This window comes from Chroococcidiopsis sp. [FACHB-1243], assembly GCF_014696895.1.
Classification (GTDB): domain Bacteria; phylum Cyanobacteriota; class Cyanobacteriia; order Cyanobacteriales; family Chroococcidiopsidaceae; genus Chroococcidiopsis.
The window spans coordinates 1-46,005 of record NZ_JACJQX010000046.1 but is presented as its reverse complement, the minus strand read 5'-3'; the positions used below and the strand labels follow the sequence as shown (position 1 = coordinate 46,005).

22 protein-coding genes and 1 pseudogene are annotated in these 46,005 nt (G+C 41.5%); 21 read left to right on the top strand and 2 right to left on the bottom strand.

Annotated elements, in window-relative coordinates; genetic code table 11:
• Positions 1-456: 456 nt before the first annotated feature.
• Positions 457-1,728 (bottom strand): MFS transporter, encoded by a 1,272-nt coding sequence (locus tag H6G17_RS34290; RefSeq protein WP_199317018.1) that lies wholly within the window; start codon positions 1,726-1,728, stop codon positions 457-459.
• A gap of 49 nt (positions 1,729-1,777) precedes the next feature.
• Positions 1,778-4,480, bottom strand: coding sequence for a TonB-dependent receptor (locus H6G17_RS26565; RefSeq protein ID WP_192161576.1), 2,703 nt, complete (start codon positions 4,478-4,480; stop codon positions 1,778-1,780).
• 845 nt (positions 4,481-5,325) lie between these two features.
• On the opposite strand from H6G17_RS26565, the gene H6G17_RS26560 reads away from it, so the two are divergent.
• From H6G17_RS26560 to H6G17_RS26465, 21 genes and pseudogenes are all read left to right on the top strand, one after another.
• On the top strand, positions 5,326-5,553 hold the full coding sequence (locus tag H6G17_RS26560) for an acyl carrier protein (protein WP_192161575.1): 228 nt from the start codon (positions 5,326-5,328) through the stop codon (positions 5,551-5,553).
• A gap of 12 nt (positions 5,554-5,565) precedes the next feature.
• Positions 5,566-5,961 carry a 4'-phosphopantetheinyl transferase superfamily protein gene (locus H6G17_RS26555; RefSeq protein ID WP_192161574.1) on the top strand — a complete coding sequence of 132 codons (396 nt, stop codon included), beginning with the start codon at positions 5,566-5,568 and terminating at the stop codon, positions 5,959-5,961.
• 38 nt (positions 5,962-5,999) lie between these two features.
• On the top strand, positions 6,000-7,553 hold the full coding sequence (locus tag H6G17_RS26550) for a benzoate-CoA ligase family protein (RefSeq protein WP_192161573.1): 1,554 nt from the start codon (positions 6,000-6,002) through the stop codon (positions 7,551-7,553).
• 27 nt (positions 7,554-7,580) lie between these two features.
• Positions 7,581-8,909 (top strand): chorismate-binding protein, encoded by a 1,329-nt coding sequence (locus tag H6G17_RS26545; RefSeq protein ID WP_192161578.1) that lies wholly within the window; start codon positions 7,581-7,583, stop codon positions 8,907-8,909.
• Between the two features lie 37 nt (positions 8,910-8,946).
• Complete coding sequence (locus H6G17_RS26540) at positions 8,947-9,396, top strand: 4'-phosphopantetheinyl transferase superfamily protein (protein WP_192161572.1); 450 nt, start codon at positions 8,947-8,949, stop codon at positions 9,394-9,396.
• Positions 9,393-10,901, top strand: a complete 1,509-nt coding sequence (locus tag H6G17_RS26535) for a 3-oxoacyl-[acyl-carrier-protein] synthase III C-terminal domain-containing protein (RefSeq protein ID WP_192161571.1) — start codon at positions 9,393-9,395, stop codon at positions 10,899-10,901. The genes H6G17_RS26540 and H6G17_RS26535 overlap by 4 nt, the downstream gene beginning before the upstream one ends.
• Before the next feature lie 118 nt (positions 10,902-11,019).
• Positions 11,020-13,953, top strand: a pseudogene (locus H6G17_RS34855) (amino acid adenylation domain-containing protein); the annotation flags it as partial.
• Between the two features lie 252 nt (positions 13,954-14,205).
• Positions 14,206-15,630, top strand: coding sequence for a methyltransferase (locus H6G17_RS34850; protein ID WP_347276474.1), 1,425 nt, complete (start codon positions 14,206-14,208; stop codon positions 15,628-15,630).
• Positions 15,627-20,459 (top strand): non-ribosomal peptide synthetase, encoded by a 4,833-nt coding sequence (locus tag H6G17_RS26525; protein ID WP_192161569.1) that lies wholly within the window; start codon positions 15,627-15,629, stop codon positions 20,457-20,459. The genes H6G17_RS34850 and H6G17_RS26525 overlap by 4 nt, the downstream gene beginning before the upstream one ends.
• 8 nt (positions 20,460-20,467) lie before the next feature.
• The gene (locus tag H6G17_RS26520; protein WP_192161568.1) at positions 20,468-21,874 is read left to right on the top strand and encodes a condensation domain-containing protein; all 1,407 of its coding nucleotides are present in this window, start codon (positions 20,468-20,470) and stop codon (positions 21,872-21,874) included.
• 169 nt (positions 21,875-22,043) lie between these two features.
• Entirely contained in the window at positions 22,044-22,937 is an 894-nt protein-coding gene (locus tag H6G17_RS26515) for a cupin-like domain-containing protein (protein WP_192161567.1), read from the top strand.
• 64 nt (positions 22,938-23,001) lie between these two features.
• Positions 23,002-24,258: a diaminobutyrate--2-oxoglutarate transaminase gene (ectB, locus tag H6G17_RS26510; protein ID WP_192161566.1), complete on the top strand. Its 1,257-nt coding sequence runs from the start codon at positions 23,002-23,004 to the stop codon at positions 24,256-24,258.
• A gap of 56 nt (positions 24,259-24,314) precedes the next feature.
• Positions 24,315-30,332 carry a non-ribosomal peptide synthetase gene (locus H6G17_RS26505; RefSeq protein WP_192161565.1) on the top strand — a complete coding sequence of 2,006 codons (6,018 nt, stop codon included), beginning with the start codon at positions 24,315-24,317 and terminating at the stop codon, positions 30,330-30,332.
• A 49-nt stretch (positions 30,333-30,381) separates the two neighbouring features.
• Positions 30,382-32,046 carry a pyridoxal-dependent aspartate 1-decarboxylase PanP gene (gene panP / locus H6G17_RS26500; RefSeq protein WP_192161564.1) on the top strand — a complete coding sequence of 555 codons (1,665 nt, stop codon included), beginning with the start codon at positions 30,382-30,384 and terminating at the stop codon, positions 32,044-32,046.
• Between the two features lie 57 nt (positions 32,047-32,103).
• On the top strand, positions 32,104-35,211 hold the full coding sequence (locus tag H6G17_RS26495; protein WP_192161563.1) for a type I polyketide synthase: 3,108 nt from the start codon (positions 32,104-32,106) through the stop codon (positions 35,209-35,211).
• A gap of 20 nt (positions 35,212-35,231) precedes the next feature.
• Positions 35,232-39,344, top strand: a complete 4,113-nt coding sequence (locus tag H6G17_RS26490) for a non-ribosomal peptide synthetase (protein ID WP_192161562.1) — start codon at positions 35,232-35,234, stop codon at positions 39,342-39,344.
• Positions 39,345-39,486: 142 nt separating this feature from the next.
• Positions 39,487-40,866 (top strand): cytochrome P450, encoded by a 1,380-nt coding sequence (locus H6G17_RS26485; protein WP_192161561.1) that lies wholly within the window; start codon positions 39,487-39,489, stop codon positions 40,864-40,866.
• Between the two features lie 26 nt (positions 40,867-40,892).
• A complete protein-coding gene (locus tag H6G17_RS26480) occupies positions 40,893-42,251 on the top strand; it encodes a cytochrome P450 (protein WP_192161577.1) in 1,359 nt (452 codons plus the stop codon).
• 46 nt (positions 42,252-42,297) lie between these two features.
• Positions 42,298-43,665: an MATE family efflux transporter gene (locus H6G17_RS26475; protein ID WP_192161560.1), complete on the top strand. Its 1,368-nt coding sequence runs from the start codon at positions 42,298-42,300 to the stop codon at positions 43,663-43,665.
• Positions 43,666-43,699: 34 nt separating this feature from the next.
• Positions 43,700-44,572 (top strand): SDR family oxidoreductase, encoded by an 873-nt coding sequence (locus H6G17_RS26470; RefSeq protein ID WP_192161559.1) that lies wholly within the window; start codon positions 43,700-43,702, stop codon positions 44,570-44,572.
• A gap of 14 nt (positions 44,573-44,586) precedes the next feature.
• Positions 44,587-45,615, top strand: a complete 1,029-nt coding sequence (locus H6G17_RS26465; RefSeq protein ID WP_192161558.1) for a methyltransferase — start codon at positions 44,587-44,589, stop codon at positions 45,613-45,615.
• The last annotated feature ends 390 nt before the right edge of the window (positions 45,616-46,005 follow it).

Here is a 46,005-nt window from a genome sequence, read left to right as displayed (position 1 = left end):
CACTGGTCTTATTGGCGACGCGCCCCAGAACGCGACTGCACGTTACTGGCATTTTCAAAAACGAGCAAGTCTTTCTTCTGCTTAAATACAACTGTAATACGAAATTTCTAGGAGCAGCGGAGTCGATCTATCAACATTCTCAACCCAAAAGACATCTGTTACCTAGTTGTGTAACTAGGGAGAGCATCAAGTATAAAATAAATGAATGGAAGAGAATTACTAGGGCTAGTGTCTCTGAATAAGGAAATAACTCAGTATTAAACCAAAAATACTATCTTTTAACTTTTGAATGAAATTAAGTTGACAATACCGTCAAAACAGCCAAAAAAGGGTTGACAAATTTGACATCTTGCTGGATTGCATCTGATTTCACGAACCCTATATTTTCGCTGACTCAATTGGGCAGGAGGAGTTTTTCGGTCAAGTATACGTTGCATTGGGCGTAGAAACACCCTGCTAGTGACGATGCTCCTCCAGGCAGTCAGGAATTAAAGACTTTGAAATTGCTAAAAAGGCGATAATCGCGATCGCTACACTAACTATAAAAATTCCACGATAGCCAATTGCTGTAGCAATAACACCACTGATAGAAGCAGCACCGAGACTACCCAGAATACCGATTGAACTTTGAATGGTATAATCTGTGCCAGGTGTTTCTAATCTGCTTTTGTCCATCATAATCGTGAAGGTAGCAGTATTCATAATGCCAATAGTAAAAAATGTACTGATATTAACCAAATAAAGAATAGGCAGATCGACGATCCCGAATGCAGGAAGTAGGTAGGTTAGCATGGATATCGCCCATAGTAAACTAAATACAAACAGCGATCGCTTTCGTCCTAAAGGAGCAATCAGCAAACCTGCGGCAATTCCACCAAATGCGGAAGCACCAGCACCTACAACTCCTGTCAACCAGCCAATATCTGATAAAGATAGCCCTACATCTACTAGTAGGGGACGAAACATAGTAGCAGCCATATGACTGCTTGATGAATACAGTAGTAAGACTAGTAACCAGTTCAGCACACCTGGATTACTGCAAAAGTTGATGAATATTTTGAAGTAGGAAGGAAATTGAAAGCAGGTAGCAAACCTGGAAGTGGAATTTGTTTTAGATGCAGATGCAGCAGAGAGTTTATTCCTCTTCGGTATTTTCTCCCGATGCAAAAATACTGGAAGTAGTGCCAGTACCATAATCAGCGCCAAAGTTTGTAAACTGGCAGTCCACCCCCAGCGATCGAACAACATCAGCATTCCGCCGCCGCCGATAACTGCACCCAAAGAACCGCCTACACTTTGCACTGCATTTCCCAATCCTCGCTCATTTGGCTTCAGTAATCCGATGGCAAGAGCATCGGTAGCAATATCCAAACTGGCACAAAAGAAACTGATTAAAGCGATACAAACGAGCAAGGCAGTTAAGTTGCGATCGACATTCAGCCAAGCACAAATAGCTGTCACGCCAGCAATCAGAAGTTGAAAACAGATAATCCAGAATCTATAATGACCCCAACGAGTGAAACCATAACGGTCGATTAAGGGAGACCAAAGAAAGTTGAGTGCTATAGGCAGAGCAAGCAATTGAAGTAAGCCAATTGCTTCTAAAGACACTCCCTTTTGGCGCATGAATATAGGTAGAGCTTGGGAAAGAAACCAAAATGGTATTAGCTGTGACACGTATAAGCTGCCGAGTAACCCAAGTTTCTGAAAGCTTTTGATGTTAATCACAACAGAGATCCTTCCTGTAATACTGAGTGCGATCGCGCTGAGGTTGAAATCAAAACTCCAGTGAGATTGAGCCGACTACTGTAAAAGGTTCGCCAGGTGCAATTCTGGCAACTCTGCTAGAGGGTGCGCTAACAATATAGTCAGTATCAAACAGATTTTTAAAATTGAGAGCGAAGCGCCAGTTCTCTCGACGGTAAAAAATGGCAGCATTGGTGAGAAAGTAGCTGTCTAATTCAAAACTGTTATCTAAGTCTCCTTCACGTTCCCCGACGTAGTTAAATCCAATCCCAAAGCCTAAACCCTGCAAACTACCACTCTGAATTTCATAAGTCGTCCACAAACTGGCACTATTTTTAGGAACGCCGACCAGGCGGTTGCCAATTTCAAATACGTTGTCCTCAGTAATCTCGGCATCCGTGTGGGCATAGCTAGCAATAATATTCCACCCAGGCAGAATTCGCCCAGTGACATCGAGTTCTACTCCTCGGCTGCGTTGTTCGCCTGTTGCCACAAAAACACCTCCAAGATCGATAAAGTTAGGATCTGTTGAGGCAACATTCTGTTTGGTAATGTCAAAATATGCCAAAGTAGCAAATAGTCCACCCTCTAGCAATTCAGCTTTGATCCCAACTTCATATCCCTCACCTTTTTCGGGTTCGAGAAGTTCGCCACTGGCTGTCAATCCAGTACTAGTATTAGGAGTAAACGATTGTGAATAACTGGCGTAAAGGGAAATTTCTGGAATTGGCTGGTAAACAATCCCGACGCGAGGACTCCAAGCATCACTGTTTTGAGTCGGATCGGCACCAGTAGGAGTAAAGAAAGCTTCTGCGTTAGTTGCTTCTTGATTTACACTATCAAAGCGCAAGCCTGCCAGTAACTTCAAATTGTCGAACAAGGCAATTTGGTCTTGTAAATAAATCCCTACTCTGTCCGTTTCAGTTTCAGTATCCTGCGCTAGAGGTAGATCTTCTGAAGCAGGTCTAGGCACTGTGCCGTAAACTGGATTGAAAATATCAATTGGTGTAGGGTTGAAGAAATCTACCCTAACAAAATTACTTGAGTTGCTGCGATTGAGATCGACACCAAATAAGAGGGTATGCTCTACTGTACCTGTATTAAATTTCCCAACTACATTTGTTTGTAACGAGTAATCTTCAGAATCAAAATCATCATAGGCGTAAACGCGATTCAAGATCCCCGTTGCTTCATCAAAATCGCTAGCAATGGTTAGTTTATCGGAAAAGACACTACTATTTAAATAACGAAACGCATTGCGTAGCGTCCAGTTATCGTTAAAACGATGCTCTAAGTTATAGCCAACCTTGAAGAAGTCACGTTCGATATAGTCGTCTGGTTCGTTCAAAATGCGATCGCGAGGAATATCGGCAATTCCTTCCCCTACGGCAACAGTGCCATCAGTATCAAACGGTCGCTCGCTATCTGCATATTCTAATTCAAATGTGATGTCGGTGCGATCGCCAATTTTCCAGGTTAATGCTGGCGCGATGAAAAAGCGCTCGATATTTCGGTCGTAGTTCCGAAAACTCTCGCTGTCTAAATAGAGTGCATTCAGACGATAGAGTAGGTTGCCGTCTGTAGTTAGGGGACCTGAAATATCAATTCGAGGTCGAACGAGATCGTAGCTTCCAGCCTGAAATTCAGCTTCGTAAAAAGGTTCTGACAACGGCTTTTTGGTGACTGTATTAATGACACCACCTGGTTGAATCTCGCCGAAGAGAATTGAAGCTGGACCTTTGAGGATCTCAATTCGTTCTAGGTTTGCCGCTTCTGGAACTTCTGGGAGATTATATTGCCTGAAACCGTCTTGCAAGACAGGGGTTCTCTCAAAACCGCGAATAATGTAGTTGGCTTCGGTAGTAGTATCAGTCCCACCGTAGATAAAACTGCTGGCGTTACGTAGTGCCTCCTCTAGCCGAATGACTTGTTGATCTTCAATCACCTCTTGGGGAATGACTTGAACTGACTGGGGTATGTCGCGTAGAGGCGTATCGGTTCTTGTGCCAGCAGTTGCATTTGGTACTAAATACTCATCTTGTTCGCCTGTCACCACTATTTCTTCCTCATCAGTCTCAACCGATGGTTTTTCTGCTGGAGTTTCACTCTCCAGCTTTTGGGCGGGTGTTTGTTCAGTTTCCAGCTGCTGTGTAGAAGATACAGCTGTCGCCAAACCAAAAATTAACCCCTCAGCACTGGTAAACGATTCAACTTGTGGTAAGCTTGCCTCACCCTTCACTGTCATCCGAATCGTATTAGCATCTTGGTTAGTAACCGCGATCTCAGCAATTCCTGCAACTGGTTGTTCCTGGCGAAAGGCATCGCTATTAGGCAAGCGCAGTTGTGCGTTAGGAATATCAGCAGTATAGGTATTACCATCACTTCTTGCCGACACTTGTAACCGCTTGCCTAAAGGAGTTTCTAAAATTATCTCTACCCCTTTATCAGTAGGATTAACCCGCACTCCAGTTACTTGTACAACTTGCACCCCAGCTTGGCTGAGCCTAGAATGCTGTAATAACGTTTGAGCATTTGTGCTTGGCTCTCTTATTTTCCGCAGTTGCTGCACCCTACTAGGTTCAACTAACTGTGTTTTTGAGAGTAGAGGTAATCCTTGCCTTGAATCCCCCGTCTGGGTAGGTGAAAAAATATTTTCTCCTCGAACAGGAATTGCGATCGACACAACAATTGAGCCTGTGAAGAACAGGCTTTGAACTAACCGCTCTGGTCTCATTATTCTCCTCAAACTCTATCGCGTCACTCTATTTGTGGTTAATGACACAACAGTACTCAAATTATTGAAAGTTATTTGCGGTCATTTTGCAAGTTATTTTTGCAACACGATCTATTCATTGAGAAATATTACTGAAAAAAGACAGGAGGCAGGAGACGGAATGTCTTGTTTTCTCCTTCTTCCTTTATAGGTTGCAAGGCACCATTATTTATGGAGAAAAGCTTTGCTGCACGCGCGTCTTGATTAAAAAGAATGCGCTGCGACTTAATTACGCTAGGCGATCGCGCCACCGCCCGCTATGGGTTATGACTTTCACCACTCCTGTCCCTCATTGAAGAGAAACAATAGTCATTCACCTAAGCAGAAGGCAGAAGGAAAAGCTTTTCTAGTAAAAGATTACAGATAGCTGTGATGTCCTAGCCTTTTGGTATTTTGTGATAGCACACATTTAATATGTCTGCCAAACTCTTGGTAAAAGCTTAACAATCTTTTTTCATAGCCTCAAATAATACTACTGAAAATAATCATAAGCATATTTTATCAAAAACCTCTTGCTAAATGCTACAAATTCCTATTAAAGTAAATTCGAGCTAGTTGAAAATTACTTGCAATACAGCTCGATTAATTTATTTGTATTTCCTACAAGCTGACAATAAGGCTTTTTCTCTTCCAACTGAATCAGCACTTTGACCGATCGGGGGTCAAATGCGCCAATTGCGATCGCCATCAAAAGTTTACAGAGTGCATCTCAAAGTCTGAAGGATAGTATGTGTCAAAAGATAGACGACCGAAAAGAAATTTTCCGTGATTCCCTAGCTAAGACTTGCAAGGACACTTGCAATGTCATGAATACTCTTAGATCGATACTGATTGACTTAGGTATTCCAGAAGAGACGCTGAGTGAAGATACTTTACTAAATCAGGATTTGCAGCTTGATTCTGTTGAGACAGTAGAAATTGCTTTGGGATTGAAGCGTAAACTGGGAGTCAACGTGAAGCTAGAAACTCGGCAAGATATGACTCTAGCCCAGGTCTGCAATACAGTTAAGGCTGCGATCGCGACCCAAAAATAGTAAAGTGCAGCCATGCTACAGGAATGTACAACTGCGATTGGGGGGTTAGGTTTAGACATTGTACCGATCGCCAGAATTGCTAGACTCGTTGACCGATGCGATCGCGAAACCCTCAGTTTATTGTTCGCTTCTAGCGAGATTGAACTCTGCCAATCGGCTAGCGATCGCCTGGAGTGTTACGCAGTGTGCTTTGCCACCAAGGAAGCCGTAGGCAAAGCCCTAGGTACTGGATTATTAGGCATTGACTGGAATGAAATTGAAACCAACATCATAGATGACAGGATAACTGTTCATCTCTATGGAAAAGCAAGCGATCGGGCGAAAAGACGTGGTGTACGAGAATGGCTGGCTAGTTGGTGTTGTTGGGATGGACACGTATTCGTTCATGTTTTCGCCCTATCCCGATAAATTATCGAGCTATTACTCAACCAATAAGGACAAGTCGCATGGAAAATATTTCTGAATTACCCAGTGTCCTTAACGTTGCAGCTTACTTTATAGAAAGCAATTTAGCACAAGGACGTAGTGAAAAAACAGCTTTTTATTATCGAGATGAAGCGTACACTTATGCTCAAGTCAGCAGCTTTGTCCGACGCAGTGCTAGGTTACTTGCCAACCTCGGTTTAGAACGAGAAAACCGGATAGCAATTCTGTTGCCAGATTCGCCAGAGTTTATATTTGCCTTTTGGGGGGCAATCTGGTTAGGAGCCGTACCAGTCCCGATTAATACAACTTGTAACATCGACGATATTCAGTACATTCTGCAAGATTCACGCGCTAAGGTCTTATTAACAACTCAAGCATGGCAAGAGAAACTAGCTCCTATTCATTCACAGTTCTTGCGTTGCATTCTGCTAGCAGATGGAGAAAACCCTTTTGTTTCCCTACTTGCCCAACAAGATGAACTGTTAGCTTATACAGATGCGACCGACGAAGCAGCTTTCTGGCTTTACACCTCTGGTAGTACAGGTCGTCCCAAAGGCGCGATCCACCTGCATCAAAGCATGGTAGTTTGTGCAGAAAGTTACGCTAAAGCAACGCTGGGCTTGCACGAAAATGACATCACCTACTCAGTTGCCAAGATGCCCTTTGCCTATGGATTGGGAAATACCTTGTATATGCCAATGGCAGTTGGAGCTACCAGCGTGCTGTCTGATGCCAACAATGCTTTTGACATCATCGCAGACATTCAGCGTTATCGACCGACTATTTTGTTTGGGATACCTAGCGTTTACGCCAGTATTCTTGCTCTGGCTGACATCTCTCCTCTAGATGTTTCCTCCTTGCGCTTATGCGTGTCTGCAGCTGAACAATTGCCCAAGATTATTTGGTACAAGTGGCTTCAGACATACAACCATGAAATTTGTGAAGGAATTGGCACTACTGAGTTTTTGCATATCTTTCTGTCCAACCGTGTAGGAGAGTGCAAACCAGGAAGTTCTGGTCGCCCCGTTTCTGGTTACGATGTTCAAATTATTGATGACAATGGTTTTTCTTGTTCTCCTGGCGAAATTGGTAATTTACAAGTAGCTGGGGAAAGCTTGATGTTGGGATATTGGCGGCGAGTACAACAAACCCGAAAAGCGATTTATGGAAACACCATGCGAACTGGAGATAAGTATCTGCGCGATGCTGACGGGTATTTCTGGTTTATGGGACGAACTGATGACCTTTTTAAAGTGAACGGTCAGTGGATATCTCCTCTAGAAATTGAGGATATATTACATCAGCATCCACAAATTTTTGAGGTGGCTGTTGTACCCGATGGTAATGAAGAACAATTAACTCAGATTGTTGCTTATATTAGCCTCAAGCAAGGACAGGAATCTTCACCTGAATTAGAAATGAGAATTCGTCAGTTTGCCAGACAACGGTTGCCTCATTTCAAAGTGCCTAATAAAGTTTGCTTTATCGAGAAATTACCGCGTACCTCGACCGGAAAAATTCATCGCCAGTTATTAAGCAAAAAATTAAGTTTACTTACACATTCAAGTTTGTAAAAGATTCTCAAAAAAAGAGGTAGGATGATGGTGATAGAGCTTCAGAAAACCATAAAATATAAGCGTAGATTTGTTCCAGATCGCAGAGATCATATTGTTGCCTTGAAAAACCTTGTGCAAGCTGGCATTTTTACTAATTATGTTCTCTATGAAGGTAAGAATGAAGTTCGTATTGCTGGTAATGAACTAGCTAAAATATCAGTTAGTAAAGAGTTGGTTTCTTTTAAAGGGATAAGCAAGTCCTACTCTGAGCCAGCTAGCGAACCTTTTAAACAAGTAGAAAAAATGTTAGCTTCTTTGCCTATTGAAAATTGGACGGCTTATGGCTATGTTGCTTTTGATATGGCTCGTTTCTATTCTTCATATTCCAAATCAATTCAGCAAGATAGTTTATATTTTTTAATTCCAGAGATTGAGCTAATATTTACAAATGAAGGAGTTTGTATTAGAAGCACTAAGTCTATAGAGCAAATTCAAGATATCCTCCTTTTGGACGAGCAACTACCAAATTATTTACCGGATAATTTGATAATAGACTTTAGCGGTCGCGAAAATTATCAACAGCAAATTGTAACTTTAATCGAAGCAATTCAAAAAACTGAGTTACAGAAGGCTATTATTTCTCGTTCTCAGGCGATCGCGGGTGATTTAGATGTGTTGGGAACTTACGTAGTAGGAGCTAGAGCTAATAATTCAGCACGTTCCTATTGTCTAAATATAGGAGATGTCCGTGCAGTTGGTTTTAGTCCTGAAACTTTATTGGAAGTCTATGAAGATGGTTTTATCGTGACAAATCCACTAGCGGGAACTCGACCTAGAAGCCAAAGCTTAGAAGAAGATAACCGCCTGAGTCACGAACTCTTTACTGATGCAAAAGAAGTGAAAGAACACGCGCTCTCTATTTGGCTAGCGCAAAGCGAAATTGCTTCTTTTTGTCTGCCAGGAACGATTCAAGTTTTCAACTTTATGGAGGTGAAAAAATATCGTTGCGTACAGCATTTATCATCTAGAGTAGGCGGACAACTACAACCAGGAAAAACTTTGTGGGATGCTTTAAAAGTTTTGTTTCCAGGGATTACTGTTTCTGGAATTGATAAACAACAAGCTCTAAAATGGATTGACCGCTTGGAAGACGAACCGAGAGGAATTTATGCTGGCGGTATTGGTTGGGTAGATAGTAGTGGTACAGGAGATTTAGCGATCGCTATTCGTTCTGTCTATCAGTACGGCGATCGAATTTACTTAAACGCTGGTGCTGGAATCGTTGCTGAATCAATACCAGAAAAAGAATATATCGAGTCGGTTAACAAAATGAACACTATGCTAACGAATTTAGTTTTGAAATCTCGATTTTAAAAAGTATTTTATTGTGCTTGGAAGGACATAAATTATAATGGCATTGCCCTGCGTGAAGATACTGGCTTCTTCTATACCCGATTCCTTAAATATTCTTGGTCGTGGGATTGAAATTATGCCTATGAATGCGATCGCAGCAATTGTAGATCCAGCCAAAGAGCATTTTGAAACGCAATACTTTACGGCAAGCGAGCGTAGTGCTGCTGAGATTGCGAGCGATCGCATTCACTATTTTGCAGGTCGTATATGTGCTAAAAAAGCAGTTATGAAAGCCCTAGGAATGGAACTACAAGAGGCTTTCTGGCTCGATATTGAAGTGCAACGCCTGCCAACAGGTGAACCATTAGTAGTTCTACACGGTAGATGTCGAGAAATTACATCTGGAATTGGTTTGACAAATTTGCTGCTGAGTATTAGTCATGAAACTGCTTACGCCGCAGCAAGTGTAATTGCTTTGGGAAGAGCGCGAGTAAAAGGGTTGTCATGATGCATTCAAATTATTCCACAAATTATTCAATCGGTATTCGCTCGCTTGCACTTAGCTTTGGCAGCATCATTCGCACAAACGAGTATTGGTTAAATAAGTTTCCCGAATTAGTGCAGCAAGAAAAGCCAAGGAAGCCAAGGCTGCCTAAGCCTAGTAATACCTCCAATCGAAATGTATTTGATATCTGGTCGCAAGCGGTAGCACCGTATTTGTCAGACCCCTTTCGCGGTACTGTAGAGCGACGGGTGGTTGATGCTAATGAATCTTCTCTAACACTGGAATATCGCGCCGCCAAAGATGCTCTTGCTGCTGCACAAGTGTCTCCCCAGGAAATCGAGTTGGCGATCGTGGCTTCCCTGTTTCCCGAACAAGTCGGACATGGTAATGCCTGTCACCTTGCTCATCAACTAGAATTGCGCTGTCCGGCATGGAATTTAGAATCAACCTGCTCTAGTGCCTTGGTAGCACTGCAAAACGCTCAAGCACTCATACAAACGGGAGCATACCGCAACGCACTAGTCGTTGTATCTCACATTGGGTCTAAAACAGTAGACGAAGAAGATACCCTGTCATGGTCAATGGGTGACGCTGCTGGAGCCTTTGTAGTCGATCGCCTCAAACCAAACCAAGGTATCTTGGGTGCTAAAATCGTCAACACAGCTGCAACCTGTGGGGCTTATTTACATGAACTCGTAACAGATGCCCAAGGTAAGCCTCGGATACGCACTCGCACGGGTGACAACGCGATCGCACTTGCCGAAACATCTGTAGATTTCGTCCGTAACTGCTGCGAAAACGCTGCTGCTGCTGCTGGCGTAACTCTTGCCCAAATCGATTTTTTTGCTTTCAATACTCCTACTGCTTGGTACACCGATGTCTGTACGCGAGCATTAGGTATCAGTGCAGAGCGAACAATAAATCTTTACCCCCAATATGCAAACATTGGTCCCGTCCTTCCCATCGCCAATTTGTATCACGCTGCCCATGCAAGTAAAATTTGCGAAAACGATTTAGTGCTAGTTTATACTAAGGGTGCGGCGGCTACTGCTGCGGCAGTTGTGATGCGCTGGGGTGATGTGGCACTTGGATCGGTTCCTGTCTCGCCTGGAAGTGTCACTCAACAAAAAATTCATTTAACAGCAAATAGCCTACCAAGAGAAAAAAGCAGCATAACAAGAAAGAAGCTCTTAACTGTTTGTCGGGAGAAACAACGGCAAATGCTGGAAATGTATCTGATCGAATGGCTAAGATCGCTACAACTTCCCTTGTCACAGAGCGATCGAGAGCAGCCTTTCGCGTCATTGCTTGACTCTCTCACAACTTTCTTGCTCAAAACTCAGATTGAAAATGATTTGGGTGTACGAGTGCCGATAGAGCAATTTTTTGGCGATCGTAATATCGCTCAATTAGTTGAAGTATTAGGCGATCGCTTAGCCTTAGTTAATCTCACCGCAGACTCAATTAGCGTCGCTGACGTTGAAGAAAGAGAGAAATTGAGTTTGTGAAAAAGAATAGGGAACGGGAAACAGACAGCAGGGAGACAAGGGAGCTGACAATTACCCATTACCAACAATAAATGACCAATGACCAATGACAACCTCAAATAGAAGTGCTATATAAATTATGAATTTACATTCACTTTTAACCAATCTTTCCGAGCGAGGCGTAAAACTATCTGCTAATGGAGATTTACTAGATATTGATGCGCCGAAGGGAGCAGTCACCCCAGAACTGCGTAACTCTCTGACCGAACATAAAGCAGAACTACTGACGCTGCTACGCCAGAATAACACAAAGGCAAATATACCAACAATTGTTCCAGCACCAGAGGCGCGCTACCAGCCTTTCCCCCTCACCGATATGCAGTATGCGTTTTGGGTAGGTCGTAGTGGAGTACTTGAGCTGGGAAATGTCGCCAATCATGGATATTACGAAATTGAATGTAAATATTTAAACGTCAAAAAATTGAACTGGGCGCTGCAAAAATTAATCGAGCGTCACGATATGCTTAGAGCTATTGTTTTACCAAACGGACAACAGCAAGTTTTAGAACAAGTCCCTTTTTATACGATTGAAATTGTGGATCTGAAGGGACATGAGGAAGATACTGTTACTGCTGAGATTGAAGCGATTCGTCAGCGAATGTCTCATCAGGTATTGCCAAGCGATCGCTTCCCTTTATTTGAATTTAGAGTCACGCACTTAGATGAAAATCGCTTTCGGTTGCACGTCAGCTACGATTTGCAAATCTTTGATGCTTGGAGTTTGTTTCGACTGTTTGACGAATGGTTTCAACTTTACCAGCATCCTGATGCAGTATTACCACCCTTAGAAATTTCTTTCCGCGATTACGTTTTAGCAGAACAAAGCTTGCAAGAAACAGAACTGTATAGGCGATCGCAAGAATATTGGTTTAGCCGCCTAGACAACTTACCCCCAGCCCCGGACTTACCTCTTGCCAAAAATCCGAAAGAACTCACACAACATCAAAACAAGCGTTATGAAGGGCGATTAGAGCCTACTGAATGGCAGCAGTTGAAGCAACGAGCCGCTAGTGCTGGCTTAACTCCTTCAGGTGTCTTATTGGCTGCTTTTGCGGACATATTGACTGTTTGGAGCAAAAGCCCGCGATTTACAATTAACCTTGCCTTATTTAATCGTCTACCGTTGCACCCTCAAGTCAACGATGTATTAGGAGACTTCACCTCTGTCACCTTATTAGCTGTAGATAACTCTACTTCAGAACCATTTACTCAACGCTCTCGCCGCTTGCAACAACAACTGTGGCAAGATTTAGAACATCGCTATATCAGCGGCGTGCGCGTCACGCGGGAACTGGCTCGTAGGCAAGGTACAGCCCCCAGTGCTATGCCAGTCGTCTTTACTAGTACCCTGGGCTTTGGTTCTCTGGGTCAGGAAACTTTAACCTTCAGTCATTTTGGCGAATTAGTTTACGGTATCAGTCAAGCTTCCCAAGCTTGGATGGATGTTCAAGTCTGGGAGGAAAAGGAAACATTAACATTCAACTGGGATGTGGTTGAAGAACTGTTTCCAGAAGGAGCGATCGCTGATATGTTTGAGGCTTATTGTTGTTTTCTCAAGCAACTGGCTACTTCCGAATCAGCTTGGATTGAGACGACTAGACAAATCATTCCTCCCGCCCAATTAGCACAACGCCATGAGATTAATGCTACAGATGCGCCAACTCCCGATGAATTGCTGCATACGTTGTTTGCAAAGCAAGTCCAGCAGCGAGGCAGCGAACCCGCCGTTATTTCTCAAGCGCGCACTCTAACTTATCAAGAGTTGTACGCACTTTCCAATCAGCTAGGTCGTCGGCTGCGCCAACTAGGGGCTACTCCAAACCAACTGGTAGCCGTAGTGATGGACAAAGGATGGGAACAAATTGTTGCCGTTCTAGGTATTTTGGTATCTGGTGCAGCTTACGTTCCCATCGATCCAGGATTACCGCAACAGCGAAGGGATTATCTTTTAGAAAATAGTGAGGTGAAAATTGTTCTCACCCAATCTTGGCTAGATGAGAAATTAGAGTGGCGATCGCCAATTCAACGTTTGTGCGTAGATACACTAGACTGGGCAAACGAGAGTAGCCAGCCACTCAAACCAGCGCAAACACCTGACGATCTAGCTTATGTCATTTACACCTCTGGTTCCACTGGTTTACCCAAAGGGGTGATGGTTACTCATCGTAACATCATGAACGTTGTCGTCCACACAAACCAGCGTTTTAATATTGGTTGCCAAGACCGGATCTTGGCTGTGACGGCTTTGAACCATGACTTATCCGTATATGACATCTTTGGTCTGCTTTGTGCAGGTGGTGCAGTTGTCATGCCCGATCCCTGTGGTGTAAAAGATCCGGCTCATTGGGCTGAGTTGATGGTGCGGGAAAAAGTGACGCTGTGGAATTCTGTACCCGCAATGATGCAGATGTTGGTGGAATATGCCGAAAGTCAATCTATAGTCATTCCTGCAAGCTTGCGTTTGGCAATTATGGGTGGCGATTGGCTTCCCGTGTCCTTACCTAACCGCCTGAAAGCTTTAGTACCAGAAATACAAATACTTAGTATTGGTGGACCAACTGAAACGACTATTTGGAATATTGGTTATGCGATCGCACAAGTCGATCCTAACTGGAAGAGTATTCCTTATGGGAAACCAATGGCAAATGCAAAATACTACATTTTGAATCAAGCTTTAGAAGATTGCCCTGTTTGGGTTCCTGGTCAAATGTATTGTGCTGGCGTGCAAGTTGCTAAAGGATATTGGCGCGACGAAGAAAAAACTGCTGCCAATTTTATTATCCATCCTCGCATAAAAGAACGCATTTATCGTACGGGCGATCTTGGTCGTTATTTACCTGATGGCAATATTGAGTTTTTAGGACGGGTAGATTTTCAAGTTAAAATCAGGGGCTATCGGATTGAATTAGGTGAAATTGAAGCGGCTTTAAAGCAGCACCCAGATATAAAAGATGCGTTAGTGACTGCTGTAGAAGAATCACAGGAAAATAAACATTTGGTGGCTTATGTCGTTCCAAAGTCTGAGAAAATATCAAGTTTCTTGGAAATAGAACATGCAGACTCTCTAAAATCTCAACAACTGTGGGAATCTCTGATACAGGCGGCACATCAACAAGCTCAACATAGTTTTTGGGATCTAGATATTCAAATCTTCTTGAAGCTATGGGAGGATCAAAATCATCTGTACGCAATTTCAGTATGTCGGGCGCTCAGAAAACTTGGTGTTTATAATTTACCAGGGGAGAAGTATGACATAGATGATTTGATGTCCCGATGTCAAATTGTTCCTCGCTACAAGAAATGGTTAAGTCGAGCTTTGCAGGTGCTAGTCAAAGAGGGATGTTTGCAGCAGGAGGGAAAAGTTTTTACTAACATTGCGGCATTACCCATAACCGGATCTCAAAGGCTGTTTCCAACTACCGCAGTCAGCGATGGATTTGCTCGAAGCTGGATAGACTTACTCCCAAATACTCCTTATGAAGACTTAGCAGATATTATTACCGAAAAAATTCATTCGGCAGAAATCTATATCTCTGATAAAACGCGGGATACTTACAAAATAATGTTTGCTGATTGCAATGCGATCGCCAAGCAAATTATTACAGCAGTAGTGCAAAACTTAGAGCCAGGAAAACAACTGCGAATTCTGGAAGTTGGAGGCGGTTATGGTTTTACTACAGAACATTTACTGCCACTGTTACCCCCAAAGCAAACAAGCTATATTTTTACAGATATCTCTAACTTCTTTCTTCAGAAAGCTCAAGAAAATTTTGTCAACTATCCTTTTGTCAGCTATGACATTTTAGATCTGGAAAAGAATCCTAGCGAGCAAGGTTATCAGCCACATACGTTCGATCTCGTCATTGCGGCAACTGTTATACATAACACTCGCTCTGTAAAGGAAACACTGCAAAACATTCGTTCGTTGTTAGCCCCAAAAGGTTTACTCCTAGCAATAGAAAAAACTAAATTTCATCATTGCTTTGATTTGAATATGGGATTGCAGCAAGGCTTTGAGCGATTTGAGGATCTGGAATTGCGATCGAAACATCCAGTGTTATCAAAAGAACAATGGCAGCAAACACTCGCTTCTTTGGGATTTGCCGACAGCGTTTTTATGAATCAACCTGGCTCTATTGCCGATTTGATTGGATTTGATGTTTTAGTGTCTCAAGCACCATCAACTGTGCAGCGATTTAAACCTCAACAGTTACGCGATTTCCTCCAGAAAAAGCTGCCCGATCATATGTTACCGACTGAATTTGTACTTCTGGATGCTCTACCACTAACAGCTAACGGTAAAGTAGACCGTCTTGCTTTGCCTCAGCTACAAGGTTTGCGATGTCTGACGACAAGCCGCTATGCGTCTACGCAGTTCAAAACAACATATATCATACCGCAAACTGAAACCGAGCAAGTTATAGCCAGTATTTGGCAAGAAGTTTTGCGAATCGAAAAAGTGGGGATTAACGACAATTTTTTTGAACTAGGGGGAGATTCTCTACAAGCAACTCAAGCGATCGCTCGAATGCGCGAACAATTTCCAGTCAATTTACCCGTGCAAAATTTGCTCCAAGCACCAACTTTAGCTAGTTTAGCGAAGTCGATTGAAGAGATTTATCAAACAACTCAAAAACTCCAAGCTCCAATAGATGAGGCATTAGATAATCGAGTGGAGATTGAGCTATGAAACCGATTCAGGAATTCTTGTTTGAGCTTAGTCAGCTAGACATCAGGCTGTGGTTAGATGGCGATCGCCTACGCTGTAACGCTCCCAAAGAGGCAATGACACCTGCTCTACAAGCAGAGATAGCAGAACGCAGGTCAGAAATAGTGCAGTTTGTCAAGCAAGTTAATGCCACTAGTTCTACTCTGGAAACAATTAAACCAATTCCACGCGATCGCAATTTACCTTTGTCTTTTGGTCAGCAAGGACTGTGGTTTATCGACCAATTAGAGGGAGGCAGTGCTGCTTATAATCAAGTATTTGCTATACAGTTACAAGGCTCAGTCGATGTAGCCGTTCTGGAGCAAGCCCTGACTGAAATAATCCGGCGACACGAAATTCTCCGCACTACATTTAAAACTATAGATGGAGAAGCCTTTCAAGCAATTGCTCCCAACCCAAATTTCACATTAGTGATAGCAACTCTACCACGAGAAGAACTCCAGCAGCTTGCTATTACTCAATCTCAACGCCCCTTTAATTTGGCAGAAGGGTCATTGCTGCGAGTCACCCTCGCTAAACTTGCTCCAGAAGAATCTGTATTGCTGTTTGTTATCCATCACGCGATCGCTGATGCTTGGTCGAGTACGATCGTCATGCGGGAACTTGCGGCACTATATCAAGCTTTCTCTGTAGGCAAACCTTCACCCTTGCCAGAATTACCCATCCAGTATGCTGACTTTGCTTACTGGCAACATCAGAAGTTACAGCAGTCATTGCCAGAACAACTGCGTTACTGGGAGCAGAAATTAAGTAATACACCACCCGTATTACAATTACCAAGCGATTATCCGCGATCGCCTATTCAAACTTTCCAGGGAGCCGTCATCACCCTAGAACTAGATCCAGATCTGACTGCAAAGCTCAAAAAACTGAGTCAGCAAGCAGGGGTAACTCTGTTTATAACTCTGCTGGCAGCATTTAATACACTACTATATCGTTATACTAACCAGGACGATCTCTGCATCGGCACAACCATTGCCAACCGCCACAGCCGCGAGTTGGAATCATTAATTGGTTATTTTCTGAACACTCTCGTCATGCGTACTGACTTAACGGGTAATCCGTCTTTTCGAGAGTTGTTGCAGCGAGTGCGAGATGTCGCCTGGGAAGCATATCAGCACCAAAATTTACCATTCGATCGGCTGGTGACGCAATTACAGCCAAAGCGGGACTTATCCCATACACCACTGTTTCAGGTGATGTTTGTCTTGGAGAATGTACCAACAGAAAAGGTAGAACTTTCAGGACTTACTTTCAGCTTTTTGGAAATACCGATCGCAACGGCTAATTTCGATCTCAGCTTGTCGATGCGGGAAACCCAGCAAGGATTGCTAGCAAAATTTGAATACAACAAGAACTTGTTTGATGCTGCCACTATTACCCGCATGGCAGGACATTTTCAAACTTTGCTTTGGGCGATTGTAGGCGATCGCGAGCCGTCTATCTCGGAATTACCCCTGCTAACCGAAGCTGAGCGGCATCAGTTACTAGTAGAGTGGAATCGCACGCAAATTGAGTATCCCCAAGATAAATGCATTCATCAACTATTTGAAGCTCAGGTAGAACGTACGCCTGAAGCTGTAGCTGTAGTTTTTGTAGACGCGCATAGCGCGGCTTCTCGAAGAGTAGACAAGCATCTGACATATCGAGAACTCAACCATCGAGCTAACCAAGTAGCACGTTATTTGCGATCGCTAGGGGTAGGGACAGAAGTATTGGTAGGAATTTGTGTCGATCGCTCCTTAGATACGATCGTAGGACTGCTGGGGATTCTCAAAGCGGGTGGAGCTTATGTACCATTAGATATTGCTTATCCCCCAGAGCGATTGAGCTTCATGCTGTCAGATGCTCAGGTGTCGGTGCTGTTAACTCAACAAAAGTTACTAGAACGTCTGCCAGCCCAGAATGCACGTATAGTTTGCTTAGATAAAGACTGGGAAGCGATCGCCCAACAGAGCCAGGAGAATTTAGTCAATACTGCTAGTTCTGAAAATTTAGCCTATGTAATTTACACCTCCGGTTCTACTGGTCAGCCCAAAGGAGTGATGATTCCGCATCAGTCTTTAGTCAGTTTTACAGAGACAGTAAAGGTTGAATATGGAATTACGAAATGCGATCGCGTGCTTCAATTTGCTTCCGTTAGTTTCGATGTAGCAGCAGAAGAAATCTATCCTTGCATAACTAGCGGTGCAACTTTGGTGCTACGCACTGAGGAAATGTTGGCTTCTGTACCTACCTTTTTGCAAAAGTGCCGAGATCGATCGCTCACAATATTAAATTTACCAACAGCATACTGGCATCAGTGGATGGCTGAATTAGAAACGACCGTAGCTGTTCCTGAGTCCTTACGTTTGGTAATTATAGGTGGAGAGCCAGCGCATTCAGAAAAAGTAGCGATTTGGCAAAAGATGGTTGGCGATCGCGTACAGTTAATCAACGCATACGGGCTAACGGAAACAACAGTCACATCAACCATTTACAAACTACCAAGTGCAGCAGTCGATACAGGTCAATCTATACCAATTGGACGGGCGATCGCTAACGTGCAAACTTATGTGATGGATCGACACCTACAGTTAGTTCCAGTTGGGGTGACTGGTGAACTGTATATAGGTGGTGCTAATTTAGCTAGAGGTTATTTACATCGAGCAGACTTAACTAAAGAAAAATTTATTCCTCTTGAAAAGTCAAAAGTTAAAAGTCAAAAGTTAAAAAAAGGAAGCGATCGCCTGTATAAAACTGGGGATTTGGTACGCTATTTACCAGATGGCAATATTGAGTTTCTCGGTCGAATTGACGACCAAGTTAAAATTCGCGGTTTTCGGATCGAAATCGGAGAAATTGAAGCTGTACTCAGCCAACATCTACAGGTGAAGGAAACCTCGGTCATAGCTGGCGAAGATAAATCGGGAAACAAGCGTTTGGTAGCTTATGTTGTCTCTAAAGAGCAAGTTTCTGCAAACGAATTGCGCGGTTTCTTAAAGGAAAAACTGCCCGATTTTATGGTTCCAGCAGCTTTTGTCAACCTGGAAATGTTGCCTCTAACTCCTAATGGCAAAGTCGATCGCCGCGCTTTACCTGCCCCAGATACGTCCAGCCTCACTCAAGAAACCAGCTTTGTTCCACCTCGTAGCACCGTAGAATTACAACTGGTACAAATTTGGTCAGAGGTGTTGGGTGTCCACCCTGTCGGCATTCGGAACAATTTCTTTGAGTTAGGCGGAGATTCTATTCTTGCTATCCAGATCGTCGCCAAAGCTAACTCTGCTGGTATAAAGTTGACGACTAAACAGTTATTTCAGCATCAAACCATTGTCGAGCTAGCAACTGTAGCTGTCTCAAAACAAACAATCCAGGCGGAGCAAGGACTTGTTACAGGTTTAGTACCATTGACACCGATCCAGCATTGGTTCTTCGAGCAGAATTTACTGAATTTACACCACTGGAATCAGGCGATCGTGCTGGAAATGCCACAAGTTGACTTAGACTTATTAGAGCAGGTATTACAACAGTTACTATTACATCACGATGCGCTCCGCTTGCAGTTTGAGCAAACGCAGTTTGGCTGGCAGCAAATTATCGATCGTGATGTTGCAGTGGCTTTGGCACGTTTCAACTTTTCAGGACTGACAAAGGCAGAACAAGAACTAGCCTTTCAAGCATCTGCCACTGAATTACAATCTAGCCTCAATCTTGCAGTCGCACCACTTGCAAGGTTCGCTGTTTACGATTTTGGGATGCAGCAACCGAGCCGCCTGCTACTAACCATCCATCATTTAGCTGTGGATATGTTCTCTTGGCGAGTTTTACTAGAAGATTTGCAGACGGCTTATCAACAGCTCGACCAAGGGAGAAAGGTGGAGTTACCAGCTAAAACAACTTCTTTTAAGCATTGGTCGGAACATCTGCACGATTACGCACAATCTGTTACTTTACAAAAAGAGTGGGACTACTGGCTAACTCAGTTGTCCGATCGAGTATCTCTACCAGTGGATTTTCCTGGCGGTGAGAATACGGTAGCTTCCGAGCGCAACGTCGCGATCGCCCTTAGTTTAGAACAAACCCAAGCTTTACTTCAAGAAGTTCCTCAAGCTTATAACACTCAAATAAATGATGTTTTGCTTGCAGCACTAGTACAGGCTTTTTTTCAATGGACGGGTAGACGCTCTCTATTAGTATCTTTAGAAAGTCACGGACGGGAGGAAATTTTCGCCGATTTGGACTTGTCGCGCACGGTTGGCTGGTTTACGTCTATCTTCCCCGTACTCTTAAATCTCGGAAAATCTTCTCATTCTGGGGAAGCATTGAAAGCGATCAAAGAGCAACTTCGAGCTATTCCAAACCGAGGAATTGGTTATAGTATTCTCCGCTATCTTAACAAGAATACCGATAAAATTGAGTTATTGCGATCGCTGCTGCAACCGGAAGTTAGCTTCAATTATCTCGGTCAGTTTGACCAAACGTTTTCCCAATCATCGCTATTCAAATTCGTCCCAGACTCAAGCGGACTATCGAGCAGTCCGCAAAATAAAAGAAGCGAACTGATAGAAATAAACGGTCTAGTGGTTAGCGGTCAGTTGCGATTCAATCTGACGTATAGCGAAAGAACACATCAACAATCCACAATTGAAACGCTAGCTCAAGAGTTTGCGAACGCCTTGCAAGCACTCATTACCCATTGTCAAGCTTCTGAAAGTAAAAGTTACACACCTTCTGATTTTCCCGAACTGAATTTAAGCCAAAAAGGACTAGATAAGTTTTTGGCAAAACTCAATCGCAAAGGTAAGTAAAGAATTATATGAATACGGAAAATATTGAAGACATCTATGAAGTTTCGCCGATACAACATGGCATTCTTTTTCATAGCATCTATGATTCTGAATTGACACTTTATTTTTCGCAATTAGGCTTTACTTTTCATGTTCGCGACAATTTTAATGTGATTGCTTTTGAACGTGCATGGCAGAAAGTTGTCGATCGGCATACAATGTTGCGTACTAGTTTCTATTGGGAAGATATAGACAAACCGCTACAAGTTGTATATCGCAATGTCAAAGTACCTATAGAGCAACATGATTGGCGGGGAATAGAGCCAAAAGAACAACAAAAGCGTTTCGATGGTTTTTTAAAAAGCGATCGCGAACGAGGTTTCGATTTATCCCAAGCTCCTTTAATGCGCGTAAGTTTAATTCGCTTTGGCGATCGCACTTACCAATTTATCTGGAGTTCGCATATGATTATTGTGGATGGATGGTCATCACCATTAGTCATCAAAGAAGTTATCGAATTATACACAGCCTATAATAAAGGTCAAGATATAAACTTAGGAAAAGGCAGTATTTTTCGAGACTACATTACCTGGTTGCGACAACAAGATTCGTCCAAAGCCGAAGATTTCTGGCGGCGGACACTCAAAAGACTAAAAGCAACCACTGAGTTAACCAATCTCTATGCTGACAACTTATTGAATGCAGAAGAAAGATATGATGAGCCACAAATTAAGCTCTCAAAATTAACCACAACCAAGTTACAGTCCCTAGCAAGACAGCACCGCCTAACCATCAACGTCATCGCTCAAGCTGCATGGGTTTTGCTCCTTAGTCGCTACAGTTGCAAAAATGAGGTAGTCTATGGGTGTACTGTTTCTGGTCGTCCAGCAGACTTAAAGGATTCAGAATCGATGGTAGGGATGTTAATTAACACCTTACCTGTAAGAGTCAAAGTAGATGGCGAGCAGTATTTACTGTCATGGCTGAAGCAATTTCAGGAACAGCTAGTCGAAATTCGTCAGTATGAATACACCTCCCTAGTAGATATTCAACGTTGGAGCGAACTACCACCTGGCGCGCCTTTATTCGACAGTATCTTTGTGTTTGAAAATCAACCTGTAGATGAGATTCTCCAAGGAACGCAGGAGCAAGAACAGAGTATAGAACTCACCCTGAATCTCTATAAAACAAACTATCCCCTAAATTTAGTTGGTTATCCTGGTTCCCAGTTGCGTATAGGAATCAGTTACGACTTTCGTAGCTTTGATAGTACTACAATTGCTGGCATATTGAAGCATTTTGAGATATTACTCGAAAACATCGCCACAAAGCCTGAAGTACGCCTCAAGGATTTATCGTTACTTACAGAGCAAGAACAACGGATCAGATTAATGTTAGAAAAACAAGCAACATTTAACTTTGATTTTTGTCATTAGTCATTGGTCATTAGATCTGCTAAAAAAATCGGGAGTCGTTACGGGCGCACATCTGTGCGCCCGTACAGGAGAATCGAGAAAAAGATTTTCATTCTTGGTTGTGAATCGTATTTATGTTATCTCTTGCAAAAATTGTGCTTTATCTGCGTTCATCCGCATTAATAAAATTATGCTTACCACCTCTTCAGAAATTGCGCGACATCATCACCTATCTAGTGAAGAATTTGTAACAGAATATGTGAATAAATCTAAGCCTGTAATTATTTCAGGAGTGATTCAAAAGTGGGGTAGCTTTCATAAATGGTCGTTGCAATACTTCAGTGCGATCGCCCCTGATGTAAATATATATGCTAAACACTTTTATAACGGACAAATTGAAATAGAAGCTTTTACCATTAAGAAATATGCAGATGTTTTAGGCGCATATGAAAAAGCAAAGAACCAAAATTCTGCGTGTACTCGCCTTCCATACTGCCACGATCTGCCGTTATTTAGCTTAATTCCATCGCTAATCCAAGATGTTCAACCATTTCCTCTAAATTACTTACCAGAATGGTATGCTTATAAATGGTGGCGCTACTGTCAATTTTTTATTGGCTCATCTCATAGCCTGACTCCTTTACATTTTGATTGTTTGCTTACCAATAATCTTTTTTTTCAAATTGTTGGTCGCAAACAATTTACTATCCTCTTAAATGAAGACTCTAAATACTGCTATAGGCACAACTGGCGATGGTTCAAAGTCGATCCCGAACATCCAGATTTAGAGCAATATCCTTTATATAAAAATGCCAGACCGATAAAAGTCATTGTGAATCCTGGGGATATTTTATATATGCCTCCTGGTACACTACATCATGTGAGAAGTTTAGATGAGTCAATTTCTTTCAATATTGATTGGCACACGGAAAAAAGCGCATTAAATGGTGTAGCAGCTAGTTTAAAAGGTATGCCAGTGAAAAACGTATATTATAACTTGTTGTTAGCGTTAGGTTTAGTATTTAAAGTTTCACCTCAACTAATTTTTCGTTTTTATAAATCTTATTTAAACTATATTTCTTAATTGAGATTAAAATATTGTTACAAAGTAAATCCATTAAAATCAATCGACAAGTAGGAATAATTCAATGAATATCTTTGAAACACGAGAATCTAATGTCAGAAGTTATTGCCGAAGTTTTCCAGTCCTATTTCACAGAGCTAAAGGTTCTTTCATCTATTCAGAATCAGGAGAGGAATACATTGATTTTCTAGCAGGTGCTGGTGCTTTAAACTATGGACATAACAATGATTATATAAAAGAAAAGGTCATATCTTATTTAGATGCGGATGCGATCGCGCACGGTTTAGATTTTCACACATCTGCTAAAGAAAGGTTTTTATCCAAATTCTCTGAAACAGTACTGCGTTCTAAAAACTTAGATTATCGGGTACAGTTTTGTGGTTCTACTGGGACAAATGCTGTTGAAGCTGCCTTAAAATTGGCAAGAAAAATTAAGAAAAGAACCGGAATTTTTTCATTTATGGGAGCTTATCATGGAATGACATTAGGTAGCTTATCTATTAGCGGTAATCGTGACATAAAAGCTGGAGCGTTCGGTACATCAAATAATGTGACATTTATGCCCTATCCTTATGGATTTATGGAAAAGTTTGACACAATAGAGTTTATAGAAACAGTACTTAATGATGTTAACTCTGGAATTGAAAAACCAGCAGCAATAATCTTTGAGACGGTGCAAGCAGAAGGAGGAGTAATTGTAGCGCCGATAGAGTGGATGCAAAACCTCAAACAGTTGTGCGATCGCCACGATATTCTGTTAATCTGTGATGATATTCAAGTTGGTTGCGGTCGAACTGGTTCATTTTTTTCGTTTGAAAGAGCAAACATTGTTCCCGATATGGTAGTACTTTCAAAAGCTATCAGCGGTTATGGTTTTCCTATGTCATTATTGTTGCTGAAGCCGGAATTAGATATTTGGGAACCAGGCGAACATAATGGAACTTTTAGAGGAAATCAATTAGCATTTGTAGGTGGTACTGCTGCTCTCGAATATCGAGAGATCGTTAACCTTGAGCAGGAAGTCAAAATTAAAGAGTCTTTTTTGCAGAAATTTTTACTTGACAAAATAGCATCTATTAGTGAAAAAATAAAGATCAGGGGAATAGGTTTAATTTGGGGTATCGATCTTGCCGAGCTTAGCGATACCAGTTTAGCGAAAAAAATTACTTCCCGTTGCTTTGAATTAGGATTAATAATTGAAAAAGTTGGTAGAAATAATAGTGTAATCAAAATCTTACCGCCTTTAACAATTGAAATGCCTACTTTGGAGAAAGGGTGTTTAATTATCAAACAAGCTTTTGATGATTGTCTGGCAAATTAAGTAAAGCAAACAATTCTAATACTCATACAAAAAGTTTTCATTAATAGGTGATGCAGATGGCGATCGCTACTCCCAGAAAAAATACATTAACTGCTGAGGAACTATTTTCTCAGAAAATCTATTGGTTAAATCAATTATCTGGTGAGTTGCCAGAAACAAATTTGATTACCGATTACGTTAGACCTATAACTTATAGCGGTAAGAATAAGTCGATTAATTTTAAATTATCAAATGAGTTATCGGCAGCTATTATTAGATTGAGCGGTAATTCCGATCTGTCAATATATTTAGTATTGCTCTCTGCGCTAAGTATATTAATGCATAAGTATACTGGCAACAATAATACTATTATCAGTTCCCCTACTTATAAATTAGAAAATATTGATGAAAATCCAAATAACATTATCCCTTTGCGTATTAGCGTAAAGGAACAACTTACATTTAAAGATTTCCTTTTGCAAGTTAAAGAAACAACAATAGGTGCGTATAGCAATCAAAATTATTCTGTTGATGAGTTGGTTCGTTTGTTGAAGTTATCTCAAAATCAAAATCGTTACCCGTTTTGCGATATTGTCGTTTTATTAGAAGATATCCACCAGCAAAATTATTTAGCAGATCTCAGTAACGATCTGACATTTGCGTTTAAAGTTACTGGCAATGAGATCTCTGTTAGAACAGATTATAATGAAAGCCTTTTTCAAGAAGATAGCGTTTGGTATATTCTCAAATATTATCTCAACGTCCTTGAGGATGTTGTCAATAATCCTTATCTTAAACTTGCAGACATTTCCTTATTAAAACCAATCGATAAGCAACAATTGTTAGACAATAATCATAAGACAAAACAGTATCCTATTACTCAGACAATTGATGAATTATTTGAACGAAAAGTAGAGCAAACACCTAATAGAGTTGCAGTCGATGATGGTAATATTCAACTCACGTATCGAGAACTAAATGAAAAAGCCAATCAACTTGCAAGATTTTTACAAAATTTAGGAGTAAGTAAAGGAGAATTTGTTGGAATTTATAAAGAACGAGACATTAATTTTCTCATAGGTATACTGGCTATATATAAAGCTGGTGGAGCTTATGTACCAATTGACAGCCAATATCCACCAGACCGAGTTAAATATATGGTAGCTAACAGCGAAGTTAGAATTCTTTTAACAGACTTTTCCTGTTTGGATACCTCAATTAATTTAGGAGAAAATTGTCCATACTTAAAATATCTAATTTGTTTAGACCATCAAGTAAATGATAGAAATAATCCTTCGATAATTGAAGTTGATATATACAGTCGATTTAATTTTGAGCGTTTACCAAAAGAAAACTTAGTACGCAGTCATGCAGGAAGCGATCCTGCGTATATGCTATATACATCTGGTTCAACTGGATTGCCTAAAGGTGCAATAGTTAGGCACGATGGTGCTATTAACCATATATACGCACAGTTCGATGAACTGGAGTTAACAGCAGATTTTTGTTTTTTACAAAGCGCTCCTTCCTCTACTGATATTTCCGTTTGGCAATTTCTAGCTCCGCTGCTGATTGGTGGGAAGACAGTTATAGTAGATACTGAATCGGGTTTTATTCCTGAAAAATTATTTAATGTTCTTCGAGAAAAAAGCATAACAGTTGTTGAATTAGTTCCAGCAGTATTCGGAGGATTAATAGATTATATTTACCAATTACCGGAAGACCAAAGACATCTACCTGATTTAAAGTGGATGATGGTAGTTGGCGAACCAGTTTCGGTAAAACGGGTAAACCAATGGTTGAGCTTATATCCTTCAATTAGAATAGCTGATGCTTATGGTCCAACAGAAGCTGCGGATGATATTACTCAATTTATCATTGACAAGCCTTTACCAGAAAACCAACGATCTGTTCCCATTGGTCAACCCTTAGCCAACTTAAATCTCTATATTCTCGACCGGAAGATGCAATTAGTCCCGATAGGATTTCCAGGGGAGATTTGTGTCTCAGGAATTGGAGTAGGAGATGGTTATTGGAAAAACGAAGAGAAAACTAAATTAAGTTTTGTTCCTAATTCTTTCTCAGAAACTACAAAAAAATTACCAAGGGGTAATCGAGATTTAATTTACAAAACTGGAGACTTAGGTAGGTGGCTACCCGATGGAAATATCGAGTTTCTAGGACGCATAGATAATCAGGTCAAGATTCGCGGTTTTCGGATTGAACTGGAAGAAATTGAAGCTTTACTGCGTCAACATCCATCTGTGCGGGAGACTGTAGTTATAGTCAGGGAAGATACTGGTGACAAGCGTTTGGTTGCGTACGTAGTTCCTCAGCTTGAAAATCAGCAGTTTGAAAGTCAGCAGTTGCAAGAAGACCTAGTATCGCAATTAAGGCATCTTCTTAAAGAAAGGTTGCCACAGCACATGATACCATCAGCGATCGCGCTGTTAGAGAATTTGCCATTAGCTCCTAGTGGTAAAGTAGACCGTCGCGCCTTACCTGCGCCTGACTTTACCCAACAGAATGAAAGTACTTTTGTTGCTGCTTCTACTCCCATTCAAGAGATGCTCGTAGGAATTTGGATAGAAGTTCTCGATTTGCAGAAAGTAGGTATTCACGACAACTTCTTTGAATTGGGGGGACACTCCCTGCTTGCGACTCGCGTTATTTCCAAAGTACGGCAGGTTTTTGAGGTAGAACTGCCTTTGCGTCGCTTGTTTGAGCAGCCAACCGTAGCGGGGTTAGCAACAGTCATTGAGAAGGCTATTAAGGCGGGAATAGGTCTAGAAGCTCCCCCGATTGAGCGCGTCTCTCGCAACGAAGAATTAATTTTGTCCTTTGCTCAACAGCGTTTATGGTTCCTGACACAACTACAACCTGATAGTCCCTTCAATAACCTATCAGCTGCTATTCGCTTGCAAGGTCAGCTCGACCTACACGCATTACAGGAAAGCTTCAACGAAATTGTGCGCCGCCACGAAGTTTTGCGAACTACTTTCAAGGCAGTTGCAGGAAAACCCATACAAATTATTTCATCAGAAACTACACTTCTATTACCAGTTATCAATTTGAGCGATTTACCTGCCGATTTACAAGCGGCTCAAGTCAAACAACTGGCACAAACAGAGGCGCAACAACCTTTTAACCTTCAGACTGATTTAACGATTCGAGCCAAGTTATTGCGCCTTGGCGAACAAGAGTATGTGGCGCTATTAACTTTGCACCACATTGCCGCTGATGGTTGGTCAATAGGTGTGTTCGTGCGCGAACTTTCCACACTGTATCAAGCTTTTTGTACAGCGCAACCCCTAACTTTACTACAACTGCCAATTCAGTATGCAGACTTTGCCGCTTGGCAACGGCAGTGGTTGACGGGAGAGGTATTAGAATCTCAGCTTGGTTACTGGCGGCAGCATTTGGATGGCGCACCTGCGCTGCTAGAGTTACCCACCGACCGCAAGCGACCCGCTATTCAAACCTTCCGAGGCGCTAACTATTCTTTTGGGATTCCTCAAGAGCTATCTGCTGCACTCAACAGCTTAAGCCAGCAACAAGGATGTACTCTATTTATGACGCTGCTGGCTGCTTTTAAAACTCTGCTGTACCGCTACACGGGTAACGAGGATATTGTCATCGGTTCTCCCATCGCTAACCGCAACCGTGTCGAAATAGAACCATTAATCGGCTTTTTTGTCAATACCTTAGTGTTGCGAACCAAGCTCGAAGGCAATCCCTCCTTTGAAGAATTATTGAGCCGGGTGCGTGAGGTAGCTTTAGGAGCCTATTCTCACCAAGATTTACCCTTTGATGTGCTGGTGGAAGAATTGCAGCCACAGCGTTCCTTGAGTCACACACCACTATTTCAGGTGATGTTTGTGCTGCAAAATGCACCCATGCCAGAAATAGAGTTGTCGGGTTTGAACTTGAGTCTGCTGGAAAACGACAGTACCACGGCTAAGTTCGATCTGACTTTGTTTATGGAAGAGACAACTTTAGGACTTATCGGGACTTTTGAGTATAGTACTGATTTGTTTGAGGCAGATACCATACACCGAATGGCAGAGCATTTGCAGGTATTGCTATCAGGAATTGTTACAGATTCTCAGCAACATCTTTGGGAGCTACCATTGTTAACTGAAGCTGAGAAAACGCAGATGGCAACATGGAATGATACCCAGGTTGAGTATCCGCTAGAACACGGCATTCATCAGCTATTTGAAGCGCAAGTAGAACGCACACCTGATGCTGTGGCTGTGGTTTGTGCAGATCGACAGTTGACTTACACGCAATTGAACCAGCGGGCAAATAAAATAGCGCATTATCTGCAAAGGCTAGGTGTAGGATCGGAAGTGCTGGTAGGAATTTGTCTAGAGCCTTCCCTGGATACGATCGCCGCGCTATTAGGAATTCTCAAAGCTGGTGGAGCATATTTACCACTCGATCCGGCATATCCTCAGCAACGGTTAGCTTTTATGCTAGCGGATGCCCAAGTGTCATTCGTCATTAGTCATACCCTTCGGGAAGGGCGAAGCCCTATGTCATTAGTTAATAGCTTTAAACAAATGACATTTGAACAAATGACCGTTGTTTGCCTAGACGCAGACTGGGATAGTATCGATCGAGAAAGCCTAGAGAATCCTGTTAGCAATACTACAGCTGACAATCTCGCTTATGTTATCTACACATCGGGTTCTACTGGCAAACCCAAGGGAGTTTTAGGACTGCATCGAGGTGCTGTTAATCGTTTTCAATGGATGTGGCAAACTTATTCGTTTACACAAGGAGAAGTTTGTTGTCAGAAAACATCTTTGAACTTTGTAGACTCAGTTTGGGAGATATTTGGGGCTTTATTGCAAGGGGTAAGAACGGTAATTGTAGGCGATCGCATTGTCAAAGATCCACACCAGTTTGTGGAAACGCTGAAAAGCCACAGCGTCACGCGACTCGTACTTGTCCCCTCATTGCTGCGTGTGCTGTTAGACATGGAAGGCTTGCAGCAGCAACTACCAAAATTGAAGTATTGGGTTACTAGTGGTGAAGCACTTGGGATCGACCTGTTACACCAATTTCAGCAGAAGATGGGCGATCGCATCCTCTTGAATCTTTACGGTGCTTCAGAAGTGTCGGCTGACGTTACTTGCTACAGTATTAGTAGTCAAGATGAGACTGCTACACGGGTGGCGATCGGTCGTCCTATTGCCAATACACAAATTCATGTGTTGGATCGACACCGCCAAAAAGTTCCTGTTGGCGTACCTGGAGAACTTTATATCAGTGGTGCGGGATTGGCGAGAGGCTATCTGAATCGACCGGAAATCACCGCAGAGCGATTTATTTTCAAAGCAGGAAGAAGGCTTTACAAAACAGGAGACTTGGTACGTTATCGAGCCGATGGCAATTTAGAGTTTTTGGGGCGAATTGACAACCAAATTAAGCTGCGCGGTTTCCGCATTGAACTGGGAGAAATCGAGGCGTTATTACGCCAACACCCAGGAATACAGGAGGCTGTTGTCGTAGTGAGGGAGGATGAACCTAGTAATCAGCAGTTAGTAGCGTATGTAGTTGCCCCACAGCAGAGTATAGCGATCGCACAGTTGCATCGCCTGCTGAAAGAGAAGCTACCTGAATACATGGTTCCATCAGCCTTTGTGATGTTAGAAGCTTTACCGTTACTCCCTAATGGCAAAGTAAATTATCAGGTTCTCCCCGCACCGGAAACCATACGTCCCGAACTAGAGCAGCAATTACAGCGTCCTCAAACTGAAGTCGAACAAGCTATTGCTAATATTTGGCAAGAAGTACTTCGGATTGATGAAGTCGGTATATATGATAATTTCTTTGAGTTGGGCGGTCACTCATTACTTTTAATTCAGGTGCATAGCAAGCTACAGCAAAAATTTCAACAAGATATTTCTCTAGTTGAAATGTTTCAATATCCAACGATCGCTCATTTGACAAAGTTTTTGACAAAATTTCTAAAGCGAGATTCAAGTCAACAAAAATCTCTGGAACAACATTCTCGTCAACTTGAAAGTAGGTCAGCCTCAATACAGCGCCGAAAAGAAATTAGACAAAAGCATCGAAAAAGATAAGGGCGATCGCGAATAATTGTGAGTCAGAAACATTTTGGATAATAGCAAGATGACATTAAGCCAACAAGAACTGCAATCGAATTATTTTCTTGAGAAGCAAACATTGCATTACGATGTCGAACAGCTAATGCGGCTATTTACTTCCAGTCAATCGACAGAAGAAAAAATGGGCGAGTCGATCGCTAATTTATCTCAGGATTTTTTAAACGCAAACAATGCTAGTACTGATATTGAGTTAGATGCATTAGCAGAGCAGTTTTGTGATAGCAGAATACCTGTCGATCCTACTGATTTTGAGAGCTATATTGAATATTTATCTAATAATGTCATTGCTCATTCCATACACACCTCTTCGCCTAGATTTATCGGTCACATGACCTCGGCGCTACCTTGCTTTATGCGATCGCTAGCTAAACTTATGACGGCAATAAACCAAAATGCCGTCAAAATCGAAACCGCAAAAGCTCTCAGTTTTTACGAACGTCAAGCTTTAGCAATGATGCATCGCCAAATTTACAACTTTAGCGATCGCTTTTACGCTCAACATATTCAAAATAGTCAAAGTACGCTGGGAGTTTTGGTATCTGGTGGTACAACAGCAAATATTACTGCTATGTGGTGCGCTCGTAACGCAGCTTTAGCAGCTAAGGATGATTTTTTGGGAGTAGAAAAGGAAGGTTTAATAGCAGCACTAAATTTTTATGGCTATAAAGGAGCAGCAATAATTGGCTCTGAATTAATGCATTTTTCTTTTGATAAAGCCGCAGATTTATTAGGTATTGGTAATCGTGGTTTGATTAAAGTTCCGGTTGATAGTAACAATCGAATTAACTTGCGATCGCTCCTTGATGCTGTTGCAAAATGTCAGGAGCAGAATTTGTGTATTATTGCAATTATTGGCATTGCTGGCACGACAGATTCCGGTGGGGTAGATCCACTATTAGATATTGTAGCGATCGCCCGTGAAGCCAATGTTCATTGTCATGTAGATGCTGCATGGGGTGGACCGTTGATTTTTTCCAAACAACATCGGCATAAAATTGCAGGTATCGAAAAAGCTGATTCAGTCACTATTGACGGACATAAACAACTTTATTTACCGATGGGTATTGGTATGCTATTTCTGCGCGAACCGCAAATGGCAAAAGCAATTGAAAAACAAGCCAGCTATACCATGCGTAAGGGTTCTTTCGATTTAGGTAAACGCTCTCTGGAAGGTTCTCGACCTGCTATGGCTTTATTCTTACACGCTGGACTTAATTTAATTGGTAGTAAGGGATATGAATTTTTGATTGATGAAGGAATCAGAAAAACTCAATATATGGCTGCGCGTATTCGTGCCATGCCTGAGTTTGAGTTGTTAGCAGAACCCGATACTAATCTGGTAGTATATTGCTATATTCCAGAGCCTTTGCGAGAAAGTGCTGCTAAACAGAAATTGACAGAAACCGATCGTTTACTTATTAGTCAATTTAATCAACGTCTACAAAAAATGCAGCGTCAAGCTGGTCGTACTTTTATCTCACGCACGACAAAAAAAATTGTCCGCTTTGGTAAAGAGATTCCTATTATTGCTTTACGTGCAGTGCTGGCAAACCCACTTACAACAGAAAATGATATTGATGCAGTTTTAAACGATCAGATTCAAATTGCTGCGGAAATTTCTCTATCAGATTTGCTAGCAGATGCGGACAATGTAACTCAATTGCAGTAGAAATTGTTTTCTAAATTGGTAGGCGATCGCAGTTAGATAAAAATCAAAAGGTGCATTATGGATATTTTGCCAAAAGATGAAATAGCAATTATAGGCATGGCTGGTCGATTTCCTGGCGCACCAAATATCGATCTTTTTTGGCATAATTTGCAAAATGGTGTAGAATCAATTTCTGATTTTACTGACGAGGAACTAATATCGGCTGGGGTAGACCCAGCAGTGCTGAGCGATCGCAGTTATATTAAAGCAGGCGGAGTATTGGAAGATATAGAGTTGTTTGATGCTGCTTTCTTTGGCTTTACTCCTAAAGAAGCAGAAATAACAGATCCACAACATCGCCTATTTGTAGAATGTGTTTGGGAAGCTTTAGAAAACGCTAGCTATAATTCTGAAACTTATGCCGATCGCATTGGTCTTTTTGCTGGTGCGACTTTAAGTTCTTACTTGTTGAATAATCTATTTTCCAACTTTTATCCTCATTTCAATTCGTTAAAACCAGTAGAAGCATTTCAAATTTTTGTAGGCAATGACAAAGACCACCTACCAACTCAAATTTCTTACAAGTTAAACCTTAAAGGTCCGAGCGTTAACGTTCAAACTGCCTGTTCCACATCGTTAGTTGCCGTGCATTTTGCTTGTCAAAGTTTATTGAATGGTGAAAGCGATATTGCTCTGGCAGGTGGTGTTTCGATAACGTTGCCACAAAAAACTGGCTACTATTATGAAAAAGGGGGAATTCTTTCGGTTGACGGACACTGCCGAGCTTTTGATGCAAACGCTAGTGGAACTATTTTCGGTAACGGTTTGGGTGTAGTCGTATTGAAGCGATTAGAAGATGCTTTGAGCGATCGCGATTATATTCATGCAGTAATAAAAGGTTCGGCAATTAATAACGATGGCTCTTTAAAGGTTGGCTATACAGCCCCTAGTGTAGATGGGCAAACAGCAGTTATTTTAGAAGCACTGGCTTTAGCTAATGTCGAGCCTGAAACTATTTCCTATATTGAGACTCATGGGACTGGAACTGCTTTAGGAGATCCGATTGAAATTGCGGCGCTCACGCAAGCTTTCCGCTGTACTACTGATAAAAAGGGTTTTTGCGCGATCGCTTCTGCAAAGACTAATGTTGGACACCTGAACAGTGCTGCTGGTGTGGCTGGCTTAATCAAGACGGTTCAAGCTTTGAAACATCAGAAAATACCTCCCAGCTTGCACTTTAAATCGCCCAATCCTGAAATAGATTTTGCTAACAGTCCCTTTTATGTCAATACCACGCTATCAGAATGGCAGACTAACGGCACGCCGCGCCGCGCTGGTGTCAGTTCTTTCGGTATAGGAGGAACTAATGCTCATGTAATTTTGGAAGAAGCACCTTTAGAAATTCAAAATTCAAAATTCAAAATTCAAAATTCCGAAGATGTAATTGAACGCCCTTTACATTTGTTGTGTTTATCGGCTAAAAGTGAGAAGGCACTTGAGCAGGTAACAGCTAATTTAATTGGGCATTTAAAACAGCATCCCGAACTTAATTTAGCTGATGTTGCTTATACTTTGAGTGTCGGTCGTCGGGCTTTCAATTATCGTCGCACGCTTGTTTGTCATGATGTTGACGATGCACTTAAGGCTCTACTTACCTTAAATCCGCAGCGAGTTTTCACCTACTATCAAAAGCCTAGTAACCGCCCAGTCGTGTTTATGTTTTCTGGACAGGGGGCGCAGTATGTGAATATGGCGCGGGAACTGTACGAGGTTGAGTCAATATTTCAAGAGCAAGTCGATATATGTGCAGACATTCTCAAGCCCCACCTGGGACTCGATATTCGTCAAATAATTTACCCCAGCGAACAACAAACAGAAATAGCCTCAGTGCAATTGCAACAAACTGCGATCGCTCAACCTGCATTATTCGTCATTGAGTACGCCATTGCTCAGTTATGGATGGCGTGGGGAGTGCGCCCTAATGCTGCGATCGGTCATAGTATTGGTGAGTATGTCGCCGCTACTTTGGCTGGTGTGTTCTCTTTGGAAGATGCCTTAGCATTAGTAGCAGCTAGAGGTGAAATGATGCAGCAGATGCCTTCAGGAAGTATGCTAGCAGTTCCACTGTCGGAAAATGATGTTCAACCCTTTTTGGGTAAAGAACTCTCTCTAGCCGCCATCAACAGTCCATCGATGAGCGTAGTCTCTGGGAAGACGGAATCTGTAGAGGCGTTACAGAACTATTTAGCTTCTAAAGGCGTAGATTGTCGCTTTCTGCATACATCTCATGCTTTTCATTCTCAGATGATGGAGCCTGTTTTGGAACCGTTCGCTCTCGCAGTCAAAAAAGTTAGCTTGAACCCGCCCCAAATTCCTTTTATTTCTAATGTTACTGGTACTTGGATTAAAGACGATGAAGCCACAAATCCCAGTTATTGGAGTCAACATCTACGCTCTTGCGTCAGATTTTCAACAGGATTATCCGAGTTATTAAAACAGCCTGAAAATATTTTTCTAGAAGTTGGTTCGGGGCGAACATTAAGCACGCTAACTAGACAACATTTAGCAAGAGATGCAAAACAACTAGTACTAACATCTTTACGCCATCCTAAAGAAAAACAATCGGATGTAACATTTTTATTAAACACGTTGAGTCAACTTTGGCTCGCAGGCACAGAAATAGATTGGTCTGAGTTTTATAGCCACGAACAGCCTTATCGCGTTCCTTTACCTACTTATCCTTTTGAACGTCAGCGTTATTGGATTGAAGCAAAATTACTATCATCATTCTCAAGCGAAGTAAGTCAAGTTGTTTCTACCAACGTGAATTTGAAAGAAACCGAGACAAAAGACTCATTTTCACATTATTTAAGACCAAACCTTGCCAATTTCTATGTTGCTCCGACTAACGACATAGAAAAACAAATCGCTCAGATTTGGCAACAAGTTTTAGGAATCAAACAAGTTGGGATCTACGACAACTTTTTTGAATTGGGGGGAGATTCCCTGACCGCAACTCAGCTAGCTTCCCGCCTGAACCTAAATTTTCCTATCGAGATCCCACTACGCGAATTACTGCAAGCTTTGACTATTGCTCAGCAAGCAGAAACAATTGAAACACTTTTAATTGAAAAACTTGAAGAATTATCTGAAGAAGATGTTCGAGCTTTTTTAAGCGTTCAGTAATTAATAATTAAATTTCAGTCATGACTAAACAGTTTTCCAATTTATCACCCACTAAAAAAGCCCTTCTAGAAAAATGGAAGGGAGGTAAATTTAAGGCGGATACTATTCGCCTGCGTCAAGATTCCCAGCCCGTACCCTTATCTTTTTCCCAACAAAGGCTGTGGTTTATCGACCAACTGTATCATGGCAGTTCTTTTTATAATATTTCTAGCGTTTTGCATTTAAAAGGAGTCTTAAACGTAGAAGCACTGCGGCAAAGTCTCAACGAAATTATTAAACGACACGAAGCTTGGCGGACAACATTTGTGACCGTTGATGAACAGCCAATGCAGGTAATTCTACCTGACTTAACTTGGAATTTATCAATCGTTAATATTGAGTATTTAGCAGTCGGAGACTGGGAATTAGAAGTTAAAAAAATAGCCGTCGAATCAGCTCAAAAACCTTTCAATTTAGCTAATGAACCATTAATCAGAGCAACTTTGTTTCAATTAGGTAAAGAAGAACACATCTTGCTTTTGACTATACATCACATTGTCACGGATGGATGGTCTATGGGTGTGTTTGCAAAAGAGTTGGCGACACTATATGCTGCTTTTTGTACGGGTAAACCTCTATTCTTACCCGAACTCCCCATTCAATACGCAGATTTTAGCATTTGGCAGCGCGATCGCCTCCAAGGAAAACTACTCGAAACTCAACTGAATTACTGGAAGCAACAACTAGGCGGTGAGTTACCAGTACTACAGTTACCTACAGATCGTCCGCGTCCTGCTGTTGCTACTTTTAAAGGTGCAAAACAATACTTTAGGTTCTCTCAGGAATTGACTAAGGCACTGAATCAGTTTAGCCAGCAAGAAGAATGTACCTTATTTATGACACTGCTGGCAGCGTTTAATACATTACTTTACCGCTATACAGAGCAAGAAGATATTCTCGTAGGATCTTCAATTGCTAATCGCAATCGAGCTGAATTAGAAGGATTGCTTGGCTTATTTGTCAATAATTTAGTGCTGCGTAATAATCTCAATGGTAATCCTAGCTTTCGAGAATTTTTAGGTCGGGTAAGAGAGGTGACTCTCAATGCTTACGCACATCAGGATTTACCTTTTGAAAAGTTAGTAGAAGAACTACAACCGAATCGAGACTTAAGCCGCAATCCCATATTTCAGGTGATGTTTATTCTTCAAAATGCGCCAACGCCTGTTGAAGAGTTTTCTGGTTTAACCTTGCGTACTTTAGAAATTGATAACGGTAGATCTGAGTTTGACATTTCCCTGTCAATGTCCGAATCTCAACAGGAATTAACAGGATTTTTAGAGTATAGTACCGATCTATTCGAGCTAGACACGATTCAAAGATTCATTAACAATTTTGAAACTTTACTAGAAAGCATTGTTGCTAATCCAAATCGTAGCATTTCTGAATTAACGCTACTAACTGTTAAGGAGCAAGAGCAATTGCTAGCGTGGAATGATACTCGTGTAGATTATCCTCGCAATGCAACTTTACATCAACTATTCGAGCAGCAAGTCGAGCGATCGCCTGATAGTATAGCATTAATTGCTCAGTCAGAGCAGCTAACTTATCGACAACTTAACCAAAAAGTAAATCAGCTTAGCCATTATTTAAAAAGTTTAGGAGTCACAACAGAAACTCTTGTTGCTATTTGTCTAGAACGTTCTATAAATACAGTTATAGCGATTCTAGCAATATTAAAAGCTGGCGGCGCTTATCTTCCCCTCGACCCCAATTATCCGCTCGATCGCCTTAAGTTCATGCTGGCTGATTCCCAAGCATCAATAGTTATTAGCGATACATCATTAATGAATCGTTTGGGACAAATAAAAGCGATCGCTCTCGATACTGAGTGGAAAATTATTCAACAAGAAAGTCAGGAAAATCCTGTTAACAAATCTGTTGGCGATCGTCTTGCTTATGTTATGTATACATCAGGATCGACTGGAAATCCTAAAGGTGTTCTGGGAACTCATAGAGGAACAGTTAACGGCTTAAACTGGTTGTGGAAAACTTATCCTTTTGCACTAGAAGAAATTTGTTGTCAGAAAACAGCTATTAGTTTTGTAGACTCGGTATGGGAAATTTTTTCTCCCTTATTACAAGGAATTCCCACCGTTATTATTTCTGATGCGATCGCCAAAGATCCACAACTTTTCCTAGAAACTCTTGTTCGCCATAAAGTTACACGCATCGTACTCGTTCCCTCGTTACTGCGAATACTTTTAGATACTTACAGCCATCTCACTCAGAATTTGTCCCATCTTAAACTTTGGATAGCGAGTGGAGAAGCTCTTTCTATCGATTTAGTCCAAGTTTTTAAAAAGTCGTTACCAGATGCAAAACTGATTAATTTTTACGGTGCTTCTGAAGTTTCTGCTAATGTCACTTTTTATGACACAAGTTTATTAAGCGATCGATTCTCAACAGTTCCTATTGGGTTTCCTATAGACAACACGCAGATTTATGTTTTAGATCGTCATTTGCAACTGACCCCAATTGGCGTAGTTGGAGAATTGTACGTTGGCGGAGATGGATTAGCAAGGAGTTATTTGCATCGTCCAGAACTGACACAGGAAAGATTTATCGATAACCCATTTTTACCAGAAACTAAGCTTTACAAAACTGGCGATTTAGCGCGGTATTGTAACAACGGTCAACTTGAATATTTAGGTCGGCGCGATGACCAAATCAAAATTCGCGGCTTTCGGGTAGAGTTGGGAGAAATTGTCCATGCGATCGCTCAACATCCATCCGTAGAAAATGCTGTTGTCATCGCTAGCAACGATCCGCAAGATGATAAGTATTTAATTGCTTATGTAGTCACAGAAGAAGATTCAATCCCACAAATACAGCAATATCTACAACAGAAATTACCCAATTTTTCGATTCCTTCTGCTTTTATGGTATTAGATTCAATACCACTTACCTCAAATGGTAAAATAGACAAACAAGCACTTTCAACTCACGATATCCTTCGATCCAAGTTTACCAAGTCTTTTATTGAGGCTCGTAATTTCACAGAATTAGCTTTAGTAAAAATTTGGGAACAACTTCTAGATACTAGCCCTATTGGAGTTACAGATAACTTTTTCGACTTAGGTGGTCATTCTTTTTTAGCTGTACGCTTAATGGCTCAAATTTACGAGCGTTTTGGACATAACCTTCCCTTATCCACTCTCTTTAAAAATACAACAGTTGAAAAATTAGCAAAGATTGTCAGTCAACCAGTTAGTTTAGGCTCAAATTCCCCTTTAGTAGCAATTCAAGCTTCTGGTTCCCAGCGTCCATTTTTCTGCGTACACGCCGCTGGGGGAGATGTTAACAATTACCTCGCCTTAGCAAAAAAGCTAGGTAGGGAACAACCATTTTACGCTTTAGAACAAACCCCTAACCAACAAAATTTTTCAATTCTTTCAGTAGAAGAAACTGCAACTTACTACCTCAAACAAATTCGTGCTGTACAGCCAGAGGGACCCTATCTTCTGGGGGGTTGGTGTTACGGTGGTGTAATTGCCTTTGAAATGGCGCAACAACTACAAAAGCAAAATGAAACTATCGATCTGCTAGTGGTAATTGATGCCATCTTACCAAAAAAAGTTATCCATCCTGCAAAAGATGATGATGCTAAATTCTTACTTCGTCTTGCTGAGTCTATAAAAAACTGGTTTAATATAGATTTTTCTGTTTCCTATCAAGAACTACAAGATTTATCACTCGTCGAGCAGTTCCATCTGTTATTTGGCAAAGCTAATCTCAAAATTAGCGATACAGAAATGGAACAGTACCTTCTCAGTTATCAAATTTTTAAAGCTCATATCCAAGCTATGCGAAATTATGTCCCAAAAGCCTATCCCTATGAAATCACTTTGTTAAAAGCTAGCGAGATAATTACTCACGATTTTGAAAGTGAGGATTTCTGTACTGACGATCCTTTACTAGGTTGGGGTAAATGTTCTAGCCAGCCTGTCAAAATGATAGAAATCCTAGGTAATCATTTCTCAATCTTTAATGAGCCTTATATTCAAGAGTTAGCCGTTCGATTAAAACAATCTCTGATTCATGCTCAAAAAACTAATTCCGAACGACTGGAAGTTGTGACTATACAGGGTTAGTTCGCGTATACAGATTAATATCAATTTACTTGTGACTACGACAGAGAAGATTCCCCCAACCCCCCTTATCAAGGGGGGCTAGAAGATCCCCCAACTCCCGCTTAAAAGGGAGGCTATAGGAACTCATTTGTGGCATATTTTTATGGAAATACCTGAAATCGAGAAAATACCTCTCTGGGTTCATGCTATTAAAATAGCAACCGATCCCCTTAACCATCTTGATACTCTTGGCAAAGATTATGGTGATATTTTTACCATCAACTTTGGTTCTACGCCTGTAGTGTTCGTTAGCAACCCACAAGCAATTAAACAGATTTTTACCAATACAAAAGAGATTAAATCCCCTGGTGAGTTGAATCAAGAAATGGCTTTAATCACGGGAAATCAAGGATTATTACAACTCGATGGTTCGCGACATAAACATCGGCGTAAGCTGATAATGCCAGCCTTTCACGGTGTTAAAATGCAAGCCCAAGGACAGCGAATTTGTCATTTGACAGAGAAAGTCATGGGTCAGCACTTGGTAGGAAAAACCTTCATAACTTACCCTACCGTTGAAGATATTACCTTGCAAGTCAGCATGGAAGTTGTATTAGGCTTACGCGAGGGAGAACGCTACGAACAACTCAAGCAACTGCTTCCTGCCATACTCAAGTATATGCGATCGCCCATCATGCAAATTACCTCCGCTTTCCCCTCTCTGCAACAGGATTTGGGTCGCTGGAGTCCTTGGGGATACCTGATGTATCTGCGCCAGGAAATTTTTCAACTACTCTACGCTGAAGTCCAAGAACGTCGCACGCAAGCAGACTTCTCTCGCACCGATATCCTATCCGAACTCATATTTGCTCGCGATGAGGCGGGTGAATCAATGACAGACGAGGAAATCCGCGACCTATTACTCTCACCGCTTTTTGCGGCTCAAGATGCAACAGCCGTTGCAATTACTTGGTTGTTGTATTGGGTGCATCGACTACCCGCAGTCCGCGAACGATTGCTTGGAGAACTTGACAGCCTTGGCGATTCTCCCGACCCGATGAGCATTATTCAACTCCCCTACCTCAATGCTGTCTGTAACGAGGCTTTGCGGATTTACCCGACTCAATTATTCACCTTTCCCCGCAGGGTAGAATCACCAACTGAGCTAATGGGCTATGAGTTAAGTCCAAAAACGCTACTCATGGGGTGTATTTATTTAACACATCAGCGTGAAGATTTATACTCGCAACCAAAACAATTTCAGCCAGAACGTTTTTTAGAAAGACAATACTCTCCTTACGAATTTCTAGCATTTGGTGGTGGTACTCGCGGCTGTATTGGTGCAGGTTTAGCTGTATTTGAAATGAAGTTAGTATTAGCAACTATTCTTTCACGTTATCAATTAGCACTCGTTAAGAAAAAACCAGAGCAACCGAAATTTGAAGGTTTAATGTGTTACCCAGCTAGCGGTGTCAAAATGGCAATTCGCAAGCGAGACAACATTAAGTCTGTCAATTTAAAAACTCTCTTCGCTTCTGCCTGAAATTGAATCGTAAGTATTGAAACATGATGAAACTACCTGAAGGTCCAAAACATCCTGCCTGGTTGCTGAGAATGCAATTTACCGCTGACCCACTAGGGTTTTTGGATAAGATGAGCAAACGCTATGGCGATGTTTTCACAATTGCGTCTGATTCCACACCTTTAGTTTTTGTTGGCAATCCCCAAGGGATGAAGCAGATTTTTACCAATACAACAGAAATTATTGCTTCTGGAGAGTTGAACGAAGATGCGGCTCCCCTCGTAGGGAAAAACGGATTATTGTTGCTTGATGGTTTACGCCACCGATCGCGGCGCAAACTCCTCATGCCTCCCTTGCACGGTAATAGAATACGAAATTACGGACAGCAAATTTGCGACCTGACAGAAAAAGTTATGAGTCAGCTGTCAATTGACAAATCTTTCTTAGCCTACCCGACCGTGCAAAAAATTACGCTTGAGGTAATTTTAAATACTTTGTTTGGCTTACATGAGGGAGAACGTTACGAAAAACTCAGGCAAGTACTTTCTACCTTATTAAATTACGCGCGATCGCCTTTTGTTGAGATCCCCTTATCCTTCCCTTTCCTACAAAAAGATTTCGGTCGCTGGAGTCCTTGGGGTTACTTTCTTCACCTCTGGCGACAATTTGACCAGTTGCTTTACGCTGAAATTAGCGATCGCCGCCAACAACAAAACTTCTCCGGTCATGATGTCCTTTCCGAGTTAATATTTACCCGCAACGAAACAGGTAAGTTACTCACAAATGAGGAAATCCGAGATTTGTTTCCTTCATTATTATTCGGTGGTCGGGATGCTTCAGCTACAGCAATAACTTGGGCGTTGTATTGGGTTCACCGCATCCCAGCAGTCCGCGAACAATTGCTCAGAGAACTTAAAAGTCTGGGTAACTCTCCCGATCCTATGAGCATTGCTCAACTTCCTTACCTCAATGCAGTGTGTAATGAAGTTTTACGAATTTATCCAACTCAAGTGGTAACATTTCCTAGGAGGGTAGAATCACCAACTGAGCTAATGGATTATAAATTGAGTCCTGGAACGGTCATCTTTGGTTGCGTTTATTTAACACATCAGCATGAAAATTTGTACCCACAACCAAAACAATTTCAGCCAGAACGTTTTCTAGAAAGGCAATATTCTCCTTACGAATTTCTTCCCTTTGGTGGTGGCGCTCGTCGCTGTCCTGGGGAAGCTTTGGCTATGTTTGAACTGAAGTTAGTATTGGCAACTATTCTTTCACACTACCAACTAGCGTTGACCGATACAAAACCAGAAAAACCCCAACCGCAAGGTGCGAATTATCCCCCTGCTAGCGGCTTGAAAATGGTCATGATCGACCGCGACGCTTCTCTAACAAATGATCGATGACTAATGATAATCTTCACGGCTATTTCATGCCTCAACGAAATACTATATGACCTCTCAACAACAGTCAAAAGTTACACAGGAAATCTTAAACGGAAATCTCATTCAATTGATGTTGAAATTAACCATTCCTGGGATTTTAGGAATGCTGTTGATTGGAATGAATACTTTCCTTGATGCTTTATTTGCCGGACAATTAATTGGCGAAACTGCATTGGCAGCTATATCTCTGGCATTACCGCTCACCTCTATTGTAATTGGTTGCGCTCACTTGGTAGGGGTAGGCTGTGCTTCAGTTCTCAGTCGAGCAATTGGTTCAGAAGATGCCAAAACTAAATCAAAGATTTTTGGCACTTTAACAATAATGAGTCTTATTATTGGGCTTCTGCTTACCTTTCTCGGTCACTTTTGGAGTGAAGAATTAATTGTATTTATGGGAGGAAATGGTGAAGTTGCAACCTTGGGCGCAGCATATTTTAAAGATTATACGCTTGGTTCGGTATTTTATATCTTAGCGGTAGCTTCAAGCCAGTTAATTAAATCAGAAGGCAAAATTCGTTTGGCTATGATTTTTGCTGGACTTTTTGTTGTTATCGATGCTATTTTAAATCCTATATTTATTAGTGCTTTTAACTTAGGTCTTAGAGGAGTAGCACTTTCTACAGTTGTTTCCATGTTAATTTATAGTATTTTGAATATTGCCTATTTCCTCTCTAATAAAAGTTCTATTCCTGTTAATTCTAGAAAAATAACTTTAGCAATAGATCTGCTGCCAGCAATTTTGTCAGTAGGAATATCAGCACTATTAATGGAAGTTATTAGTTTAGTCGAACAATCTGTCATTTTTAAATCAATTGCTCACTACGGAACCGCTCATGATATTGCTGTTGCTGGAGCGACACTGAGAGTATTTGCACTAGCAACTATTCCCATAGAAGGGTTTGTCCAAGCTTTACAACCAGCGATCGGGATGAATTACGGAGCTAAAAAATATCATAGACTTAAGAAAGTATATTTCACTTTTGGAGTTGGTGGAACGTTGTTTTTAGGTTTAATTTGGTTGCCTTTACAATTATTTCCAGCAACATTTCTGAGCATATTGTTACCGTCGGTTAATTTTAGTGCTGCCGATCTATTTAACTTTCAAATTATTAATGCGTTACTATTAATTTTACCTTTAGGGTTTTGCAGCGTGACTTTCTTTCAATCTATAGGAAATGGTAAATTAGCAGGAATCTTAATTTTATCAAAAAGCTTATTTTTTCTCATACCACTTGTATTGATTTTGTCAAGATACTTAGGTGTAAGAGGAGTCTATTATGGGATGTTGCTTACAGATTTTTTGACAGTCTCGATCGCCTTATCTATTACTTGGATAGAGTTTAAAAAACTTAGCGATAAAACTCAAATGGTATAGATAGGAGTATGACTTTTTAAATTGGATGAATTCAATGACTCAAACAACAAAAGGTGCTGTAGTAATTACAGGAGCATCTACAGGAGTTGGTCGAGCAACAGCACTCCTGTTAGATAAGCAAGGGTATCAAGTTTTTGCTGGAGTTCGTCGAGAAGAAGACGCTGAATCGCTAAAGCTGAATGCATCTAGCAATTTGATACCAATAATTCTTGATATTACAAGCTCGGAACAGATTCAATCTGCTGCAAAAATTGTATCGCAAGCAGTTGGTGAAAAAGGACTAACTGGATTAGTAAATAATGCAGGTATACTGATAGATGGACCATTGGAGTATCTTGCGATCGCCGAACTAAGATGGCAATTGGAAGTAAATGTTATCGGGCAAGTAGCAGTTACACAAGCATTCTTACCAACAATTCGCAAAGCCAAGGGTCGGATTATCAATATTGGTTCTGTTTCTGGTAAAGTTGCCTCGCCATTTTTCTCTGCTTTATGCGCTTCAAAATTTGCATTAGAGGCATTAACTGATGCTTTAAGAATGGAATTAGCACCTTGGAAAATTGAAGCGATTTTGATCGAACCAGGCTCAATTGCTTCCACAGCGCCAGACAAAGTAGAAGCAAGCGTACAGAAAAAATTAGCTAATATGTCACCTATAGCCAGATCTATGTATGGCGACCTTTACAAATTTTCTATGGAGCAGTTAATTCAGTCAAATCGGATGGGGATACCACCGGAAGAAGTTGCGCGTGCGATTCAGAAAGCTCTAGAAGTTAGTAAACCTAAAACACGCTATTTCTTATCCAAGCAAAAATTTGAACTATCTCTGCTCTTGATGTTGGCGAAGATTTTACCAGACCGAGTTTGTGATGCAATTCAACTCAAAGAATTGGAATTAAAAAATTAGTAATGAGGTTAACCATGATATCAGAACCTACATATGCACCCAGCAATACACCATTTCAAATGACTGTTATAGAATGGGTACACGCCTACTGGATTTCACGGTGTGTCTACGTCGTAGCTAAACTTGGTATTGCAGATTTACTCAAGGATAAACCTCAACACTGCGATACTCTGGCTGCTCTAACGAATACCCACAGCGATTCACTTTATCGAATCTTGCGATCGCTGGCGGGTGTCGGAATTTTTGCAGAAACTCAGCCTCGTTGCTTTAAACTAACTCCACTCGCAGACTGTTTGAAGAGCAATGCTCCCGATTCGGTTCGGGCTATGGCAATTTTACGGGGCGCAGAGCATTATCACCAAGCTTGGGGAGATTTGATGTATAGTTTGCAGACTGGGGAAAGTGCTTTTGAGCGTTTGTACGGGATAGATTTGTTTCAGTACAATGACCGAAATCCTAACCAAGGTGAAATTTTCGATCGCGCTATGGCAGAGTCCGAAGAGACGAATCCCCTAGTCTTGGCGGCTTATGATTTTTCGTCGATTGGAAAATTGGTTGATATTGGTGGCGGTAAAGGTAGCTTACTGACGACTATTCTTCAAGCCTACCCTAGTATGACAGGGGTGCTATTTGACCGACCAGATGTCATTGACAGAGCTAAAAATTCGCCCAAAACAGCAAATGTCAGCGATCGTTGTCAATTTGTCGGGGGAGATTTCTTTCAAAGTGTCCCCAAAGGAGATGCTTATATTCTCAAACATATCATTCAAGACTGGGACGATGAGCGAGCGATCGCCATTCTTCAACGCTGTCATCAAGCTATGAATCCCCAAGGTCGGCTATTGGTCATAGATTTCGTCATCCCTGCTGGCAATGAGTTTTGTAGCAGTAAATTTATAGACGTAAATATGTTGGTGATGTGTCCTGGTGGACGTATTCGCACTGAAGCAGAGTTTCGAGAACTATTTAAATCCGCAGGGTTCAAACTCACCCAAATTATTTCAACAGAATCAGAGGTCAATATTATTGAGGGAGTTAAGTAGGGTGTGTTGTGTTGTCTTTAAGTTTAGCAATCCTAAATGATTCATAAGACAGGCGTGTTATGGCTGTCATTAGTCATTTGACGAACGCTAGTATCTCTTGACTTAAGGCTCTTGACGACCTAACCAATATTTCATAACTTTAGTAGGAATGCTATAGTTGTAGCGAACTGCAAACATCGAGAGATGAAACTGCTTTCCAAGGCAGTTTTGAAACCACATTCTCTGCAAATAAAGGGGGTCTCAAAACCACATTAGCTGCAAATGAAACCACAATCGCTGCAAACAAACCGGTCATGCGAGGGGGAAACGTGGGACTGCTAGACTGAACAAGGTGTAGTTGCTCTGGAACAGTCTAATGAAATGTCCCCTGTGTGGTCATGAGAAACCGCA

Excerpts from the sequence above, each read along its gene's own strand:
- H6G17_RS26565 (WP_192161576.1), bottom strand. The coding sequence starts at position 4,480 with ATGAGACCAGAGCGGTTAGTTCAAAGCCTGTTCTTCACAGGCTCAATT.
- H6G17_RS26560 (WP_192161575.1), top strand. The coding sequence starts at position 5,326 with ATGAATACTCTTAGATCGATACTGATTGACTTAGGTATTCCAGAAGAG.
- H6G17_RS26555 (WP_192161574.1), top strand. The coding sequence starts at position 5,566 with ATGCTACAGGAATGTACAACTGCGATTGGGGGGTTAGGTTTAGACATT.
- H6G17_RS26550 (WP_192161573.1), top strand. The coding sequence starts at position 6,000 with ATGGAAAATATTTCTGAATTACCCAGTGTCCTTAACGTTGCAGCTTAC.
- H6G17_RS26545 (WP_192161578.1), top strand. The coding sequence starts at position 7,581 with ATGGTGATAGAGCTTCAGAAAACCATAAAATATAAGCGTAGATTTGTT.
- H6G17_RS26540 (WP_192161572.1), top strand. The coding sequence starts at position 8,947 with ATGGCATTGCCCTGCGTGAAGATACTGGCTTCTTCTATACCCGATTCC.
- H6G17_RS26535 (WP_192161571.1), top strand. The coding sequence starts at position 9,393 with ATGATGCATTCAAATTATTCCACAAATTATTCAATCGGTATTCGCTCG.
- H6G17_RS34850 (WP_347276474.1), top strand. The coding sequence starts at position 14,206 with ATGTCCCGATGTCAAATTGTTCCTCGCTACAAGAAATGGTTAAGTCGA.
- H6G17_RS26525 (WP_192161569.1), top strand. The coding sequence starts at position 15,627 with ATGAAACCGATTCAGGAATTCTTGTTTGAGCTTAGTCAGCTAGACATC.
- H6G17_RS26520 (WP_192161568.1), top strand. The coding sequence starts at position 20,468 with ATGAATACGGAAAATATTGAAGACATCTATGAAGTTTCGCCGATACAA.
- H6G17_RS26515 (WP_192161567.1), top strand. The coding sequence starts at position 22,044 with ATGCTTACCACCTCTTCAGAAATTGCGCGACATCATCACCTATCTAGT.
- ectB (WP_192161566.1), top strand. The coding sequence starts at position 23,002 with ATGAATATCTTTGAAACACGAGAATCTAATGTCAGAAGTTATTGCCGA.
- H6G17_RS26505 (WP_192161565.1), top strand. The coding sequence starts at position 24,315 with ATGGCGATCGCTACTCCCAGAAAAAATACATTAACTGCTGAGGAACTA.
- panP (WP_192161564.1), top strand. The coding sequence starts at position 30,382 with ATGACATTAAGCCAACAAGAACTGCAATCGAATTATTTTCTTGAGAAG.
- H6G17_RS26495 (WP_192161563.1), top strand. The coding sequence starts at position 32,104 with ATGGATATTTTGCCAAAAGATGAAATAGCAATTATAGGCATGGCTGGT.
- H6G17_RS26490 (WP_192161562.1), top strand. The coding sequence starts at position 35,232 with ATGACTAAACAGTTTTCCAATTTATCACCCACTAAAAAAGCCCTTCTA.
- H6G17_RS26485 (WP_192161561.1), top strand. The coding sequence starts at position 39,487 with ATGGAAATACCTGAAATCGAGAAAATACCTCTCTGGGTTCATGCTATT.
- H6G17_RS26480 (WP_192161577.1), top strand. The coding sequence starts at position 40,893 with ATGAAACTACCTGAAGGTCCAAAACATCCTGCCTGGTTGCTGAGAATG.
- H6G17_RS26475 (WP_192161560.1), top strand. The coding sequence starts at position 42,298 with ATGACCTCTCAACAACAGTCAAAAGTTACACAGGAAATCTTAAACGGA.
- H6G17_RS26470 (WP_192161559.1), top strand. The coding sequence starts at position 43,700 with ATGACTCAAACAACAAAAGGTGCTGTAGTAATTACAGGAGCATCTACA.
- H6G17_RS26465 (WP_192161558.1), top strand. The coding sequence starts at position 44,587 with ATGATATCAGAACCTACATATGCACCCAGCAATACACCATTTCAAATG.